The sequence below is a fragment of the Mycolicibacter algericus DSM 45454 genome, from assembly GCF_002086455.1.
GTDB lineage: Bacteria > Actinomycetota > Actinomycetes > Mycobacteriales > Mycobacteriaceae > Mycobacterium > Mycobacterium algericum.
In genome coordinates, this window is record NZ_MVHC01000017.1 from 1 (window position 1) to 56,357 (window position 56,357).

General features: G+C 68.6%; 56 protein-coding genes and 1 tRNA gene (1 of these 57 running past the window's edge). 31 read left to right on the forward strand and 26 right to left on the reverse strand.

The window, feature by feature from the left end; translation table 11 throughout:
* Positions 1–193: hypothetical protein (locus BST10_RS23540; protein ID WP_207567906.1), on the reverse strand; the 193-nt coding region annotated here is incomplete at its 3' end.
* A gap of 82 nt (positions 194–275) precedes the next feature.
* Between BST10_RS23540 and purN the strand changes: the two genes are divergently transcribed.
* From purN to BST10_RS15120, 4 genes are all read left to right on the forward strand, one after another.
* On the forward strand, positions 276–863 hold the full coding sequence (purN, locus tag BST10_RS15105; protein WP_218032852.1) for a phosphoribosylglycinamide formyltransferase: 588 nt from the start codon (positions 276–278) through the stop codon (positions 861–863).
* Positions 860–2,425, forward strand: coding sequence for a bifunctional phosphoribosylaminoimidazolecarboxamide formyltransferase/IMP cyclohydrolase (gene purH / locus BST10_RS15110; RefSeq protein WP_083038697.1), 1,566 nt, complete (start codon positions 860–862; stop codon positions 2,423–2,425). The genes purN and purH overlap by 4 nt, the downstream gene beginning before the upstream one ends.
* 91 nt (positions 2,426–2,516) lie before the next feature.
* Positions 2,517–4,292 (forward strand): N-acyl-D-amino-acid deacylase family protein, encoded by a 1,776-nt coding sequence (locus BST10_RS15115; protein ID WP_083038699.1) that lies wholly within the window; start codon positions 2,517–2,519, stop codon positions 4,290–4,292.
* Between the two features lie 3 nt (positions 4,293–4,295).
* Positions 4,296–4,883 carry a TetR/AcrR family transcriptional regulator gene (locus BST10_RS15120; RefSeq protein ID WP_083038701.1) on the forward strand — a complete coding sequence of 196 codons (588 nt, stop codon included), beginning with the start codon at positions 4,296–4,298 and terminating at the stop codon, positions 4,881–4,883.
* Here the strand turns inward: BST10_RS15120 and BST10_RS15125 are convergent.
* Positions 4,863–5,900 carry an alpha/beta hydrolase gene (locus BST10_RS15125; protein WP_083038703.1) on the reverse strand — a complete coding sequence of 346 codons (1,038 nt, stop codon included), beginning with the start codon at positions 5,898–5,900 and terminating at the stop codon, positions 4,863–4,865. The genes BST10_RS15120 and BST10_RS15125 overlap by 21 nt on opposite strands.
* Before the next feature lie 91 nt (positions 5,901–5,991).
* On the opposite strand from BST10_RS15125, the gene BST10_RS15130 reads away from it, so the two are divergent.
* Together BST10_RS15130 and BST10_RS15135 are read left to right on the forward strand one after the other, a co-directional pair.
* The gene (locus BST10_RS15130; RefSeq protein ID WP_083038802.1) at positions 5,992–7,380 is read left to right on the forward strand and encodes a sigma 54-interacting transcriptional regulator; all 1,389 of its coding nucleotides are present in this window, start codon (positions 5,992–5,994) and stop codon (positions 7,378–7,380) included.
* Positions 7,355–9,361, forward strand: coding sequence for a vWA domain-containing protein (locus BST10_RS15135; protein ID WP_371869078.1), 2,007 nt, complete (start codon positions 7,355–7,357; stop codon positions 9,359–9,361). Before BST10_RS15130 ends, BST10_RS15135 begins: the two co-directional genes overlap by 26 nt.
* Here BST10_RS15135 and BST10_RS24190 read toward each other — a convergent pair whose 3' ends face one another.
* A complete protein-coding gene (locus BST10_RS24190; RefSeq protein WP_083038707.1) occupies positions 9,362–10,735 on the reverse strand; it encodes a PPE family protein, SVP subgroup in 1,374 nt (457 codons plus the stop codon).
* A 343-nt stretch (positions 10,736–11,078) separates the two neighbouring features.
* Between BST10_RS24190 and BST10_RS15145 the strand changes: the two genes are divergently transcribed.
* The 8 genes from BST10_RS15145 (at position 11,079) to mnhG (ending at position 19,106) form a co-directional block, all read left to right on the forward strand.
* Positions 11,079–12,095 carry a sensor histidine kinase gene (locus BST10_RS15145; RefSeq protein WP_083038709.1) on the forward strand — a complete coding sequence of 339 codons (1,017 nt, stop codon included), beginning with the start codon at positions 11,079–11,081 and terminating at the stop codon, positions 12,093–12,095.
* A complete protein-coding gene (locus tag BST10_RS15150) occupies positions 12,095–12,751 on the forward strand; it encodes a response regulator (RefSeq protein WP_083038711.1) in 657 nt (218 codons plus the stop codon). Before BST10_RS15145 ends, BST10_RS15150 begins: the two co-directional genes overlap by 1 nt.
* Before the next feature lie 252 nt (positions 12,752–13,003).
* Positions 13,004–15,901, forward strand: coding sequence for a Na+/H+ antiporter subunit A (locus tag BST10_RS15155; RefSeq protein WP_083038804.1), 2,898 nt, complete (start codon positions 13,004–13,006; stop codon positions 15,899–15,901).
* Entirely contained in the window at positions 15,898–16,362 is a 465-nt protein-coding gene (locus BST10_RS15160) for a Na(+)/H(+) antiporter subunit C (protein WP_083038713.1), read from the forward strand. Before BST10_RS15155 ends, BST10_RS15160 begins: the two co-directional genes overlap by 4 nt.
* Positions 16,359–17,957, forward strand: a complete 1,599-nt coding sequence (locus BST10_RS15165; RefSeq protein ID WP_083038714.1) for a Na+/H+ antiporter subunit D — start codon at positions 16,359–16,361, stop codon at positions 17,955–17,957. The genes BST10_RS15160 and BST10_RS15165 overlap by 4 nt, the downstream gene beginning before the upstream one ends.
* Complete coding sequence (locus tag BST10_RS15170) at positions 17,954–18,481, forward strand: Na+/H+ antiporter subunit E (RefSeq protein ID WP_013827859.1); 528 nt, start codon at positions 17,954–17,956, stop codon at positions 18,479–18,481. The genes BST10_RS15165 and BST10_RS15170 overlap by 4 nt, the downstream gene beginning before the upstream one ends.
* Positions 18,478–18,759: a monovalent cation/H+ antiporter complex subunit F gene (locus tag BST10_RS15175; RefSeq protein WP_013827860.1), complete on the forward strand. Its 282-nt coding sequence runs from the start codon at positions 18,478–18,480 to the stop codon at positions 18,757–18,759. Before BST10_RS15170 ends, BST10_RS15175 begins: the two co-directional genes overlap by 4 nt.
* Entirely contained in the window at positions 18,756–19,106 is a 351-nt protein-coding gene (gene mnhG / locus BST10_RS15180) for a monovalent cation/H(+) antiporter subunit G (protein ID WP_013827861.1), read from the forward strand. Before BST10_RS15175 ends, mnhG begins: the two co-directional genes overlap by 4 nt.
* Here the strand turns inward: mnhG and BST10_RS15185 are convergent.
* From BST10_RS15185 to BST10_RS15195, 3 genes are all read right to left on the reverse strand, one after another.
* Positions 19,091–19,708 (reverse strand): class I SAM-dependent methyltransferase, encoded by a 618-nt coding sequence (locus tag BST10_RS15185; protein ID WP_013827862.1) that lies wholly within the window; start codon positions 19,706–19,708, stop codon positions 19,091–19,093. The two genes, mnhG and BST10_RS15185, sit on opposite strands and share 16 nt — an antisense overlap.
* 88 nt (positions 19,709–19,796) lie before the next feature.
* Positions 19,797–20,114, reverse strand: a complete 318-nt coding sequence (locus BST10_RS15190) for a DUF2563 family protein (RefSeq protein ID WP_083038716.1) — start codon at positions 20,112–20,114, stop codon at positions 19,797–19,799.
* A gap of 75 nt (positions 20,115–20,189) precedes the next feature.
* Positions 20,190–21,104, reverse strand: a complete 915-nt coding sequence (locus tag BST10_RS15195) for an oxygenase MpaB family protein (RefSeq protein WP_013827864.1) — start codon at positions 21,102–21,104, stop codon at positions 20,190–20,192.
* Positions 21,105–21,173: 69 nt separating this feature from the next.
* Between BST10_RS15195 and BST10_RS15200 the strand changes: the two genes are divergently transcribed.
* Positions 21,174–21,818: a TetR/AcrR family transcriptional regulator gene (locus tag BST10_RS15200; protein ID WP_041317239.1), complete on the forward strand. Its 645-nt coding sequence runs from the start codon at positions 21,174–21,176 to the stop codon at positions 21,816–21,818.
* A 25-nt stretch (positions 21,819–21,843) separates the two neighbouring features.
* Here the strand turns inward: BST10_RS15200 and BST10_RS15205 are convergent, their stop codons facing one another.
* The 7 genes from BST10_RS15205 to BST10_RS15235 form a co-directional block, all read right to left on the reverse strand.
* A complete protein-coding gene (locus BST10_RS15205) occupies positions 21,844–22,443 on the reverse strand; it encodes a DUF1707 SHOCT-like domain-containing protein (protein WP_013827866.1) in 600 nt (199 codons plus the stop codon).
* Positions 22,444–22,536: 93 nt separating this feature from the next.
* On the reverse strand, positions 22,537–23,316 hold the full coding sequence (locus BST10_RS15210) for an enoyl-CoA hydratase family protein (RefSeq protein WP_083038718.1): 780 nt from the start codon (positions 23,314–23,316) through the stop codon (positions 22,537–22,539).
* Positions 23,316–24,482, reverse strand: coding sequence for an acyl-CoA dehydrogenase family protein (locus tag BST10_RS15215; protein WP_083038720.1), 1,167 nt, complete (start codon positions 24,480–24,482; stop codon positions 23,316–23,318). Before BST10_RS15215 ends, BST10_RS15210 begins: the two co-directional genes overlap by 1 nt.
* The gene (locus BST10_RS15220) at positions 24,479–26,464 is read right to left on the reverse strand and encodes an acetyl/propionyl/methylcrotonyl-CoA carboxylase subunit alpha (RefSeq protein WP_083038722.1); all 1,986 of its coding nucleotides are present in this window, start codon (positions 26,462–26,464) and stop codon (positions 24,479–24,481) included. The genes BST10_RS15215 and BST10_RS15220 overlap by 4 nt, the downstream gene beginning before the upstream one ends.
* Positions 26,465–26,504: 40 nt before the next feature.
* Positions 26,505–28,100, reverse strand: coding sequence for an acyl-CoA carboxylase subunit beta (locus BST10_RS15225; protein WP_083038724.1), 1,596 nt, complete (start codon positions 28,098–28,100; stop codon positions 26,505–26,507).
* Complete coding sequence (locus BST10_RS15230) at positions 28,097–29,245, reverse strand: acyl-CoA dehydrogenase family protein (protein WP_013827871.1); 1,149 nt, start codon at positions 29,243–29,245, stop codon at positions 28,097–28,099. The genes BST10_RS15225 and BST10_RS15230 overlap by 4 nt, the downstream gene beginning before the upstream one ends.
* Entirely contained in the window at positions 29,242–30,957 is a 1,716-nt protein-coding gene (locus tag BST10_RS15235) for an acyclic terpene utilization AtuA family protein (RefSeq protein ID WP_109559534.1), read from the reverse strand. The genes BST10_RS15230 and BST10_RS15235 overlap by 4 nt, the downstream gene beginning before the upstream one ends.
* Before the next feature lie 316 nt (positions 30,958–31,273).
* On the opposite strand from BST10_RS15235, the gene rpmF reads away from it, so the two are divergent.
* The 6 genes from rpmF (at position 31,274) to BST10_RS15265 (ending at position 36,315) form a co-directional block, all read left to right on the forward strand.
* Positions 31,274–31,447 (forward strand): 50S ribosomal protein L32, encoded by a 174-nt coding sequence (gene rpmF, locus BST10_RS15240; protein ID WP_013827873.1) that lies wholly within the window; start codon positions 31,274–31,276, stop codon positions 31,445–31,447.
* Positions 31,448–31,510: 63 nt separating this feature from the next.
* Positions 31,511–32,203, forward strand: coding sequence for a response regulator transcription factor (locus BST10_RS15245; protein WP_013827874.1), 693 nt, complete (start codon positions 31,511–31,513; stop codon positions 32,201–32,203).
* Positions 32,203–33,657, forward strand: coding sequence for a HAMP domain-containing sensor histidine kinase (locus BST10_RS15250; protein ID WP_083038728.1), 1,455 nt, complete (start codon positions 32,203–32,205; stop codon positions 33,655–33,657). Before BST10_RS15245 ends, BST10_RS15250 begins: the two co-directional genes overlap by 1 nt.
* Before the next feature lie 46 nt (positions 33,658–33,703).
* Entirely contained in the window at positions 33,704–35,074 is a 1,371-nt protein-coding gene (locus tag BST10_RS15255; RefSeq protein WP_083038730.1) for a S1C family serine protease, read from the forward strand.
* 88 nt (positions 35,075–35,162) lie between these two features.
* Entirely contained in the window at positions 35,163–35,657 is a 495-nt protein-coding gene (locus BST10_RS15260) for a MogA/MoaB family molybdenum cofactor biosynthesis protein (RefSeq protein WP_041317250.1), read from the forward strand.
* A gap of 229 nt (positions 35,658–35,886) precedes the next feature.
* Positions 35,887–36,315, forward strand: a complete 429-nt coding sequence (locus tag BST10_RS15265; RefSeq protein ID WP_083038806.1) for a large conductance mechanosensitive channel protein MscL — start codon at positions 35,887–35,889, stop codon at positions 36,313–36,315.
* Between the two features lie 6 nt (positions 36,316–36,321).
* Here BST10_RS15265 and BST10_RS15270 read toward each other — a convergent pair whose 3' ends face one another.
* The 3 genes from BST10_RS15270 to BST10_RS15280 all read right to left on the reverse strand — a co-directional run bounded on the left by BST10_RS15270 (position 36,322) and on the right by BST10_RS15280 (position 38,096).
* Positions 36,322–36,966, reverse strand: coding sequence for an SAF domain-containing protein (locus BST10_RS15270; RefSeq protein WP_083038732.1), 645 nt, complete (start codon positions 36,964–36,966; stop codon positions 36,322–36,324).
* Between the two features lie 67 nt (positions 36,967–37,033).
* Complete coding sequence (locus tag BST10_RS15275) at positions 37,034–37,396, reverse strand: FmdB family zinc ribbon protein (RefSeq protein ID WP_013827881.1); 363 nt, start codon at positions 37,394–37,396, stop codon at positions 37,034–37,036.
* Positions 37,397–37,499: 103 nt separating this feature from the next.
* On the reverse strand, positions 37,500–38,096 hold the full coding sequence (locus BST10_RS15280; protein WP_083038734.1) for a 5-formyltetrahydrofolate cyclo-ligase: 597 nt from the start codon (positions 38,094–38,096) through the stop codon (positions 37,500–37,502).
* A gap of 75 nt (positions 38,097–38,171) precedes the next feature.
* On the opposite strand from BST10_RS15280, the gene BST10_RS15285 reads away from it, so the two are divergent.
* The 5 genes from BST10_RS15285 to BST10_RS15305 all read left to right on the forward strand — a co-directional run bounded on the left by BST10_RS15285 (position 38,172) and on the right by BST10_RS15305 (position 42,466).
* Positions 38,172–39,083 carry a UTP--glucose-1-phosphate uridylyltransferase gene (locus BST10_RS15285; RefSeq protein ID WP_041317256.1) on the forward strand — a complete coding sequence of 304 codons (912 nt, stop codon included), beginning with the start codon at positions 38,172–38,174 and terminating at the stop codon, positions 39,081–39,083.
* Between the two features lie 47 nt (positions 39,084–39,130).
* Positions 39,131–40,402, forward strand: a complete 1,272-nt coding sequence (gene glp / locus BST10_RS15290; RefSeq protein ID WP_083038736.1) for a molybdotransferase-like divisome protein Glp — start codon at positions 39,131–39,133, stop codon at positions 40,400–40,402.
* Between the two features lie 10 nt (positions 40,403–40,412).
* Positions 40,413–41,075 (forward strand): GNAT family N-acetyltransferase, encoded by a 663-nt coding sequence (locus tag BST10_RS15295; protein WP_013827885.1) that lies wholly within the window; start codon positions 40,413–40,415, stop codon positions 41,073–41,075.
* 145 nt (positions 41,076–41,220) lie between these two features.
* Complete coding sequence (gene sepX / locus BST10_RS15300) at positions 41,221–42,342, forward strand: divisome protein SepX/GlpR (protein ID WP_083038738.1); 1,122 nt, start codon at positions 41,221–41,223, stop codon at positions 42,340–42,342.
* 51 nt (positions 42,343–42,393) lie between these two features.
* Positions 42,394–42,466: transfer RNA gene (locus tag BST10_RS15305), tRNA-Ala, on the forward strand.
* 15 nt (positions 42,467–42,481) lie between these two features.
* Here BST10_RS15305 and BST10_RS15310 read toward each other — a convergent pair.
* A complete protein-coding gene (locus BST10_RS15310; RefSeq protein ID WP_083038739.1) occupies positions 42,482–43,057 on the reverse strand; it encodes a TetR/AcrR family transcriptional regulator in 576 nt (191 codons plus the stop codon).
* 194 nt (positions 43,058–43,251) lie between these two features.
* On the opposite strand from BST10_RS15310, the gene BST10_RS15315 reads away from it, so the two are divergent.
* Positions 43,252–44,466, forward strand: a complete 1,215-nt coding sequence (locus BST10_RS15315; protein WP_083038740.1) for a cytochrome P450 — start codon at positions 43,252–43,254, stop codon at positions 44,464–44,466.
* Positions 44,467–44,488: 22 nt separating this feature from the next.
* On the opposite strand, the gene BST10_RS15320 is transcribed toward BST10_RS15315, so the two are convergent.
* Both BST10_RS15320 and BST10_RS15325 read right to left on the reverse strand, forming a co-directional pair.
* Entirely contained in the window at positions 44,489–45,313 is an 825-nt protein-coding gene (locus tag BST10_RS15320) for a hypothetical protein (RefSeq protein ID WP_083038743.1), read from the reverse strand.
* Positions 45,310–45,915, reverse strand: a complete 606-nt coding sequence (locus tag BST10_RS15325) for a TetR/AcrR family transcriptional regulator (protein ID WP_083038745.1) — start codon at positions 45,913–45,915, stop codon at positions 45,310–45,312. The genes BST10_RS15320 and BST10_RS15325 overlap by 4 nt, the downstream gene beginning before the upstream one ends.
* Positions 45,916–45,993: 78 nt before the next feature.
* Between BST10_RS15325 and BST10_RS15330 the strand changes: the two genes are divergently transcribed.
* Positions 45,994–47,040: an EcsC family protein gene (locus tag BST10_RS15330; protein WP_133054435.1), complete on the forward strand. Its 1,047-nt coding sequence runs from the start codon at positions 45,994–45,996 to the stop codon at positions 47,038–47,040.
* Here BST10_RS15330 and BST10_RS15335 read toward each other — a convergent pair.
* Both BST10_RS15335 and gdhA read right to left on the reverse strand, forming a co-directional pair.
* A complete protein-coding gene (locus tag BST10_RS15335; RefSeq protein ID WP_083038750.1) occupies positions 47,037–47,369 on the reverse strand; it encodes a DUF732 domain-containing protein in 333 nt (110 codons plus the stop codon). The two genes, BST10_RS15330 and BST10_RS15335, sit on opposite strands and share 4 nt — an antisense overlap.
* 110 nt (positions 47,370–47,479) lie before the next feature.
* Positions 47,480–48,832, reverse strand: a complete 1,353-nt coding sequence (gene gdhA, locus BST10_RS15340; protein WP_013827895.1) for an NADP-specific glutamate dehydrogenase — start codon at positions 48,830–48,832, stop codon at positions 47,480–47,482.
* A gap of 157 nt (positions 48,833–48,989) precedes the next feature.
* Between gdhA and BST10_RS15345 the strand changes: the two genes are divergently transcribed.
* Positions 48,990–50,003: a GNAT family N-acetyltransferase gene (locus BST10_RS15345; protein WP_083038753.1), complete on the forward strand. Its 1,014-nt coding sequence runs from the start codon at positions 48,990–48,992 to the stop codon at positions 50,001–50,003.
* A gap of 43 nt (positions 50,004–50,046) precedes the next feature.
* Positions 50,047–50,703: a DUF5642 family protein gene (locus BST10_RS15350; protein WP_083038755.1), complete on the forward strand. Its 657-nt coding sequence runs from the start codon at positions 50,047–50,049 to the stop codon at positions 50,701–50,703.
* Between the two features lie 62 nt (positions 50,704–50,765).
* Here BST10_RS15350 and BST10_RS15355 read toward each other — a convergent pair whose 3' ends face one another.
* Both BST10_RS15355 and BST10_RS15360 read right to left on the reverse strand, forming a co-directional pair.
* Positions 50,766–51,362, reverse strand: coding sequence for an alpha-ketoglutarate-dependent dioxygenase AlkB (locus BST10_RS15355; protein WP_193374415.1), 597 nt, complete (start codon positions 51,360–51,362; stop codon positions 50,766–50,768).
* Between the two features lie 62 nt (positions 51,363–51,424).
* On the reverse strand, positions 51,425–52,984 hold the full coding sequence (locus BST10_RS15360) for a dolichyl-phosphate-mannose--protein mannosyltransferase (protein ID WP_083038757.1): 1,560 nt from the start codon (positions 52,982–52,984) through the stop codon (positions 51,425–51,427).
* A gap of 24 nt (positions 52,985–53,008) precedes the next feature.
* Here BST10_RS15360 and rsmI point away from each other — a divergent pair, with 24 nt between their 5' ends.
* The gene (gene rsmI, locus BST10_RS15365; protein WP_083038759.1) at positions 53,009–53,845 is read left to right on the forward strand and encodes a 16S rRNA (cytidine(1402)-2'-O)-methyltransferase; all 837 of its coding nucleotides are present in this window, start codon (positions 53,009–53,011) and stop codon (positions 53,843–53,845) included.
* Here rsmI and BST10_RS15370 read toward each other — a convergent pair.
* The 3 genes from BST10_RS15370 to BST10_RS15380 form a co-directional block, all read right to left on the reverse strand.
* The gene (locus BST10_RS15370) at positions 53,815–55,068 is read right to left on the reverse strand and encodes an aminodeoxychorismate synthase component I (RefSeq protein ID WP_083038761.1); all 1,254 of its coding nucleotides are present in this window, start codon (positions 55,066–55,068) and stop codon (positions 53,815–53,817) included. The two genes, rsmI and BST10_RS15370, sit on opposite strands and share 31 nt — an antisense overlap.
* Before the next feature lie 12 nt (positions 55,069–55,080).
* Complete coding sequence (locus BST10_RS15375; protein WP_083038808.1) at positions 55,081–55,971, reverse strand: RNA polymerase sigma-70 factor; 891 nt, start codon at positions 55,969–55,971, stop codon at positions 55,081–55,083.
* A gap of 68 nt (positions 55,972–56,039) precedes the next feature.
* On the reverse strand, positions 56,040–56,357 hold the 3' portion of the coding sequence (locus BST10_RS15380) for an NAD(P)/FAD-dependent oxidoreductase (protein ID WP_083038763.1). Its footprint extends 858 nt past the window's final position; 318 of the gene's 1,176 nt are visible here — the last part of the coding sequence; its start codon lies off the right edge, out of view; its stop codon occupies positions 56,040–56,042.

Sequence of the window (56,357 nt, forward strand, 5' to 3'; positions counted from 1 at the left end):
CCACTACATCCTGCGATCCCTGATCCACTCCGGCCAACTTCAAGACCGGATCAACGCACTCTGAAACCGGAAGAGCCAGATAACCCACGGCATCCACCCGGCCGGGCACCCCGACGTGATCTGGGACAAAGTGGAAATCTGGACCGACGGGGTGGCCGCCGCGCTCCGGATCGCCCGGGACGAAGGCCGGCAACAGGCCTGATCGTCCGGCCGGTCTGCACGCTAGGCTCCTTCACGTGCAACCGATCCACGTGGCCCCGAACGTTCCGGCCCGGATGGTGGTGTTGGCGTCGGGGACCGGATCGTTGCTCGAGTCGCTGCTGGCCGCGGCGGTGGGTGACTACCCCGCGCGGGTGGTGGCCGTCGGGACCGATCGGGACTGCCGCGCCGTGGAAGTCGCCCGCTCGGCGGGGCTGCCGGTGTTCACCGTGCGGATGGCCGACCATCCCGACCGGGCGGCATGGGATCTGGCACTGGCGGAGGCCACCGAGGCGCACGCCCCCGATCTGGTGGTCTCGGCCGGTTTCATGAAAATCCTGGGGTCACACTTCCTCACCCGGTTTCTGGGACGCACCGTCAACACGCACCCGGCGCTGCTGCCCGCGTTCCCCGGTGCGCACGCCGTGCCCGATGCGCTGGCCTACGGGGTGAAGGTCACCGGTTGCACCGTGCATCTGGTGGACGCCGGCACCGACACCGGTCCGGTGCTCGCCCAGGAACCGGTCGCCGTGCTCGACGGCGACGACGAAGACACCCTGCACGAACGCATCAAGACAGTGGAACGCAAGCTTCTGGTGGACGTGCTGGCCGCGCTGGCGACCGGCGGCGTGACCTGGACCGGACGAAAGGCAACCATAGGATGACCGACGGCAAGCGACCGATTCGGCGGGCGCTGATCAGCGTCTACGACAAGACCGGCCTGGTCGACCTGGCCACCGGACTGCATGCCGCCGGGGTGGACATCGTCTCCACCGGGTCCACCGCGAAGACGATCGCGGCCAAGGGTATTCCGGTCACGCCGGTGGAACAGCTCACGGGTTTCCCCGAGGTGCTCGACGGTCGGGTCAAGACGTTGCACCCGCGGGTGCACGCCGGGCTGCTGGCCGACCTGCGCAAGCCCGAGCATGCCGCGGCGCTGGGCGAACTCGACATCGCTCCCTTCGAACTGGTGGTGGTCAACCTCTACCCGTTCAGCGAGACCGTGGATTCGGGTGCCGGAAGGGACGAGTGCGTCGAGCAGATCGACATCGGCGGGCCCTCGATGATCAGGGCGGCAGCCAAGAATCACCCCAGCGTGGCGGTGGTGGTCGACCCGCTCGGGTACGACGGTGTGCTGGCCGCGGTCAATGCCGGCGGATTCACCCTCGCCGAGCGGAAACGCTTGGCGTCGCTGGCATTTCGCCATACCGCCGAGTACGACGTGGCGGTGGCCGGTTGGATGTCGTCGACGCTCGCGCCTGAGGAGCCGCGTCAGCCGATGCCGGAGTGGTTCGGCCGCAGCTACCGTCGGGCGGCGCAGCTGCGCTACGGCGAGAACCCGCACCAGCAAGCCGCTCTCTTCTGTGACGGCAGCGCCTGGCCGGGCTTGGCCCAGGCCGACCAGCTGCACGGAAAAGAGATGTCCTACAACAACTTCACCGACGCCGACGCTGCCTGGCGCGCTGCATTCGACCACGAAGAGACCTGCGTGGCGATCATCAAGCACGCCAACCCGTGCGGGATCGCGATCTCGTCGGTCTCGGTGGCCGAAGCCCATCGCAAGGCGCACGAGTGCGATCCGTTGAGCGCGTTCGGCGGAGTGATCGCGGCGAACACCGAGGTCAGCGTGGAGATGGCGGAGTACGTCAGCACCATCTTCACCGAGGTCATCGTCGCGCCGGCCTATGAGTCAGGCGCCGTCGAGATCCTGGCGCGCAAGAAGAACATCCGGGTGCTGCTGGCCTCCGAACCGCTGCGCGGCGGTGTCGAGTGGCGCCAGATCAGCGGCGGACTGTTGATGCAGAGCCGTGACGGCCTCGACGCGGCGGGGGACAACCCGGTGAACTGGACCCTGGCCACCGGGTCGCCGGCCGATCCGGCGACCATGGCCGATCTGGTCTTCGCCTGGCGCTCGTGTCGCTCGGTCAAATCCAACGCCATCGTGGTCGCCGCGAACGGCGCCACCGTCGGCGTCGGGATGGGCCAGGTCAACCGGGTGGATGCGGCCCGGTTGGCCGTGGAGCGCGGCGGTGGCCGGGTGGCCGGGGCGGTGGCCGCCTCCGATGCGTTCTTCCCGTTCCCCGACGGGCTGCAGACGCTGACCGGGGCCGGCGTGAAGGCGATTGTGCACCCGGGCGGCTCCGTTCGTGACGACGAGGTGACCGCGGCGGCCGCCGAGGCCGGAATCACGCTGTATCTGACCGGGGCGCGGCACTTCGCGCACTAGCCGAATGGCCTGGGGCCCGGCCCTCGACAAACTCTTGACAAAAAGATTGTAGGCGCTCACTATCTAACTCAACCCCGAGTTAGGAGACGTCGTGGCCTACGACCTCATCATCCGCAACGGCCTGTGGTTCGACGGCCTGGGCAACGTCCCGCAGGTCCGCACGCTGGGAATCCGCGACGGCGTCGTCGCCGACATCGTGGCCGGCGACCTGGATGATGCGGGCTGCCCAGAGGTGATCGACGCGGCCGGCAAGTGGGTGGTCCCCGGGTTCATCGACGTGCACACCCACTACGACGCCGAGGTCCTGCTGGACCCGGGACTGCGCGAATCCGTGCGCCACGGCGTCACCACGGTGCTGCTGGGCAACTGCTCGCTGTCAACGGTCTACGCCGACGCCGAGGACGCCGCCGACCTGTTCAGCCGGGTGGAGGCGGTGCCGCGCAAATTCGTGTTGGATGCGCTGCAGGCCCGCAAGACCTGGTCGACACCGGCGGAGTACGTGCAAGCCCTCGACGAGTTGCCGCTCGGACCCAATATCGGCTCCATGCTCGGCCATTCGGACCTGCGGACCGCGGTGCTCGGCTTGGATCGCGCCACCACCGAGGGTGTGGTGCCGACCGATGCCGAATTGGAGAAGATGGCCGCGCTGCTCGACGACGGACTGGCAGCCGGACTGTTGGGCATGTCCGGGATGGACGCGCCAATCGACAAACTCGACGGCGACCGGTTCCGGTCGCGGGCGCTGCCGTCGACGTTCGCCACCTGGCGGGAGCGCCGGCGGCTGATCAAGGTGCTGCGCAACCGCGGCCGGATGCTGCAGAGCGCCCCCAACGTCAAGAAGCCGCTGACGGCGCTGAACTTCTTCTTGACCAGCAGCGGGATGTTCGGCCGTCGGCGCGGCGTGCGGATGAGTCTGCTGGTCTCCGCCGACGCCAAGTCATCGCCCGGCGCGGTGCGGGTCATGGGTCCGGGCACCCGGCTGCTCAACGCCGTGCTCGGCGCTAACGTGCGCTTCCAGCATCTTCCGGTGCCGTTCGAATTGTATTCCGACGGAATCGATCTTCCGGTCTTCGAGGAGTTCGGCGCCGGCACCGCCGCGCTGCACCTGCGAGACCAGTTGGAGCGCAACGCGTTGCTGGCCGACACCGAGTACCGTCGCCGCTTCCGCAAATCCTTCGACCGCAAGAAACTGGGCCCGTCGTTGTGGCACCGCGACTTCCACGACGCGACGATCGTCGAATGCCCGGATGCGAGCCTGATCGGCAAGAGCTTCGGCCAGATCGCCGACGAACGAAAACTGCACCCGCTCGATGCGTTCCTCGACGTCCTGGTGGAAAACGGTGAGCGCAACGTGCGCTGGACCACCATCGTGGCCAACCACCGCCCCAAGTACCTCGACATGCTGGCAGGAGAACCGGCCATCCACATGGGGTTCTCCGACGCCGGTGCGCACCTGCGCAACATGGCCTTCTACAACTTCTCGCTGCGACTGCTCAAGCGAGTCCGCGACGCGCAGGCGGCCGGCCGGCCGTTCCTGAGCACCGAGCGCGCGGTGTACCGGCTGACCGCCGAGGTCGCCGACTGGTTCGGATTCGACGCCGGCACACTGCGTAAGAGCGACCGCGCGGACTTCGTGGTGATCGACCCGGCCGGTCTGACCGACGCCGTCGACGGCTACCACGAGGAGCAGGTGCCGTTCTACGGCGACCTGAGCCGGATGGTTAACCGCAACGACGACGCCGTGGTGGCGACCGGCGTGGGCGGCACCGTGGTGTTCCGCAACGGCCAGTTCTGCGACGGCTACGGCACGACGGCGAAGTCCGGCCGCTTCCTGCGTGCCGGATCCCGTGCGCTGCAACCGGTCTAAGCCATGGCTCGCACCCAGCGGGAACGCCGCGAGGCCACCGTCGCGGGATTGCTCGACGCCAGCATCGCCACCATCGCCGAGGTCGGCTACGCGCGGGCGTCGGCCAAGGTGATCGCCGCGCGCGCCGGGGTCTCCGACGGGGCGTTGTTCCGTCATTTCGGCACCATGGGCGACTTCATGGCCGCCACCGCGCAGGAGGTGCTGCGCCGTCAGCTGGAGCAGTTCGACAAGCAGGTCGCCGAGATCCCCGCCGAGGTGCCGGTGCTGGAGGCGGTGTTGACGGTGCTGCGCGACCTGACCGCCAACTCCACCAATTCGGTGGTCTACGAGCTGCTGATCGCCGCGCGCACCGACGAGAAGCTACGAGCCACTCTGCAGGATGTGCTCGCCGAATACAGTGCCAAGATCGGCGAAGCCGCCCGGGTGCTGCCGGGCGCCGATGCGTTTCCGCCCGAACTCTTTCCGAACCTGGTGGCGCTGTTGACCAACACCTTCGACGGTGCGGCAATCGTGCGGGCCGTGCTGCCGCAGCCCGAGATCGAGGCGAACCGGATTCCGCTGCTGTTGGCGCTACTGGAGGGCCGTATCTGAGCGCGTCGAGTCGGCACGCGCGGATGCTGCAGGCGTCACGTAATCGACGAAGTCCGCGATCTCGGCGACCGCACGGCGAGCGTCCGGGTTGAAGTCGAAGGTCAGCTGGAACATGTGCAGCGCGCGGTCCCAGACCTGTACCCAGTTCGGCACCCCGGCGGCGGTGAGCTTGTCGGCCAGCACGAAGGTGTCGTTGCGCAGCATCTCGTTGTTGGCGACCTGCAGCAGGAATGGGCCCAGCCCGCGCAGCTCCGCTTCCGGCGGCATCACCGGCAGCTCGCGGGTGCCGTTCACGGTGGCGAAGACCCGGTAGATGAACATGAACGCCATGAACGGGAAGAACGGATCGCGGTGGGAGCGCGCGGCCTGTCGTTTGATCTCCATGTCCGACGACGTCAGCGCCGACATCAACACCTGACCGGCGGGTGCCGGCAGCCCCGCGTCGCGCGCCGTCAGCGCAGTGTTCACCGCCATCAGCCCGCCGGCCGAATCCCCCGCCACCACGATGCGGTCCGCGGTGAATCCGGCGTCGAGCACATGCCGGTAGGCGCACAGGCCGTCGGCGATGGCCTCGTCCACACCGGCCAGCGGCGCCAAGCGGTAGCCGACATTGAAAACCTTCGCGCCGGTGGCCTCCGACAGCTTGCTGGCAAAGCGGCGGTGCGAATTGAGGCCCAGCGTCACCAGTGCCGAACCGTGGAAGTAGACGATCACCCGGTCGGAGTCGCGCGCGCTCGGTGCCACCACCCACTCCGCCGGGCAGTCGGTCAGGCGCTCCGGTGTCACCTCGGTGCCCGGCAGCGCCCGGATGTAACGCATCGGTTGGTCGATGAGGTCCAGGCGGGCCCGCTGCAGTCCGGCGGGCCAGATCCGATTGATGATCATGCCGATGACCGTCAGCACGGCGATCGAGGTGCGCAGGAAGATCGCGGCGCCTACGGCCAGCAGGCGCGCCTGCCAGGAGGCCGGACCGAAGTAGGTCTGAGCCGGTCGATCCCGCCATTCCAGTGAGTTCACGGTACCCAGGGTATCGGGTATTTGGGGGCGCGATGACGTGGGACGCCGTGACGGACCCCCGCACCCGTCGTAGCGTGGAGTGGTGACCGCGCTGACTACCCCGCACGATCTGCCCACCACTCTCGGCGAACTACGTGCCGCCGGCCACCGCGAAAGGGGGGTCAAGCAGGAGATCGCCGAGAACCTGCTGGCCCGCCTCGCCGACGGTGACGATGCCGCGACCGTCTGGCCGGGCATCTTCGGCTTCGAGGACACCGTGCTGCCGCAACTGGAGCGGGCGCTGATCGCCGGCCACGACATCGTGCTGCTCGGTGAACGCGGCCAGGGCAAGACCCGGCTGCTGCGGGCGCTGACCGGCTTGCTCGACGAATGGACGCCGGTGATCGCGGGTGCCGAACTCGGTGAGCACCCGTACTCGCCGATCACCCCCGAGTCGATCCGCCGAGCCGCCGAGCTCGGCGACGCCCTGCCGGTGGCCTGGCGGCACCGCAGCGAGCGCTACACCGAGAAGCTGGCCACCCCGGACACCAGCGTGGCCGACCTGGTCGGCGACATCGACCCCATCAAGGTCGCGGAGGGGCGCAGCCTGGGTGATCCCGAGACGATCGCCTACGGGCTGATCCCCCGCGCGCACCGCGGCGTCGTCGCCGTCAACGAACTGCCCGACCTCGCCGAGCGGATCCAGGTGGCGATGCTCAACGTGATGGAGGAACGCGACATCCAGGTGCGCGGCTATACCCTGCGGTTGCCGCTGGACGTGCTGGTGGTGGCCAGCGCCAACCCGGAGGACTACACCAACCGGGGTCGCATCATCACCCCGCTCAAGGACCGCTTCGGCGCCGAGATCCGCACCCACTACCCCCTGGAACTCGACGCGGAGGTCGGGGTGATCGCCCAGGAGGCCCACTTGAGTGCGCAGGTGCCCGACTACCTGCTGGCGGTGCTGGCCCGGTTCGCCCGCTACCTGCGCGAGTCCCGCTCGGTGGATCAGCGGTCGGGGGTCTCGGCGCGGTTCGCGATCGCGGCGGCCGAGACCGTGGCCGCCTCGGCCCGACACCGAGGTGCGGTGCTGGGTGAGACCGATCCGGTGGCCCGGGTGGTCGATCTGGGCACCATCGTCGACGTGCTGCGCGGCAAGCTGGAATTCGAATCCGGTGAAGAGGGCCGCGAGCAGGCGGTGCTGGAACACCTGTTGCGCCGGGCCACCGCCGACACCGCGTCGCGTGCACTGGGCGGCATCGACGTCGGGCCGTTGGTGGCTGCGGTCGAGGACGCTGCGGTGACGACGGGGGAGCGGGTCTCGGCCAAGGCGGTGCTCGCGGCGCTACCGGATCTGCCGGTGATCGAGGCCATCGCGCAGCGGCTGGGTGCGGAGTCCGACGGCGAACGTGCCGCGGCGCTCGAATTGGCCTTGGAGGCGCTGTATCTGGCCAAGCGCATCGACAAGACCTCCGATGAGGGCGAAACCGTCTATGGCTAAAGGCCACTCCTCCCGAGCGTCGCGGTATTCGGCCTACACCGGTGGGCCGGATCCGTTGGCGCCGCCGGTCGACCTGGCTGAGGCGCTGGAGGAGATCGGCCGCGACGTGATGGAGGGCACGTCGCCACGGCGAGCTCTGCAGGAGCTGCTGCGGCGGGGCACCGAAACGATGACCGGTGCCGACCGGCTGGCCGCCGAGGCGCAGCGGCGCCGCCGGGAACTGTTGCGGCGCAACAATCTCGACGGAACCCTGGCCGACATCAAGAAGCTGCTCGACGAGGCGGTGCTGGCCGAACGCAAAGAGCTGGCCCGCGCACTCGATGACGACGCCCGGTTCGCCGAGATGCAGATCGAGGCGTTGTCGCCGTCACCGGCCAAGGCGGTGCAGGAGCTGTCCGACTACAACTGGCGCAGCAGCGAGGCCCGGGAGTCCTACGAGAAGATCCGGGATCTGCTCGGTCGCGAGATGCTCGACCAACGTTTCGCCGGCATGAAGCAGGCCCTGGAGGGCGCCACCGACGAAGACCGGCAACGGGTCACCGACATGCTCGACGACCTCAACGACCTGCTCGACAAGCACGCCCGCGGCGAGGACACCGCCCAGGACTTCCAGCAGTTCATGGAGAAGCACGGTGAGTTCTTCGGCGAGAACCCACAAAACGTCGAGGAGTTGCTCGACTCGCTGGCCCAGCGGGCCGCCGCCGCGCAGCGCTTTCGCAACAGCTTGAGCGCCGAGCAGCGCGCCGAACTGGATTCGTTGGCGGAGCAGGCATTCGGCTCGCCGGCGTTGCAGCAGGCACTGGGCCGCCTGGATTCCCACCTACAGGCGGCCCGGCCGGGCGAGGACTGGACCGGCTCGTCGGAGTTCTCCGGCAACGACCCGCTCGGGATGGGGGAGGGCGCCCAGGCGTTGAGCGACATCGCCGAACTCGAGCAGTTGGCCGAGCAACTGTCGCAGGCCTATCCGGGCGCGAGCATGGACGACGTCGACCTCGAGGCGCTGGCCCGCCAGCTCGGCGACCGGGCCGCTGTCGATGCGCGGACGCTGGCCGAGCTGGAACGCGCACTGCTCAACCAGGGGTTCCTGGATCGCAGTTCCGACGGGCAGTGGCGGCTGTCGCCCAAGGCGATGCGTCGGCTCGGCGAAACGGCGCTGCGCGATGTGGCGCGCCAACTCTCGGGGCGTCGCGGCGAACGCGACCATCGCCGGGCCGGGGCGGCCGGTGAGCTGACCGGGGCGACGAGGCCCTGGCAGTTCGGTGACACCGAGCCCTGGAACGTCACCCGCACCCTGACCAACGCGGTGCTGCGCGGAGTCGCCGAACCCGGCGGGCCCGCCGCCACCGGTCGGCTGTCGATCAGCGTCGACGACGTCGAGGTGTCCGAGACCGAGACGCGCACCCAGTCGGCCGTCGCGCTGCTGGTGGACACCTCGTTCTCGATGGTGATGGACAACCGCTGGCTGCCGATGAAGCGCACCGCGCTGGCGCTGCACCATCTGGTGAGCACCCGGTTTCGTTCGGATGCGTTGCAGATCATCGCATTCGGGCGCTACGCGCGGACCGTGACCGCCGCCGAGCTGACCGGCCTGGAGGGCGTCTACGAGCAGGGCACCAACCTGCATCATGCGCTGGCGCTGGCCGGCCGGCACCTGCGTCGGCACCCCAACGCCCAGCCGGTGGTGCTGGTGGTCACCGACGGGGAGCCGACCGCGCACCTGGAGGATTACCGCGGCGACGGTGCCTCGGTGTTCTTTGACTACCCGCCGCACCCGCGGACCATCGCCCACACCGTCAAGGGCTTCGACGACGTCGCCCGGCTCGGTGCCCAGGTGACGATCTTCCGGCTCGGCGACGACCCCGGTCTGGCCCGGTTCATCGACCAGGTGGCGCGACGGGTTCAGGGCCGGGTCGTGGTGCCCGAACTCGACGGGCTGGGCGCGGCGGTGGTGGGCGACTACCTACGGTCACGTCGCCGCTGATCATCCCCGGGACAGCAGTCGCCGCTTCTGTTCGGCGAACTCCGCCTCGGTGAGATATCCGGCGTCGTGCAGTTCGCCGAGCTCGCGGATCCCGGCTGCCAGTTCGACGACCGAGCTCGCCGGTGAATGCGCGGCGGGCGTCGCTGCGCCGGCGCCCGACTCCGCTGCCGCCGGATCCGCCGACGCTGCCGGTGCCGCCTTGCCGGCTTCCGGTGCCTTGGTCTGCTGGCCGCGGTTCTGGTTGACGGCGCCGGCCAACGCGCTGCCCCCCATACCGGCCAGCGCCATCTGACCGAAAGCCGTCCCCAATCCGGCCGGCGTTGGTGACGCGGCAGCGCTGAGCGGTGTCGAGAAGCTGGCATGACGGATCTCCGGGGCCAACTCCGCCCAGCTGATCGGCACCGAGAGCGCTCCGAGTGGGAATCCCTCGGCCAACGCAGCCACCACCGAGGCGTGGGGCACCCGAAGGTTATCGGTGCCGGGCAGCTCCGCGAAACCGCCGATCTGGCCCAGCGCCTCCAAGATGCTTCGCTGGCCGCCGCGGAGGATGTCCTGGGTGTCGAAGATCTCGCGAGAGTCCAACTCCGCGAAGTACATCGCGGCGCCCGCCAGCCAGACACCGAGGATCGACAGCGGCAGGGCGATACCGACAGCGGTCTCGTCGGCGATGATGCCCAGCCAGTCGAAGGGCCCCGTCGGCACGTCGGCCTGCGCCAGCATGGCCGGAAACTGCGAACCGGCATCGGATGAGCCCGGCAGCGCCGAGGCCAGCTTTGACGGCAGCGTCTGGGCCGTGTTGGCGGCCGAGTTGAGTCCGGCGGCCTCCGAGCCGTTGAGCGGCCCGGCCGGGTTGGCGGTGTGCGGCGGCGGCTGGAACGGCTCCATCTCGGTGGCGGTCGCCGACAGCGACGCATAGCTGTACATGGCGCTGGCGTCCTGGGCCCACATCGCGGCGTATTCGGCTTCGTTGGCGGCGATGGCCGCCGCGTTCTGGCCCAATATGTTGGTGGCCAGCAGCGTCATCAACGCAGCGCGGTTGGCCGCGATCGCCGGAGGCGGCACCACCGTGGCGAAGGTGGCCTCGTAGGCGGCAACGGCGGCCTTGGCCTGCATGCCGGTCTTCTCGGCCTGGACCGAGGTCATGTTCAACCACGACACGAACGGGGTGATCGAGGCCGCCATGGCTACGGCCGAGGGCCCCAGCCAGGGCCCGCTCGTCAGTTCGGTGACCACTGACTCGTAGGCGGTGGCTGCCAGATGGAGCTCAGTGGCCAGCCCGTCCCAGGCCGTGGCAGCACTCAGCATCGACCCCGGGCCCGCGCCCGCATACATCAGACCGGAGTTGACCTCCGGTGGTAACGCCGCGAAATCCATTTCTCAGCCCCGGGCAGGACGCGGCGTCCGGACCACGTTGTGGCCGGTGGCCGGTGGGTGCGAACCGGTAATGCGATTCATCGCCGTTGCATCCCTCCGGTTTCTGGGTCAGCTGTGTTGATGTGGGTTACTCTACGGTCTGATCCCCTCGATCTAACCCGCCCAGCGCTGACCGGTGCGCTCGACACTCCGGGGTTCCTACGCGCCGTCAATTGTCGCGCAGCCTGGGCGTAATTTCATTCTCCGAGCCGGAACCGGTCAGTCGCCATGGTGTTTGACACCCATTCGGTGTGCGCGGTAACCCGTATGGACAACCGGGTGCTGCGGAGACGATGGTGGTGGCATGCACCGGTGGACAGCGGTCGTCGACAGGTTTCGACGGCGAGCGCACCCCCCTGCGCGTGGGCTGTTTCGCCGGGTCGTGCTGATCAACGGTCTGGTCTTCACCCTGGGCACACTGGTGCTTGCCATGTCCCCGGCGAGAGTGTCGACGCGCATCCAGCTGGCCGAGATCCCGGTTCTTGTCGTCGGGCTGGCCATCGTGGTGGGCGCCAACGCACTGCTGTTGCGATCGAGCCTTGCCCCCCTGGATCGGCTCGCCGCGTCAATGCGGCGGGTCGATCCGCCCAATCCCAGTGACCGCGTCCACGACCCGGGCGCCGGCGACCTGCACCACCTCATCGAATCCTTCAACGCCATGCTGGACCGGCTGGAAACGGAGCGGGCCTCGTCGAACGCGTCGGTGCTGACCGTGCAGGAGAACGAGCGGCAGCGGATCGCCCGGGAGTTGCACGATCAGATCGGCCAAACTCTTACCGTCGCCCTGCTCACGCTCAAGCGGGCGGTGGACGCCGCGCCCGCGGAGATCCGCGGGGATCTCGGCGACGCCCAGGAAATAGTGCGTGCCAGCCTCGACGAGGTGCGCGGCATCGCCCGCCGGCTGCGCCCGGATGCGCTGGAGGATCTCGGGCTGCGCAGTGCACTGCAAGCGTTGTGCAACCAATTCACCCAGGCGACCGGCATCGACGTCGTCAAGCAGATCACCTCGCACGCCGATCAGGTGAGCCCCGACGTCAGCTTGGTCTGCTACCGCATCGCCCAGGAGGGCCTGACCAATATCGCCCGCCATTCCGGAGCGCAGAAGGCATGGCTGGATCTGCACATCGATGCCGCATCACGGCTCACGCTGCGGATCGCCGACAACGGCAAGGGCGGGGTGAGCGCTGAAGGAGCGGGGATCACCGGAATGCGGGAACGCGCCCTGCTGGTGCAGGCCACCCTGACGATCAGCTCCCCGAGCAACGAGGGAACCGAAGTCCGGCTGACGGTGCCGGTCCGACTGAGCACGGGAGGTAGGTGATGGCGCTAAAGCCGGCCCGCATCATGCTCGCCGACGACCACGCCCTGGTGCGCAGCGGGCTGCGGATGATCCTGGATGCCGAGCCGGACCTATCCGTGGTGGCCGAAGCGGCCGACGGGTCCGAGGCGCTGACGGCTCTGCAGAACACCCCGGTCGATCTGGCGATCCTTGATATCGCGATGCCGCGGATGACCGGGCTGCAGGCGGCGCGCGAGATCAACCGCAGTCATCCCCATGTCCGGGTGCTGATGCTGTCGATGCACGACAACGAGCAGTATTTCTTCGAAGCCCTCAAGGCGGGCGCATCGGGCTACGTGCTCAAGTCCGTCGCCGACCGGGACCTGCTCGAGGCCTGCCGGGCGACGATGCGCGGCGAACCGTTTCTGTACGCCGGGGCGGTGACCGCGCTGATCCGCGACTATCTGCACCGGACACGCCAGGGCGCTGATTTGCCGGACAACATCCTCACGCCGCGCGAGGAGGAGGTGCTGAAGCTGATCGCCGAAGGTTTTTCGGCGCGCGAGATCGCGAAAACACTCGGTATCAGTGCCAAGACGGTCGACCGGCATCGGACGAATACCCTGCAGAAGCTCGGCTTGCGCGACCGCTTGGCGCTCACCCGTTATGCCATCCGAGCTGGCCTGATCGAGGCCTAGCGAAACGCCGCAGGGGAGGCTGCGTGGGGGTCCGCCCCCCCGTTGAATGGGGGTTGCATTCCATGGCGCTCGACTGTTTTGCCGCAGAAACTGGATTCAGCCGGGGCGGGCGATTCGGGTACGTTTGAAGCCGGACTCGACGTGCCTGTCGTTGCCGCGGCCGCCAGCGGTGCCGTCCGGCGCCGCTCATGTGTCCGACGTTCGTACTAGAACTGATTCCGTTGCCGGGATCAATTTGTCCCGTGGAGCGTGATGCTAGCGATACTGCTTGCCCATACTGTCGGCACGGCTTTGGCTCCGCTGATGGTGCGCAGATGGGGACGGGCGGCGTTCTATCCGCTGGGAGCGATCCCGCTGGTATCGCTGGTGTGGGTGGTGGCGAACTGGCCCACCGGCCCGGCCGACGATCGACGAACGACGGTGTCCTGGGTGCCCGGGCTGTCGATGGACATCGACCTGCGCTTCGACTCGCTGGCCGCGATCATGAGCGTGCTGGCACTGGGGATCGGCGCCCTGGTGCTGTTCTACTGCGCCGAGTACTTCCGCCCCGTCAGCCCCCACTGTGACCTCGATCCGCGGCTGCCCGGGTTCGCCGCGAAGATGGTCGGATTCGCCGGTTCCATGTTCGGGTTGATGGTCGCCGACAACATGCTGGTGCTGTACGTGTTCTGGGAAATGACCACGGTGTTGTCGTTCCTGCTGATCGGTCACTACGCCGAACGTGCCATCAACCGCCGCGCTGCCATCCAGGCGTTGGTGGTGACCACCGCCGGCGGCCTGGCGATGCTGGTCGGCCTGATCATGCTGGGTGAGACGGCGGGGACTTACCTGCTGTCGGAGCTGGTGGCGAGTCCGCCGTCCGGCACGGTGGTCACGGTCGGCGTGCTGTTGGTCCTGGTCGGGGCGCTCAGCAAGTCGGCGATCATCCCGTTGCATTTCTGGCTGCCGGGCGCGATGGCGGCGCCGACGCCGGTCAGCGCCTACCTGCACGCCGCGGCGATGGTCAAGGCCGGGATCTATCTGGTGGCGCGGCTGACCCCGGCGTTCGCCGACTCACCGGGATGGCGGCCGACGGTGCTGGTGCTGGGCCTGGCCACCGCCCTGCTCGCCGGCTGGCGCGCGGTCCGCGAATACGACTTGAAGCTGCTGCTGGCCTACAGCACCGTCAGCCAGTTGGGTCTGATGATCACACTGGTCGGCGCCGGTGGCGGCGACCTGATGTTGGCCGGTCTGACCGCCATGTGTGCCCACGCGGCGGCCAAGGCGACGCTGTTCATGGTGGTGGGGATCATCGACCATGCCACCGGCACCCGCGACCTGCGGGAGCTGGCCGGCCTGGGTCGCCGCGCTCCGGGACTGTTCGTGATTGCCGCCGCCGCGGCCGCCAGCATGGCCGGGGTGCCGCCGTTCGTGGGTTTCATCGCCAAGGAGACGATTTTCGGGACCGAGGCCGGAGCCCCGTCGTTGGGCTCTTCCAGCCCGTATGTATTGGGTGCCGCGGTGGTTGCCTCGGTATTCACCGTGATCTACAGTGCGCGGTTCGTCTGGGGCGGCTTCGCCGGCAAAGGCCTGCCCGAGCCCAGCACGCATGTCGCCGAACTGCACCGACCGACTGCGGCGTTCTTGGCGGCCCCCGCGGTGTTGGCCGCCGCCAGCCTGGGCCTCGGGTTGTGGTCGATCGGGCTGGACACGGTGTTGCACGGCTACGCCGACACGATGCCCGACGGCTCCGGCTACCACCTTGCGTTGTGGCACGGCGCGGGGCTACCGGTACTGCTCTCGGCGATGGTGCTGCTGGTGGGCTTCAGTGTGTTCGCCGCGCGCGGCCCGCTGGGCCTGAGCCGGTTGCGCCGACTTCCGCTGGGCAAGGCCGACGAAATGTACGACGATTTCATCCGGTTGCTCGATGTGGCTGCGGTCCGGGTGACCGCGATCACCCAGCGTGGCTCGCTGCCGTTCAACCAAGCGGTGATATTCGTGACGCTGGTGGTGCTGCCGCTGGCCGCGCTGATGCTGGGTGCGCGTGACCGGGTCGACCTGCAGCTGTGGGACACCCCGTTGCAGCTCACCGTGGCGGTGCTGGTGGTCGCCGGCGGGATCGGTGCGACCGTGGCTCGCAACCGGCTGTCTGCGGTGCTGATGGTCGGGGTGACCGGGTACGGCTGCGCCGTGGCGTTCGCTTTTCACGGTGCCCCCGACCTGGCCTTGACCCAGTTGCTCGTCGAGACCGTGACCGTGGTGATCTTCGTGCTGGTGCTGCGGACGCTGCCGGCGGAGACCGCGCGTCCCACGATGGAGACGAACCGGCTGTCGCGGGCGGTGTTGTCCATCATGGTCGGCGCCAGCGTCGCTGTGCTGGGGGCCTTCGCGATGGCGGCCCGCACCAGCGATGGCGTCGCCGATCTGTTGCCCTCCGCGGCCTATCTGCGCGGCTACGGCGCCAACGCCGTCAACGTGATCCTGGTCGACATCCGGGCCTGGGACACCCTCGGAGAGATCTCGGTGTTGCTGGTGGCGGCCACCGGAGTGGCCTCGATGGTGTTCCGAACTCGCCGATTCGGGCGGGCCCCTCGGACCGCCGATCCCGATGCGCATCGGATGGATCCCCGGGTCGCCACGCCGTACAGCCCCGCGATCGGGTCCACCACCTGGCTGCGCGGCAGCGCCTACCACGATCCCGATCAGCGGTCGCTGGTGTTGGAGGTCGCGAGCCGGATGATCTTCCCGCTGATCATGGTCGTCTCGGTCTATTTCCTGTTCGCCGGGCACAACAATCCGGGCGGCGGTTTCGCCGGCGGATTGGCTGCCGGACTGGCGCTGGCGCTGCGCTATCTGGCGGGCGGGCGATACGAGCTCGGCGAGACACTGCCGCTGGACTCCGGCAAAATCCTGGGCGTGGGCCTGAGCATGGTGGCCGCCACGGCGCTGGCGTCGCTGTTCCTCGGTGCACCGGTGCTGTCGTCGGCGGCGCTGTCGTTCAGCCTGCCGATAGTGGGCCAGGTCAAGCTGGTGACTTCGTTGTTCTTCGATGTGGGGGTGTATCTGGTCGTGGTCGGCATGGTGCTCGACGTCCTGCGCAGCCTCGGTGCCCGACTCGACCAGGTGGCCGAGCAGCGACCTGCGCAACGCCCGGTGGTGAGGACACCATGACCGCACATCTGGTTCCCTTGTTGATGGCCGCCGGACTCACGTCCTGCGGGGTGTACATGCTGCTGGAGCGCAACCTCACCCGATCGTTGCTGGGCCTGATGATGATCGGCAATGCCATCAACCTGCTGATCATCGATGTTTCCGGACCGGGCGGCAGCCCGCCGATCTACCACAGCACCGAGGGCATGGAAAACGACGCCGACCCGCTGGCCCAGGCCATGGTGCTGACCGCCATCGTCATCACCATGGGCATCGCCGCATTCGTGCTGGCCCTGACCTACCGCTCCTACCACCTGACCACCGACGACGACATCGGTGACGACGAGGAGGCGATCCGGCTGTCCCAGCTCTCCGACGAGGAGATCATCGCCGCCGAGGCCGACCACAGTGAGCCGGTGGCGCCCGGTGAATTGGACGCCGTCGTGGAAAGCACTGTCGCGGAAAGCGGGGTGTCGCGGTGAGTATCGCTGCTGCCCTGATCCCGCTTCCGGTACTACTGCCCACGCTGGGCGCTGCACTGACCCTGATCGTCGGCCGGCGTCCCAAGCTGCAGCAGCCGATCACCATCGGTACGTTGGCCGCGGATGTCGCGGTCACCGCCGCACTGCTGTTCCTGTCCGACCGAGAGGGCACCCTGGCGTTGCACGTCGGCGGCTGGGGCCCGACCGAGGGCGGGCGCGGGCCGCTCGGCATCACCCTGGTGGTCGACCGGCTGTCGGCACTGATGCTGATCGTGTCGGCGGTTGTGCTGCTGGCGGTGATCGTCTACGCCATCGGACAGGGGGTCCGCGACGGTGACGACCGGCAACCGGTGTCGATCTTCCTGCCCACATATTTGACGCTGTCGGCCGGTGTCTCCCTGGCGTTCCTGGCCGGTGACCTGTTCAACCTCTTCGTCGGGTTCGAGATGCTGTTGGCTGCCAGCTTCGTGTTGCTGACCATCGGTGCGAGCGCAGAACGGATCCGGGCCGGTATCGGCTACGTGATGGTGTCCATGACGTCGTCGTTGATCTTCCTGCTCGGCATCGCGCTGGTCTACGCCTCGACCGGCACGCTGAACCTGGCTGAGTTGGCCGTTCGCACCACCGGCATGCCAGACGGCACCCGCAGCGCGGTGTTCGCGGTGTTCCTGGTGGGGTTTGGCATCAAAGCCGCGGTCTTCCCGCTGTCGGCCTGGTTGCCCGATTCCTATCCCACCGCGCCCGCCCCGATCACCGCCGTGTTCGCCGGCATCCTGACCAAAGTCGGTGTCTACGCGATCATCCGCGCCCATTCGCTGCTGTTCCCCGACGCCGGGCTGGACTCGGTGCTGCTGGTCGGGGCGTTGCTCACCATGCTGGCCGGTATCTTCGGCGCCATCGCGCAAAGCGACATCAAACGGGTGCTGTCCTTCACGCTGGTCAGCCACATCGGTTTCATGGTGTTCGGGGTGGCGTTGTCGAGCGAATTGGGCATGTCCGGCGCCATCTTCTACGTGATGCACCACATTATCGTGATGACCACATTGTTCCTGGCGGCCGGATTGATCGAACGCCAGGGCGGCGCATCGTCGCTGAAACGGCTCGGCGGTTTGGTGGCCAATCCGTTGCTGGCGTTCATGTTCCTGGCCCCGGCGTTCAATCTCGGTGGTATTCCGCCGTTCTCGGGCTTCATCGGCAAGACGGCGGTATTGCAGGCCGGGGTTCGCGACGGGTCGGTGCTGGCCTGGTGCCTGGTGGGCGGCGCGGTGGTGACCAGTCTGCTGACCCTGTTCGTGCTGGCGCGGGTGTGGACCCGGGCGTTCTGGCGGTTGCGCAGTGATGCTCCCGAGGGAGAGCTGGTGCGCGCCGCACCGCCGGTGCTGCTCGATGACATCGGCGAGGTCGCCTTCGACGACCGCGCTGATGTGGGCCGGATGCCCATCGGGATGGTGGTGCCGACGGTCGGCCTGATCGTGCTGGGGCTGGCGTTCACCGTCATGGCGGGCCCGATCTTCGGTTACGCCGAACGCGCCGCAGCCGAGGTGCTCGACCGTGGTGAATACATCTCGGCCGTGTTGGCAGGAGGTGCGCCGTGAGGCCGATCGCGCTACGGATCGCTGCGTTGTGTGGCCTGTCCGTCATCTGGACGTTGCTGTGGGGCCGCTTCACGATCCCCAACCTCGTCGTCGGGATCGCGGTCGCCGTGGTCATCATGGTGCTGCTGCCACTGCCGCCGGTACCGGTGCAGGGCAAGGTGCATCCGTGGTCGGCACTCAAGCTGCTGGGGCTGTTCGCGTGGTACCTGGTGGTGTCCAGTGGCCAGTTGATGTGGCTGGCGATCAGACCCGGCCCGCCGCCGCAGACCGGGGTGCTGCGGGTGCCGCTGACCATCAAATCGGATCTGGTGTTGGTGTTGGCGGCCGGCATCACCACGCTGATTCCCGGATCGATGGTGCTGGAGATCGACCAGGTACGGCGCATCCTGTATTGCCACGTGATCGATGTTGGAAATGCTCGTTCCGTCGAGCGGTTCTACCACCAGGCTGCGCAGGTGGAGCGGCTGTTGATCGACGCGTTCGAGCGCGACGAGGACTGGCTGCCGGCGGGAGCAGGCGCATGACCGTGATCTGGGGCACCGCGGGCGTTCTGCTGGGTTTCGCGGCGGTCATCACCATGTATCGGCTGCTGGCCGGGCCCAGCACGCTGGACCGACTGGTGGCCTTGGACACGCTGGCCGCGATGACCATGTGCGGCATCGGTATTTGGGCTGCGGTCAGCCGGGACACCACCGTGACCTACAGCCTGGCGGCGCTGGCCCTGGTCGGCTTCATCGGATCGGTCAGTGTGGCCCGCTTCCGGGTGCCGGACACGCCGCTGGACTCGGGGGGGCAGTCATGATCGTGCTGGACCTGTTCGCCAGTGTGTTGGGTCTTGCCGGGGCGGTGCTGGCGCTGACCGCGGCGATCGGGGTGGTGCGCTTCCCGGACACGTTGGCCCGGATGCATTCGGCCACCAAACCGCAGGTGCTGGGACTGATACTGGTGCTGGTCGCCGCGTTGATCCGGCTACGCGGCAGCCACGATGCCGGGATGGTGACCGTGAGCATCATCTTCACCCTGATCACGGCGCCGGTTGTCGCCCACCGGGTGGGTCGACTGGCCTACCAGGAGCAGGACATGACCGAGGTGCTGGCCGTCGACCAGTTGGTCGAGCTCACCGAGGAGGAGGATCAGGCTTCGCGCTGACCTGGGCGCAGCACGGCGACCAGAAAGTCGGAATCGGCGGTGAAGGGCCGCAGATCCCAGGTGCCCAGCAGCAGGTCGACCGCGAATCCGGTGGTCGCCGCGTCGTCGAGGAACTGGTCGAACTCATAGTCCCGATCGGCGCCGAAACCGATCACGGTTCGTCCGTCGTCGGCGCAGTGCGCGCGCAACCGGCGCAGCACCTCGACGCGGGTGCTCGGTGCCACGAACGTCATGACATTGCCGGCTGACACGATCACCTCGAACGGTTCGGGGATACCGCGAGCGGGCAGGTCGAGTTCGGCCAGGTCACCGACCAGGTAGCGCGGGCCCGGATGATCGTGTTCGGCCGCCTCGATGAGCTCCGGATCGACGTCGACACCCACCACGTCGTGACCGGCCGCGGACAACAGGCCGGCCACCCGGCCCGGGCCGCAGCCGGCATCGAGGATGCGAGCGCCACGCGACGCCATCGCGTCGATGAATCGTGCTTCGCCGGCCAGATCGTTACCGGCGCGGGCCATTTGACGGAAGCGCTCGATATACCACTGTGAGTGCCCGGGATCGGCGGCGACCTTTTGCATCCAGAGGCTCTGCTCGACCATGGCTGCATTCTCGCAGGGCGGAATCGGGCGCGATCTTCGGCCGGGGCTTGCGCGGGAAATCCGGCCTGGCGTTGCAGGCGCGGGCGGCTCACCGCCCGGGAACGGGCCCGATTACGTCTCGCAGTTGTTCGGCGTTGTCGTTGTCCATGCGGGTGAAGGCCGTCGCGGCGGTGCGCACGTTCTCGGCGATGCCGGTCAGGTTCTGATGGTGGCCCTGCAGCGCGTCGCGGTGGCCGTCCTTGGCGCTGCCCAACGCGGCGTGGAAGCTGTGTGCGTCGTCGAAGTCGCCGAAAATCCCGGCGGCCACACCGGCGGATCCCAGCCGCTGCGCACCGTTGCGGGCGTGGCCACCGGCGTCATCGGACACGTTGGCCCCGGTGCGCAATGCCTGAGGGTCGACGTGCATCGCCTACCGCCTTCCTGGTGCACCAGCTCTGTAAGAGCGTAGCGATCGGTGGGCAGGCGTCAATTCACCCGGTCGCTACACCAGCGGGCGGCCGGTGCGGATACGCCGGTCGACGTCCCACAGCAGCACATTGAACGGGAAGCCGCGCAGGAATTTCGGCAGCAGGTTGTTGACCCCTCGAATCACGCCCATCAACCGGTCGAACTGGCGTTGCTTGTCCGCGTCCCACGGCAACTGCATCTCGTCGCGGAAGCGCTGCGGCAGGAATCCGGTGGTGATCAACAGGGCGAGCCGTTCGTTCGCCCGCTGTAGCGGTCCCGGCAGGGTCATGCCGCGCAATCGGCTGGCGGCGATGGGAAGCAGGTAGTCGCGGACGGTGTCGTCGATGTGCACCTTGTCCAGCTGCTCCTGCCAGTACCGGTCGAAAGCGGCCCGATCCGCCGGCCACATGTCCTCGGGGACCTGGAGCATGGTGGCCATGGCCTTGCCCTCATTGTGGTAGTGCCGGTCGGCGTGCTCGTCGTCCATCTCACCGAGGAAGATACGGTGCACGTCGACGTTGCCCTTGTACAGGCAGGCGCCCACCCACAGCTGCAGATCGCGGTCGAAGGCGTTGTACTTCACCGGGCTGTCGGCCGTCGAGCGAACCTGGCGGTGCGCACTGTTGACCGCCTCGCGGAACGCGGCCTTCTGCTCGTCGCTGCCCTGGGTGGCGACGACCAGATAGGTGAACGTGGTGCGAGCCCGCTTGATCGGATGCAGGTCGACGCGCCCGCTTTCGACGCGGCTCTCCAGCACGCCATAACCCACGCCGGGACGGGCGAGTTGCATGATCACGTTGGCGGGCCCGGCCAACAGCGCCACACCCATCATCATGTTGTCGGTGCAGGAGACCTGCGGCAGCAACGACCGCCGATGAGGTGCGGGTTGTGTGCTCGTCGAATCGCTCACCGAACGCTCCACCAACGGGATCGGTTCGCTGATCGTCATGGCTGCACCCCTCGCAATTGTGAGAACATCGGTTTCCTGATATTGCCGAGCCTGGGGCCCGCTGTCAACATGGTGGGTATGGGGAGCGTTGCGCCGGAGCGCCCGTACCGGGGGGTGCAGGCCGCAGATCGGCTGGCCGAACGCCGAGAACGGCTGCTAGTCGCCGGCCTCGATCTGCTCGGCGGGCGCGAGATGCCCGCATTGACCGTTCGCGCGCTGTGCCGCCGGGCCGGGGTGGCGTCCCGCTATTTCTACGAGAGTTTCACCGACAAGGACGAGTTCGTCGCGGCCGTCTTCGAGTGGGTGGTCAATGACCTGGCCGCCAGCACCCAGGAGGCCGTGGCCGCGGCGCCTCCCGCCGAACAGACGCGCGCCGGCATGGCCCACCTGGTGGCGGCCATCGCCGGAGACGCCCGTGTCGGCAGGATCTTGTTCAGCACCCGGCTGACCAACGCGTTGCTGGTACGCAAACGGGCGCAGTCGAGTGCGCTGTTCGCGATGCTGTCCGGCCGCCACGTCGAAAACGTGCTCCGGGTGCCGGGCAACGACCGGATCAAGGCGGCCGCCCATTTCGTGGTCGGCGGGGTGGCACAGACGATCGGTGCCTGGCTGGCCGGTGACATACACCTGCAGCCCGATCAGCTCGTGGACCAGTTGACCGCACTACTGGGCCAGCTCGACGATCCGGCGCTCTACCGCGATCCGCCGTCGTGATCAGTCGACGGAGGCCCTAGCACCCTCAGCTGCGCGACTTGCGCTGTTTGCGCTTGATGCCCACTCCGCCCCACAGTGCAAAGCCGCGGATTCGCACCGTCGGGGCGCCCGGCGTGCCCCGGCCCTCGACACGCTGGTCGAAGCCGCCCATGACGCCATGCCCCTGGATGTCGACGTTGACTTCCGGCGGCAACAGAATGGTCTGCCCGCCCATGATCGAGTAGGCGTTGATCTCGACGTCGGGTGCGGTGAAGTCGGCGTAGCGCAGGTCGATGACGCCGCCGCCCCACAGCGAGAACGTGGTCAGCCGCTTGGGTACGTTCCACCGCCCGCGCCGCTCGAACGAACTCATGATCGCCAGCAGCAGTGTCGAGGGCGCGGGTTTGCAGTCGCCGCCGCGGTGCGGGCATACCGAAGAACCCGGAAGGTCGGCACGCAGCCGGTCGAGCTCGTCGTAGGTCTGCGCCGCATAGGCCTTGGCCAGCCGGTCCTCATACTCGCTCATCGGCAGTTGGCCCTGCGCAGCGGCGTCGCCGAGCAGCTGCGCCAGCTGGATCCGGTCGGTGTCCGCGGCACGCGAGGGCGTGCCGTGGGTCTCGTCGCTTCGCCGGGCTGAGTTTCTCATTGGCTAGACAGCCTACGACGAACTGATTTGCCACGAGCAGGGTTGCCCCAAAGTGCCCGGCGAACCGGAGCGCGACGGGCCGGCGTGAGGGTGTCAGCCGGCCCAGCTGGGGGGACGCTTCTGCAGGAAGGCGAGCATGCCTTCGCGGGCCTCCGCGGAGACGAACATCCGCGCTGAGGCGACGCTGAGCCGTTCGGCATCCCGGTCGAACCCGGCCAGTACCGCCGCGGTGGTCAGCGCCTTGGAGGCCGCCAGCCCCTGCGGAGATCCGAGCCGCAGATCGGCGACCAGGCCCGCGACGGTCGCCTCCACATCCTCGGCGGCCAGCGTGATCAGCCCGATCTTCGCGGCTTCGGCGGCGCCGAATTTCTCCCCGGTCAGGTAGTAGCGCGCCGCTGCCCTGGCCGACAGCTTCGGCAGCAGCGTCAGGGAGATGATCGACGGCGCCACGCCGATCCGGGCCTCGGTCAGCGCGAAGGTGCTGGCCGGCCCGGCGACCGCGATATCGCACGCGCCGACCAGCCCCATGCCGCCGGCGCGTACGTGGCCGTTGACCGCGGCGATCACCGGTCGCGGCGACTCGACGATCGCCCGCAGCAGCGCCGCCATCTCACGGGCCCGGTCGGCGGCGAGCTCGCCGGGATCGCCGCCCGACGCCTCGCTCAGATCCGCCCCGGCGCAGAACGTCTTGCCGGTGTGTCCGAGCACCACCACCCGCACGTTCGGGTCGGCCGCGGCGTCGCGCAGGCCCGCGTGCAGCTGGGCGACCAGCCTGCTCGACAGCGCGTTGCGGTTGTGCGGCGAGTCCAGGGTCAGCCGGGCCGAGCCGTCTGCGGTGTCCTCGGGACCGGTGTAGGAAACCAGCGTGTCCATCAGTACGACCGTGGCAGGCCCAGCGACGTCTGCGCGACGAAGTTCAGGATCATCTCCCGGCTCACCGGCGCGATGCGGGCCAGCCGAGACGAGGTGATCGCCGCGGCGATGCCGTATTCCTTGGTCAGGCCGTTACCACCGAGCGACTGCACCGCCTGGTCGACCGCCCGCGTCGACGCCTCGCCGGCGGCGTATTTGGCCATGTTGGCCGCCTCCGCAGCCCCGAAGTCGTCGCCGGCGTCGTACAACGTCGCCGCCTTCTGCATCATCAGTTTGGCCAACTGGATCTCGATGTGATTGGCAGCCAGCGGATGCGACAGGCCCTGGTGCGCGCCGATCGGGGTCTTCCACACCTGACGGGTGTTGACGTAGTCGACGGCCTTGCCGATCGCAAAGCGGCCCATGCCGACCGCGCTGGCCGCGCCCATGATGCGTTCGGGGTTCAGCCCGGCGAACAGTTGCGCGATGGCGGCGTCCTCGGAGCCCACCAGCGCGTCGGCCGGCAGCCGGACGTCGTCGAGGAACACCTGAAACTGGCGCTCCGGGCTGACCAGCTCCATCTCGATCGGGGTGTAGGTCAATCCGGGGGTGTCGGTGGGCACCACGAACAGGGCGGGCCGCAGGTTGCCGGTCTTGGCGTCTTCGCTGCGGCCGACCACCAGGACCGCCTGCGCCTGGTCGATACCGGAGATGAAGGTCTTCTGGCCCTTGAGGATCCAGTCCGACCCGTCGCGGCGCGCGGTGGTGGTGATCTTGTGCGAGTTCGACCCGGCGTCCGGTTCGGTGATGGCGAACGCCATGGTCAGCGATCCGTCGGCGATGCCGGGGATCCACCGCTTCTTCTGCTCGTCGGTGCCGAACTTGGAGATGATGGTGCCGTTGATGGCAGGCGAGACGACCATCATCAGCAGCGCACACCCGTTGGCCGACATCTCTTCCATGACCAGCGACAGTTCGTACATGCCGGCGCCGCCACCGCCGTACTCCTCGGGGAGGTTGACGCCGATGAAGCCGAGTTTGCCGGCCTCGTTCCACAGTTCGTCGGTGTGCTGCCCGGCGCGGGCCTTCTCCAGGTAGTAGTCCTGGCCGTAGTTCGAGGCCATCGCCGCGACGGCATCGCGCAGGGCGCGGCGTTCGTCGTTTTCGATGAAGCTGGTGTCGCTCATTCTGGGTCTCCTTCTGCTTGCTGTTCGACACGGGCCAGCACGGCACCGACCTCTACCTGGTCGCCGGGCTTGACGTCGAGTTGGGTGAGCACCCCGTCCGACGGCGCGCTGATGGTGTGCTCCATCTTCATGGCTTCCAGCCAGATCAGCGGTTGGCCGGCGGTCACCGCGTCACCCAGTCCGGCGCCCAGTCGGATCACGTTGCCAGGCATCGGTGCCAGCAGTGATCCCTGTTCGACGGCCGATTCGGGGTCCGGGAAGCGAGGCAACGCCACCAGGTGCACGCCGCCGGCGGGGGAGTCGACGTAGACGTCCTGGGAAGCTGAGCCGTAGCGCGCGACGGTGAACGTGCGGGCGACACCGGCCGGGTCGGCCAGCACCACCTCGTCGGGGCCGGCCGAGACCAGCCTGACATCGCAGTCCTTGACGATCAATCCGGTTCGGGTGAAACGGTATTCGATCCGATGCTCGGTGCCGTCGTCGGCGGCGTAGGTCTTGGTCTGAAATCCAGACGGCACGTTGCGCCAGCCGCCGGGAACGGAGCCGAACGCCTGGGCGGTGGCCCGGTTGTGTGCGGCGTCGGCCAGCGCGGCCGCGACCGCCGCGGTGCGCACCGTCGCCGTGTCGGCCAGCGGCGCGGACAGTTCGGCCAGGCCGTGGGTGTCGAAGAACGCCGTGTCGGTTGCCCCGTCCAGGAACGCCGGGTGGCGCAGCACGTTGACCAGCAGATCGCGGTTGGTGCGCAACCCGTGCAGTCGGGTGCGGGCCAGCGCGCTCGCCAGCACCGTGGCCGCCTGCCGGCGGGTCGGCGCGTAGCTGATCACCTTGGCCAGCATCGGGTCGTAGTGGATCGAGACGGTCGATCCGTCGACGACACCGGAGTCCAGCCGGATGCCGGTGTGTCGGCACAGCGAGCCGAACTGCGCCGCGACGCCGGGCACGTCGACGGCGTGCACCGTGCCGGCCTGCGGCTGCCAGCCGCTGCCCGGGTCTTCGGCGTAGAGCCGCACCTCGATCGAATGCCCATGGGCCGGCGGGGGTTCGGGGTCGAGCCGGGCGCCGTCGGCCACCGCTATCTGCAGTTCGACCAGGTCGACGCCGGTGGTCTCCTCGGTGACCGGGTGCTCGACCTGCAGCCGGGTGTTCATCTCCAGGAAGTAGAACTCGCCGCGGGAGTCGGCCAAGAACTCCACCGTGCCGGCACCGGTGTAGCCGATCGCGCTCGCCGCCAGCCGGGCCGCCTCGAAGAGTTTGGCGCGCATGCCCGGGGTGCGCTCCACCAGGGGAGAGGGAGCCTCCTCGATGATCTTCTGGTGACGGCGCTGAATCGAGCATTCCCGCTCACCGACCGGCCACACCGTGCCGTGCGCATCGGCCATCACCTGGACCTCGATGTGGTGGCCGGTCGGCAGGTAGCGCTCGCAGAACACCGTGGGGTCACCGAATGCCGAGGCGGCCTCGCGCTGGGCGGCCGCGACCTCGTCGGCCAGGGCCGACAGTTCGGTGACCACCCGCATGCCGCGGCCGCCGCCGCCGGCGGAGGCCTTCACCAGCACCGGAAGTTGTTCGGCGGTGACCGATGCCGGGTCCAGCTCTTCCAGGACCGGCACGCCGGCGGCGGCCATCATCTTCTTCGATTCGATCTTGGATCCCATCGAGGTCACCGCGGCCACCGGCGGCCCGATCCAGGTCAACCCGGCGTCCTGCACTGCGGCGGCGAAATCGGCGTTCTCGGACAGGAATCCGTAGCCGGGGTGGATGGCGTCGGCCCCGGCGGCACGGGCCGCGTCGATGATCGTCTCGGCCGACAGGTAGGACGTGGTCTGCGGCAGCCGCACTTTCGCGTCGGCTTCGGCGACGTGCGGCATGGCGGCGTCGGGGTCGGTGTAGACCGCGACGGTGCCCAGCCCCAGCCGGCGGCAGGTGGCGAAGACCCGACGGGCGATCTCGCCGCGATTGGCCACCAGGACGTTACTGATCATTGACTCTGCCTTCTGCTCTTCGCGCAAGCGCTCATCGCGCTCACATCCGGAAGACGCCGAAGTTCGACGTCCCCTCGACCGGGCCATTGGCAATGGCGGACAAACACATTCCCAGCACGGTGCGGGTGTCGCGCGGGTCGATCACCCCGTCGTCGTAGAGCCGGCCGGACAGGAACATCGGCAGCGACTCCGCCTCGATCTGGGCTTCGATCGCGGCCCGCAGCGCGGCATCGGCCGCCTCGTCCACCTGCTGGCCGCGGGCCTCGGCAGCGGCGCGGCTCACGATCGAGATGACCCCGGCCAGCTGCGTGCCGCCCATCACCGCGGCTTTGGAGCTCGGCCAGGCGAACAGGAACCGCGGATCGTAGGCCCGCCCGCACATGCCGTAATGCCCGGCGCCGTAGGAGGCCCCGATCAGCAGCGAGATGTGCGGCACCGTCGAGTTCGACACGGCGTTGATCATCATCGAGCCGTGCTTGATCATGCCGCCCTCTTCATAGGCCTTGCCGACCATGTACCCGGTGGTGTTGTGCAGGAACAACAGTGGGGTGTCAGACCGGTTGGCCAGCTGGATGAACTGGGTCGCCTTCTGGGATTCCTCGCTGAACAGCACCCCGCGCGCGTTGGCCAGGATGCCGATCGGATACCCGTGCAGCCGGGCCCAGCCGGTGATGAGCGACGAGCCGTACATGGCCTTGAACTCGTCGAAGTCCGAGCCGTCGACGATGCGGGCGATCACCTCCCGCGGATCGAACGGGATGCGCAGATCGGCCGGCACGATGCCGATCAGCTCGTCGGCGTCGTACTTCGGCTCGACGACCGCAGCCGGCTCCGGACCCTGCTTGACCCAATTCAGCCGGGCCACGATCCGGCGGCCGATGCGCAGTGCGTCGAGCTCGTCGTTGGCGAAGTAGTCGCCGAGGCCGGACGTGCGGGAGTGCATCTCGGCGCCACCGAGTGATTCGTCGTCGGACTCCTCGCCGGTGGCCATCTTCACCAGCGGCGGGCCGGCCAGGAACACTTTCGAGCGTTCCCGGATCATCACCACGTGGTCGGACATGCCGGGCACATAGGCCCCGCCGGCGGTGGAGTTGCCGAACACCAGCGCGATGGTCGGGATGCCGGCGGCCGACAGCCGGGTCAGGTCGCGGAACATCTGACCGCCGGGGATGAAGACTTCCTTCTGGGTGGGCAGGTCCGCCCCGCCGGATTCCACCAGGGAGATCAGCGGAAGCCGGTTCTCGAAGGCGATCTGGTTGGCCCGCAGAATCTTTCGCAGCGTCCACGGATTCGACGTACCGCCTTTGACCGTCGGGTCGTTGGCGATGATCATGCACTCGACGCCGCTGACCGCACCGATTCCGGTGACCACGCTGGCACCGACCTGGAAGTCGCTGCCCCAGGCGGCCAGCGGGCACAGCTCGAGGAAGGGCGAGTCGGCGTCGATGAGCAGCTCGATGCGCTCCCGGGCGGTCAGCTTGCCCCGGGCGTGGTGCCGTTCGACGTACTTCGGTCCGCCGCCGGCGAGTGCCTTGGCGTGCTCGGCATCGATCTCGGCGAGCTTGTCGGTCAGCGCCGCCGCCGCTTCGGTGTAGGCGGGGGAGGAGGGGTCAAGGGTGGACTTGATGGTGGTCACGATTGGTATCCAAGCGTTTTGGCGGCCAGTGAGGTCAGGATCTCGGTGGTTCCACCGCCGATGCCGATGATGCGCATGTCTCGATACTGACGCTCCACCTCGGACTCGGCCATATAACCCATGCCCCCGAACAGCTGCACCGCCTGGTGGGCCACCCACTCACCGGCCTCCACCGCGGTGTTCTTGGCGAAACACACCTCGGCGATGAGGTTGAATTCCCCGGCCAGTTGGCGCTCGACGACGTGGCGGGTGTAGACCCGGGCGACGTCGATCCGGCGGGCCATCTCCGCGAGGGTGTTCTGCACCGCCTGCCGCGAGATCAGCGGCCGGCCGAAGGTCTCCCGGTCCCGGCACCACGCCAGGGTCAGGTCCAGGCAGCGCTGTGCGCTGGCGTACGCCTGCGCGGCCAGCCCGACCCGTTCGGAGACGAACGCGGCGGCGATCTGGGCGAATCCGGTGTTCTCGACGCCGACCAGGTTGGCCACCGGCACCCGGGCGTCGACGTAGGACAGCTCGGCGGTGTCCGAGGATCGCCAGCCCATCTTCTCCAGCTTGCGACTCACCTCAAACCCCGGCGTGCCCTTCTCGACCACCAGCAGCGACACCCCGGCCGCGCCGGGGCCGCCGGTGCGCACCGCGGTGACGACGTAGTCGGCGCGGACCGCGGAGGTGATGAAGGTCTTGGAGCCGTTGACCACGTAGTGATCGCCGTCCAGGCGCGCGGTGGTGCGCAGGTGCCCGACATCCGAGCCGCCGCCGGGCTCGGTGATGGCCAGCGACCCGATCTTCTCCCCGGCCAAGGTGGGGCGCACGAACTCCTCGATCAGCCGCGTGTCGCCCGAGGCGATCATGTGCGGCACCGCGATACCGCAGGTGAACAGGGAGGCGAACACGCCGCCTGGTGCTCCCGCCTGGTGCATCTCCTCGCAGACGATTACCGCGTCGGCGCCGTCCCCGCCGCTGCCGCCGACCTCCTCGGGGAAGCCCGCACCCAGCAAGCCGACCTCGGCGGCCTTGCGGTGCAGTTCGCGCGGTAGTTCGCCGCTGCGTTCCCACTCGTCGATGTGCGGGGAGATCTCGCGTTCGACGAAACCGCGCACGGTCTTGCGCAGCGCTTGGCGCTCGGTACTGGTCCAGATACTCACGGTGCCCTTTCTGACAGCAGCTGTTCGGGTATCTCGAGGTGACGGCTGCGCAGCCATTCGCCCAGCCCCTTGGCCTGCGGGTCGAATCGGGCCTGGTAGGCCACGCCTTGGCCGAGGATGCCCTCGATGACGAAGTTCACCGCGCGCAACTTGGGCAGCAGATGCCGGGTGACCGGCAATTGGCCGGTCTCGGGCAGCAGCTTCTGCAACATCTCGGTGGTCAGCGTGTGCGCCAGCCAGCGCCACTGCTCGTCGGTGCGCACCCAGACCCCGACATTGGCGGAGCCGCCCTTGTCGCCGCTGCGGGCGCCGGCGATCTGTCCCAGCGGCGCGCGCCGCGTCGGCCCGGCCGGCAACGGCTCGGGCAGCGCCGGCTCGGCGGCGGGCGCCAGCTCGAGTGTTTCCGACGCGGCCGGGATGTCGACCCGGGTGCCGTCGGCGTGTACCGCGACATGGGGCACCGCGGTGGCGTCGACGTAGCCGGGGGTGAACACCCCGTAGACCTGGCCGTCACCGGGCGGGGCGGTGACGCAGAACCCCGGGTAGCTGGCCAGCGCGAGCTCGACGCCGGCCGCGGAGAACTTGCGGCCCACGTTGGCCGGGTCGGGGTCGCGCACCACGCAGTGCAGCAGCGCGCTGGCGGTCTCCTCGGTGTCGGCGTCGGGATGGTCGGTGCGGGCCAATGTCCATTGCAGCTCGGCCGGACGCACCCGCAGCGCCGCCTCCAGCTGGGTGCGGACCAGTTCGGCCTTGGCCTCGATGTCCAGGCCGGTCAGTACGAAGGTGGTGGAGTTGCGGAACCCGCCGATGCTGTTGAGCGACACCTTGCAGGTGGGCGGAGGCGGCTCGCCGGTCACGCCGGAGATGCGGACCCGGTCCGGGCCGTCGGGTGACAGCTCGATGCTGTCGATCCGGGCGGTGACGTCGGGGTTGGCGTAGCGGGCCCCGGTGACCTCGTAGAGCAGCTGCGCGGTGACGGTGTCGACGCTGACCAGCCCGCCGGTGCCGGGATGCTTGGTGATCACCGATGATCCGTCGGCGTGGATCTCGGCGAGCGGGAAACCGGGATGCAGCAGCTGCTCGGTGGGAATCTCGGTGAAGAAGGCGTAGTTGCCGCCGCTGGCCTGGATGCCGCATTCGGTGACGTGACCGGCCACCACCGCGCCGGCGAGCCGGTCATAGTCGGTGCGGGCCCAGCCGAAGTGCGCGGCGGCGGGTCCGACGGTCAACGAGGCGTCGGTGACCCGCCCGGTGATCACCACGTCCGCTCCGCCGGCCAAGCACTCGGCGATGCCCCAGCCGCCCAGGTAGGCGTTGGCGGTCAGCGGAGTGCCCAGCCCGAGCTCGGTGGCGCGGGGGAGCAGGTCGTCGCCTTCGACGTGGGCCACCCGCACCGGGATGCCGAGCCGGTCGGCCAGTTCCCGCACCGCGTCGGCCAGGCCGGCCGGATTGAGCCCGCCGGCGTTGGCCACGATGCGAACGCCCTGGTCACGGGCAAGTCCGAGGCATTGTTCGAGTTGGGTCAGGAAGGTCTTGGCGTACCCGCGTTCCGGATGCTTCAGCCGATCGCGCCCCAGGATCAGCATGGTCAGCTCGGCCAGGTAGTCGCCGGTGAGGTAGTCCAGGTCGCCCCCGGTGAGCATTTCGTGCATCGCCGCGTGCCGGTCGCCGTAGAAGCCTGAGCAGTTACCGATTCGAACCGCTGCTGTCATGCGCAATCCCATCACTCAACCAACCGGTAGGTTAGCCGGTACCGCTGGTGTCGCGTCAAGGCGGGCGTCCCGGTGGTGGTAGCCGGCGCCGTGCGGCGGTCCCAGTTTCGCCTCTCCTCCGTCGAGCCTCGCTGAACCGCCGGCCCGATGCGGCGGTCCCAGTTTCGCCTCTCCTCCGTCGAGCCTCGCTGAACCGCCGGCTGTGCCATTTTGGAGCCGACACAGATTAGGCGCTATTCTTTTGCAGAAGTCCCGCTATCGGTATCTGCCTGGTATCTGGCGGCAACCCGCACAATTTTTGAGGAGATGCTCGACCATGGCCGTGCCGAAGCGCAGGATGTCGCGCGCGAACACCCGTTCCCGCCGCGCGCAGTGGAAGGCCGAGGCAACCGGCCTGGTCAACGTGTCGGTCGCCGGCCGCGCGCACAAGGTGCCGCGCCGACTTCTCAAGGCCGCTCGACTGGGCCTCATTGATCTCGACCGCCGCTAATAGGGCTCCGACACGACCGGCGCCTGACGCTCCAGCTCGCCCTTCGATGATTGGATAGCACACATGGCTACCCGGGTACTGGTTGTTGATGATGACCGCGCGGTGCGTGAGTCGCTGCGCAGGTCCCTGTCGTTCAATGGTTATTCCGTCTCGTTGGCCACCGACGGCGTCGAGGCACTTGAGGCGATCAGCAACGAACGGCCCGATGCGATGATCCTGGACGTCATGATGCCGCGGCTGGACGGCCTGGAGGTCTGCCGTCAACTGCGCAGCACCGGTGACGACCTGCCGATTCTGGTGTTGACCGCCCGCGACTCGGTTTCCGAGCGGGTGGCCGGGCTGGACGCCGGCGCCGACGACTACCTGCCGAAGCCGTTTGCCCTGGAGGAACTGCTGGCGCGGATGCGGGCGTTGCTGCGTCGCACCACCGCCGAGGACCTGTCCGAATCGGTGGCGATGTCGTTCGAGGACCTGACGCTGGACCCGGTGACCCGCGAGGTCACCCGCGGTGACCGGCAGATCAGCCTCACCCGGACCGAATTCGCGTTGTTGGAGATGTTGATCGCCAATCCGCGCCGCGTGCTCACCCGCAGCCGCATTCTCGAGGAGGTGTGGGGCTTCGACTTCCCCACCTCGGGCAATGCGCTGGAGGTCTACATCGGGTACCTGCGTCGTAAGACTGAAGCCGAAGGGGAGCCGCGGCTGATCTACACCGTGCGCGGGGTGGGTTACGTGCTTCGCGAGACACCACCCTGATGCAGTTTTTCCACCGGCGGCAGGACGGCGCTTCGGCGCAGAGCACATCCCTGTCGCTGCGCTGGCGGGTGATGCTGCTGGCGATGTCGATGGTGGCGCTGGTGGTGGTGTTGATGGCGGTCGCCGTCTACGCGGTGATCTCGGCGGCGCTCTACAACGACATCGACAATCAACTGCAGAGTCGCACCGAGATGTTGATCGCCAGCGGTTCGCTGGCCGCCGATCCGCGCAAGGCGATCGAGGGCACCGCCTACTCCGACGTCAACGCCATGCTGGTCAATCCCGGCCGGTCGATCTACACCGCCAATCAGCCCGGCCAGCGGCTGCCGGTCGGGCAGCAGGAGAAGGCCGTCATCCGTGGCGAACTGTTCCTATCGCGCCGCACCGCGGCCGGCCAGCGGGTGCTGGCGGTGCACCTGCCCAACGGCAGCACGCTGTTGATCTCCAAGAGCCTGGCGCCCACCCGGGCGGTGACCATGAAGCTGCGCTGGGTGTTGCTGGTCGTCGGCGGGGTCGGCGTGGTGGTGGCCGCCATCGCCGGCGGGATGGTCACCCGGACCGGCCTGCGGCCGGTCGGCCGGCTGACCGAGGCGGCCGAACGGGTCGCGCGCACCGATGATCTGCGGCCCATCCCGGTCTACGGCAGCGACGAATTGGCCCGGCTCACCGAGGCTTTCAACGCGATGCTGCGCGCGCTGGCCGAATCGCGCGAACGACAGGCGCGGCTGGTCGCCGACGCCGGTCACGAACTCAAGACCCCGCTGACGTCGTTGCGCACCAACGTCGAACTGCTGATGGCCTCTGCGGCGCCGGGCGCACCCCAGCTGCCGGAGGAGGAGATGGCGGATCTGCGCGCCGACGCGATCGGTCAGATCGAGGAATTGTCCACGCTGGTAGGCGATTTGGTGGATCTGACCCGCGATGACCGGCGCGAGGCGGCGTTCGAACAGGTCGATATCACCGAGGTCGTCGACCGCAGCATGGAGCGGGTGAGACGGCGCCGTAACGACATCGAGTTCGACATCCAGGTGGTTCCGTGGCACGTGTACGGCGACGCCGCGGGCCTGTCGCGGGCGGTGCTCAACATGCTCGACAACGCCGCCAAGTGGAGCCCGTCCGGCGGCGTCGTCGGTCTGCGGATGCGCCAGCTCGACCCGACGCACGTCGAGATGGTGGTCTCCGACCAGGGGCCCGGAATCCCGGAGAGCGAGCGGGAATTGGTCTTCGAACGCTTCTTCCGGTCGGACCAGGCGCGTGCGATGCCGGGGTCCGGACTGGGGCTGGCGATCGTCAAACAGGTGGTGCTCAAGCACGGTGGGGCGATCACGATCGAGGACACCCATCCCGGAGCTGAGTCGCCCGGGACATCGATCCGGATGGTGCTGCCGGGCGGAGCCACCTCCGCCGGTGAGCGGCCGACCCCGGCGGTCACAGGCGCTTCTCAGTCCACGTAGGCATGGTGGTGAGGCAACTTCGCTTCTTTAGGAGTAGGCAACAGACATGACGAACTACCCCGGGTACCCGCCGTCGCACCAGCAGCCGGAACGGTCCCACCCGACCGGTGCGCCGGGTGCGGAGCAACATGGTCGGGCCGGATACCCCGCCGGGGGCGCGCAGGGCCCGTACTCCCAGTCGTACGACTGGCGCTATGCCCATCCGCAGGCCCAGCAGCAGGCTCAACAGCAGTACCGCTCCGCCTACGGCAACGCCTACGGTCGGCCGCCGGTCCCAGGTTCGGGCGTGCCCCCGAAGCGCCCCCGCGCCGGCGCGCTGGTGCTCGGCGCGGCGGCCATCGCTGTGGTGTCGGGCGTGACGGGAGGCGTGGTGGGGTCGGCGCTGCACTCCGATCACAAGCCGGTGGCCGGCGGCGGCCACACGACGAGCTTGCAGTCGCCGGGCCTGCCCGCGGCGGTGACCCTGCCGGACGGCTCAGTGGAGAAGGTCGCGGCCAAAGTGGTGCCCAGCGTCGTCATGCTGGAGACCGATCTGGGACGTCAGTCCGAGGAGGGCTCGGGCATCATCTTGTCGGCAGACGGGATGATCCTGACGAACAACCACGTGGTGGCCGCCGCGGCCAAGGCGGACGCGATGTCCAAGGCGCCGCCGAAGACCACCGTGACGTTCGCCGACGGCCGCACCGCGCCGTTCAGCGTGGTCGGGACGGATCCGGCCAGCGACATCGCGGTGGTGCGGGTGCAGGGCGTCTCCGACCTGACCCCGATCACGCTCGGTTCCTCGGCGGACCTGCGGGTGGGTCAGCACGTGGTGGCGGTCGGGTCGCCGCTCGGCCTGGAGGGCACCGTGACGACCGGGATCGTCAGCGCCCTCAACCGGCCCGTGTCCACCAGCGGTGAGGCGGGCAACCAGAACACCGTGCTCGACGCGATCCAGACTGATGCCGCCATCAACCCGGGCAACTCGGGCGGCGCGCTGGTCAACATGAACGGCGACCTGGTCGGCATCAACTCCGCCATCGCGACGATGGGCGGGGACGCCGCCGAAGCCCAGAGCGGGTCCATCGGCCTGGGCTTCGCGATCCCGGTGGACCAGGCCAAACGGATCGCCGACGAACTGATCAACTCGCCCGATCACACGGCGTCGCACGCCTCGCTGGGGGTCCGGGTCACCAGCGAGCGCAGCCTGCACGGCGCCAAGGTGGTCGAGGTGGTGCCCGGTGAGCCGGCGTCGAAAGCCGGTCTGCCGGAAGGCGTGACGGTGACGGCGTTCGACAAGCGCCCGATCGGCAGCGCCGACGCCCTGGTCGCCGCCGTGCGTTCCAAGGCCCCCGGTGACCAGGTGACGCTGACCTATCTGGATGCCGGCGGGGCATCCAAGACCGTGCAGGTCACCCTCGGTAAAGCCCAGCAGTGACGGACTGGAGAGTCCGGCGGTCCCAGCTTCGGCTTCCTTCGTCGAGCCTCGCTGAACCGCCGGGATTCGGCGATATACGGTTGCACCCATGGAACAGACGCCAGAACTGGCAGGGCGTGCGCTCGTTGTCGTGGTCGACGACCGGACCGCGCACGGCGATGAGGACCACAGCGGTCCGTTGGTCACCGAGCTGTTGGCCGAGGGCGGGTTCATGGTCGATGGTGTGGTCGCCGTCTCCGCCGACGAGGTGGAGATCCGCAACGCGCTGAACACGGCGGTGATCGGCGGGGTCGACCTGGTCGTATCGGTCGGTGGCACCGGGGTCACCCCGCGTGACGTCACACCCGAAGCCACTCGCGAGATCCTGGACCGCGAAATCCTCGGGATCGCCGAGGCGCTGCGTGCGTCCGCGTTGGCTGCCGGCATACCCGACGCCGGGTTGTCACGTGGCCTGGCCGGAGTCTCGGGAAGCACCCTGGTGGTGAACCTGGCAGGTTCTCGGGCCGCCGTTCGCGACGGGATGGCGACGCTGAACCCGCTGGCAGCCGTGATCATCGGCCAACTGTCCAGCCTCGAGATATAACGGCCATGCCTGGCCCCGACGAGCACCAGGAGTCCTCCGACGAGCGCGATCCGGATGACGCGCGGGAGGCCGAGGAGCGCGAGCGGTGGCTGCGTGACAACGTGCCGCCGCATCACGGTTGAGATTCGACTTCGTCCAATTTCCCTTACGGGCCCGGCGACCGATATTACGGTTCGCCGTAGGCGGTGTGGCGCCGCTTGACAGTGGACTCGTACAGAAGGGGATTGCGGTGCTCAAGGGATTCAAGAATTTCCTGATGCGTGACGACGTCATCACCGTGGCCATCGGTCTGGTGGTGGCGCTGGCGTTTTCCAACCTGGTCGAAGCCTTCACCGACAGCGTGATCAACCCGCTGGTCTCGGCCATGCAACCGGATGCCTCCGGCCTGGGCCTGGGCTATCAGCTCGGTGAGGAAGGCAACGCCGCGACCTTCATCGACCTCGGCGCGTTCATTTCCGCGATCATCTACTTCATCGTGTTCATGGCCACCATCTACTTCTTCATCGTGTTGCCCTACAAGCACATTCAGAAGCGGCGCGGTAAGACGGTGTTCGGTGACCCGGCGCCCACCAAGACCTGCCCGGAGTGCAAGTCGGAGATCGACCCCGAAGCGACCAAGTGCAAGTTCTGCGCCAGCCCGCAGCCTGCCGCGGCCTGAGGCGGTTCAGCGCAGGGTGAGGGTCACGGCCTGAGCCAGCGTGGCACCGGCCACCGCCACCGCGGCGGTGGCCGGTAACGCCACGAGTACCACCCGATCGTCATGATTCTGCTTGTCCGACACCAGCACTACGATCCCGCCGGTCGCGAGCACCTTGGGTGCGCCAGGGGGATCTGAGGCGTCATCGGCCGTCACGATGTCGACGACATCGCCGGTGCGCACCAGATCGGTCAACGCGGCGTCAGCCGGGTGTACACCGACGATACGGGCGTCTCGCCCGGCGGCCGCTTCGGTGAGGCGGCTGCCCAGTAGACGGACGTCGGTGAGTAGTTCGCCGCGACGCGCCGGCCCGGCCAGGGTGGTGTGCAGCACCGATGACACGTCGGTGGCGACGCCGTCGGGAACCGTTCGGGCCGAGCGGGATTCGAGCGAGACGTCCTCGGCGGTCAAGGGCGTGCCGGGAGCGATGTCGCGACTGGCCACCACGACGTCGACCCGGTCGCTCTGCGGGTCGGAGCGGATCGTTGCGACACCGGCCAACACCACCAGTGCGCCGGCAACCACCCGCCGCGCCAGCATGGTGCGGGCCCAATCCGGGCGCAGCAGCGAAGAGACCCGGCTGACCAAGGTCGGGTTGAGCGACTCGCCCATGACGGTCACGCTAAACGGCCGGACCGCCGGGGACGCTCGCCGCGGGGCCCGGCCTGTGGATAACTGGTTAAGCGGAGGCGGCGGCAGCGGTGGAAGCGGTGCTTGCCTTCGGCTTGTCGGCCGATTTGGTACCGCTGTCGCCGGAGGACTTGTCGGCGGACTTGGTGGCCCCCTCGCCCGAGCTGCCGGAGTCGCTCGAGGCGCCAGCGGCTCCAGCCTTGGCGGAGCTGCTGCCGTTGGACGACTTGCCCGCATCGCGGCTGTCGGTGCGGTAGAAGCCGCTGCCCTTGAACACCACGCCGACCTTGCCGAAGATCTTGCGGAGGCGACCGCTGCACTCCTCGCAGGTGGTCAGCGCGTCGTCGGTAAAGGCCTGGACCACGTCGAAGCGGTTGCTGCACTCGGTGCAGGCGTAGCTGTAGGTGGGCACGCGAACCTCCGTGGATCGAACAATCGGGTTAGCACTCTACCGTGCTAAGTGCTAGAACCGCTATTCGGCCTTGCGCATTCCGGGCTGCGACGGGCCGTCGGGATCACGCCAGAGCCACCACACCGAGCCCCGGGGTCAGCGCGTGGGTCATCGACACGTCGTGCGGCTCGGCCGGCAATTCGTCGAGTAGTTCGGTGTCGCGCACCACCGCTACCAGCGGTATCTGCGGCCGGCGCAGTAGCAGGGAGCGATCGTAGAAACCGGCGCCGCGGCCCAACCGCGCGCCCCGGCGGTCGATGGCCAGCGCCGGGACGACGATCAGATCCGCCTCGGCCAGCACTTCGGCCGGTAGCCAGGGCGGCGTCGGTTCGAGCAGGCCGAACGGCCCGGGGACGAGGTTTTCGGGCCGGTACTCGCCCCACATCAGCGCCAGCGGTGTGCCGTCGTCTTCGGTGCGCACCACCGGCAGCAGCACCCGGATGCCGCGCCGCGTCAAGCGGTCGAGCATGGCGGTGGAGCCGGGTTCGCTGCCCACCGGCATGTAGGCGCAGACCGTGTGGGCGCCGCCGGCGAGCTGCTCCAGGTGGCCGGCCAGCGCGCGGGCCTCGGCGTCGTGTACGTCGGGAGGTACCGCGCGTCGTGCCGCGAGCAGGCGCGCGCGCAGGGCGGACTTGGCGGTCACCGCCGCGTTGTCGGTCACGCCTTCAGCCTGTCAGTCCCGGCTCGCCCACCGCCAGCGGCGGAACTGGAGTTGATTGCGGTTATCGTGTGAACAATGCCCACGCCGAACGCTTCCATTCCGCGTACCGCCATTGTGCCGGCGGCCGGTTTGGGTACCCGTTTTCTGCCCGCCACCAAGACGGTGCCCAAGGAGTTGCTGCCCGTCGTCGACACCCCGGGGATCGAGTTGGTGGCCGCCGAGGCGGCCGAGGCAGGCGCCGAGCGACTGGTGATCATCACCTCGGAGGGCAAGGACGGGGTGGTCGCGCACTTCGTCGAAGACCTGGTGCTGGAAGGCACGCTGGAGGCGCGCGGCAAGAAGGCGATGCTGGCCAAGGTGCGCCGCGCCCCGCAACTGATCAAGGTGGAGTCGGTGGTGCAGGCCGAGCCGCTGGGGCTGGGGCACGCCATCAGCTGTGTCGAGCCCACGTTGTCCGCCGACGAGGATGCGGTCGCCGTCCTGCTCCCCGACGACCTGGTACTGCCCACCGGGGTGTTGGAGACGATGTCGAAGGTGCGGGGCCTCCGGGGCGGCACCGTGCTATGCGCGATCGAGGTCAGCCCCGACGAGGTCAGCGCCTACGGCGTTTTTGACGTCGAGCCCGTTCCCGACGGTGACAATCCCGACGTGTTGCGGGTCAAGGGCATGGTGGAGAAGCCCAAGGCAGCCGACGCGCCATCGATGTATGCCGCCGCGGGCCGCTACGTGCTGGACCGTGCGGTGTTCGACGCGTTGCGGCGCATCGACCGCGGCGCCGGCGGGGAGGTGCAACTCACCGACGCCATCGCGCTGATGATCGCCGAGGGCCACCCCGTCCATGTCGTGGTTCACCGCGGCTCGCGACACGACCTGGGAAATCCGGGCGGCTACCTCAAAGCTGCGGTTGACTTTGCCCTGGATCGTGATGACTACGGTCCGGACCTGCGCCGGTGGTTGGTGGCGCGGTTGGGCTTGGCGGAGAACTGAGGGGACCGTCAGCCCGAATCGGACCGAGGTTTTGAGAAAGGCGCACCGTGCGTTCGGTTGAGGAGCAACAGGCTCGGGTGTCGGCTGCCGCGGTGGCGCCCCGCCCGGTCCGGGTGGCGATCGCCGAGGCGCAGGGCCTGATGTGCGCTGAAGAGGTGGTCGCCGAGCGGCCCATGCCGGCCTTCGACCAGGCCGCGATCGACGGCTACGCGGTGCGCAGCGTCGACGTACTCGGCGCCGACGCGATCGGCGACAGCTCCGATGAGCGCGGCGATGTTTCTGATGCTCCCATCACGCTTCCGGTGCTGGGCACCATCGAGGCCGGGGCGCGCACCCCGACTCGGCTGCAGCCCAAGCTGGCGACCCGGATTCAGACCGGGGCGCCGATGCCCACCCTCGCCGATGCGGTGCTGCCGCTGCGGTGGACCGACGGTGGCAACTCCCGGGTGCGGGTGCTGCGAGCCGTGCGTCCCGGCGACTATGTGCGCCGCGTCGGCGACGACGTGCAGCCCGGCGATGTCGCCGTCCGCGCCGGCACGGTCGTCGGCGCAGCTCAGGTGGGTCTGCTGGCCGCCGTCGGCCGTGACCGGGTGTTGGTTCATCCGCGCCCGCGACTGTCGGTGCTGGCGGTGGGCGGCGAGCTGGTCGACGTGAACCGCACCCCCGGCAACGGGCAGGTCTACGACGTGGACTCTTATGCGCTGGCGGCGGCCGGCCGGGATGCCGGGGCGGAGGTCAACCGCGTCGGGATCGTGAGCAGCGAACCCACCAAGCTTCGCGAGGTGGTCGAGGGCCAGCTCAACCGGGCCGAGGTGGTGGTGATCGCCGGCGGGGTCGGCGGTGCCGCGGCCGACGCGGTGCGCGCGGCCTTGTCGGGCCTGGGCGAGCTCGAAGTCTCCCGGATCGCGATGCACCCCGGTTCGGTGCAGGGTTTCGGCCAGCTGGGACCGGAAGGGGTCCCGACGTTTCTGTTGCCGACCAACCCGGTCAGCGCGCTGGTGGTATTCGAGGTGATGATCCGTCCGCTCATCAGGCTGTCGCTGGGCAAACGCGAGCCGATGCGCCGGATGGTGCGGGCGCGGACACTGGGCCCGATCAGTTCGATGCCCGGCCGCAAGGGCTATCTGCGGGGTCAGCTGATGCGCGATGAGCAAACCGACGAGTACCTCGTGCAGGTGCTCGGGGGCGGCGGGGGCACCTCGTCGCATCTGCTGGCGACCCTGGCCGAAGCGAACTGTCTGGTAGTGGTTCCCGAGGAGGTCGAGCAGATCGACAGCGGGGAGATGGTGGACGTCGCCTTCCTGGCTCAGCGGGGTTGAGTCAGGGCGCATGCTGGTCAACCTGTGGCCTTTCAAGGCCGTCCAGCACCCCGGCTGGCCGACGGTGCTCGGACCGCTGCGAGTGCCGGCCGGGGTGATCCGGCTGCGGCCGGTGCGGATGCGCGACGGAGTGGCCTGGAGCCGGATCCGATTGGCCGACCGATCCCACCTGGAACCGTGGGAGCCCAGTGTCGAGGCGGACTGGGGCACCCGGCACAGTTCGGCCGCGTGGCCGCCGGTGTGTTCGACCCTGCGCACCGAAGCCCGCTACGGGCGGATGCTGCCGTTCGTCATCGAACTCGACGGACGGTTCTGCGGCCAGTTGACGGTCGGCAACATCGCCCACGGCGCGTTGCGGTCGGCCTGGATCGGCTACTGGGTGTCCAGTTCGGCGGCCGGCGGGGGAGTGGCCACCGGGGCGGTGGCGCTCGGCCTCGACCACTGCTTCGGGCCGGTCCGGCTGCACCGGGTGGAGGCGACCGTCCGGCCCGAGAATGCGGCCAGCCGTGCGGTATTGGCCAAGGTCGGGTTTCGTGAAGAGGGCCTGTTGCAGCGTTATCTGGATGTCGACGGCGCGTGGCGGGACCACCTACTGGTGGCGATAACGGTCGAGGAAGTCGCCGGGTCCGTGACCGCGGGACTGGTGCGGGCCGGCCGGGCGTCGTGGGTCTGAGTGATTTCGTCCGCCGTGTTGCCCGTGTGATAGTTGTGACTATCGAGGTCAGCGAGTAAATTACAACTGTGTAATTGGCTCGGCGCGCCGTCCGGAGTCGTGTGGGTCACAGACCTAGCCTTGGCTGGGAAAGGAGCAGGCCACCATGCCCAGCATCCCGCAATCATTGCTCTGGCTTTCACTGGTCGTCCTCTGGCTGTTCGTGCTGGTGCCGATGCTGGTCAGCAAGCGAGACGCCGTGCGGCGCACCAGTGATGTGGCGTTGGCGACCCGGGTACTGACCAGCGGGAGTAGTGCACGGTTGCTCAAGCGCGGCGGCCCGGCCGCCGGTCACCGCAGCGACCCAGACTGGCAGCAACGCGCCACGGACACCGAACTCGACGACGTCGATGCCGTCGATGACGTCGCCGACGACGTGCCGCCCCGCCGGCGATCGCGGGTATTCGTCGCCGCGGCCGGTGAGCAGGGTGAACTGGACCTGGACGTGTTGGACGTCGAGGTCGTCGCCGACGATTCCGCTGAATTGCCGCTGTCGGAAGCCGGCTTGGCCGCCGAAGTCGAAGCGCAGGAGCGGGCCCAGGCCGAGGCCGAGGCGCGGGCTCAGGCAGCGGCGGAGGCAGCGGCTCGCGCTCAGGCGGAGGCCGAGGCGCAGGCGGAGGCGGAAGCCCAAGCCGAGGCGGAGGCGCAGGCCCAAGCCGAGGCGGAGGCCGAACCGGAAGCCTTTGCCGAAGATGAGGCCGAGGCCGAGGCCGACGGCTATGAGTACGAATACGTCGAGGACAGCTCGGGTTTGGAAGCCGAAGCCGATTCGTCGGCGCCGGCAGCGGCGCGGCCGCGCCGCTACGACAGCAACACGGCCGCGGCCGTCAGCGCCCGCAAATACGAGTTCCGCAAGCGGGTGCTGATGTCGCTGGCGGTGATCCTGGTGTTGTCGGCGCTCACGGCCTTCACGGTGGCGCCGACCGCATGGTGGCTCTGTGGCGGTGCAGCCGGTGCGACGGTGCTCTACCTGGCCTACCTGCGTCGGCAGACCCGCATCGAGCAACAGGTGCGGGCGCGGCGCGCGCGGCGGGCGGACCGGCCGCGTGCCCGGCGCGAGAGCGTCGGCGCCGAGGCGTTCGAAGTGGTGCCCTCGCGGCTGCGCCGACCCGGCGTCGCGGTGCTGGAGATCGACGACGAGGACCCGGTGTTCGAGCACCTCGAGTACGCGGCCACGGCGCGCGAGTATGACTGGCGTGGCGATCTACCGCGGGCATCGGGCCAATAGCGTCTCGGTTTCAGGGCGCCGGCCGCGGGCTGGTAGCCTGCTAGCGGTCAAGGGGCTATGGCGCAGTTGGTAGCGCGACTCGTTCGCATCGAGTAGGTCAGGGGTTCGATTCCCCTTAGCTCCACAGAGTTCGTGCAGGTCAGGATGTTCCCTGGCGAGCGGCAGCGTCCGGTGTGTAGGGCGGGCCGAGGAATCGGCGCACCGCGGCCTCCTCGTTGTCGGCATCCTGGATGGGCCAATACCAGAGCGCCAGGAACACCCGGATCAGCCACTGCGCGGCCAGCGGATCCGGGTTGTCGTCGCCGACCATTTCGGCGGCGAAGCGGGCGACGACGGGGGAGTCGGTCAGCCAGTCCGTGCCGGGAGAGCCGGTCATGGCGCGCATGATCTGCGAGAGCGGTTCGGCGCGCAGACGCTGTAAGGCGACGAGGGTGGCGGTGACAATGCGCTCCGACCCCGTCAGCCCGGTGATGGCGTCGCGCACCGAGTCGAGAATACGTTCGGCTTGTCTGGCCAGCACCGTGTCGCGGATCGCCGCCTTGCCTCCGGCATGGCGGTAGATGGTCGCCGGCGAGCAGTGCACGACGGCGGCCAGGGCGTCGATGGTGAAGGCGTCGTAGCCCTGACGCGATATGAGCTCGGCGGCCGCGGCGTAAATCCGTTCGGCGCCCTCGCTGCGGCGATCCCGGCCGATCAGCCAGTCGTGGGCTGCCACCGATCAATCATCTCGCCTGGGAGAATCCATGACATCTTTTTATCACCGTGAGAAGGATTTCAGTGATTCTCTCACCGCCGGCGCTGGTCGGCACGGTCGGCTGAGAACGCCCGCACGCCTCCGTTTCGGACCCGCCTCGCAACTTCGATAGACACCGTTGACGCAGGTCACCAGCCCGATACAGCCTGGTGGGCATGAGTGCCGTGGTGGACGCGACGGACTTCTTCGGCCACGCCGCGATCCAAGACCCCAACCCGTTGTACGACACGATGCGCCGCCGCGGCGGCGTGAATCGGATCGGCGATTCTGCCTTCTACGCGGTGTGCGGCTGGGACGCCGTCACCGAGGCCGTGGACCGCGTCGAGGACTTCTCGTCGAACCTGACGGCGACGATGGTCTACCACGACGACGGGACGGTGACGCCGTTCGACATGGGAGCGCTCGGTGGACCGATGCATGCGTTGGCCACCGCTGACGATCCGCTGCACGCGGCACACCGGAAGTTGCTGCTGCCCCACCTTTCGGCTAAGCGGGTGCGCGTCATCGAGGAGTTCGCCGAAGCCACCGCCAAGCGACTGTGGGCCGAGGCGGGCGACGGTGGCCAAGTCGAATGGATGAGCACCATGGCCAACCGGCTGCCGATGACGGTGGTCGCCCGCCTGCTCGGTCTCCCGGAGGGCGATGTCGACACGTTGATCCGGCTGGGGTACGCCACCACCACCCTGCTCGACGGAATCGTCAGTGCGTCCCAGCTCGAGGCGGCCGGCGTGGCCGCCATGGAGCTTTCCGGTTATGTTCTCGAGCACTTCGAGAAGGCGGCCGAAAACCCTCAGCCGGGACTGATCGGTGACCTTGCCACCCGCACCAAAACCGGTGAACTGGAGCAGCTTCCAGCACTGGCCATCATGCTCACCTTGTTCAGCGCCGCCGGCGAGTCGACCGCTTCGCTATTGGGCAGCGCCGCGTGGATCCTGGCCGACCGCCCGCACGTACAAGAGCAACTGCGCGCCCGCCCCGAGTTGCTGGATGCGTTCCTCGAGGAGACCCTGCGCTGCGAGTCGCCGTTTCGCGGTCACTATCGGCACGTGGTCGCAGATACCACGCTGGCCGGCGTCGAGTTGCCCGCCGACTCGCGGCTGCTGCTGATGTGGGGCGCAGCCAACCGCGATCCCCGGCATTTCGAGGCCCCCAACGACTTTCGGCTCGACCGCAGCGCCGGCAGAGGGCACTTGGCCTTCGGCAAGGGCGCGCACTTCTGCGTCGGGGCGGCGCTGGCCCGACTGGAGGCCCGGATCGTGTTTCGGATGCTGCTCGAGCAGACCAGCTGGATCGAGGCGGCCGACGTCGGCCAATGGCTGCCCAGCATCCTGGTCCGCCGCCTGGAGCGATTACAGCTCGACATCCGCTGAGATCGGCGACCCATCGGGGCAGTCAGGGGTGCGTGACGAGATACGTCTCGTTGTCCAGCCCCTCGGTGAGCTCTGCAACGTCAAAGGGCCGATCGAGGCGCGCGCGTAACGCCGTCGGGTTGATCAACAGGCTGATCTCAGCGGTCTGCCGGGCGAACAGTCGCCCGATCACCGGGTAGAGCCGGCGCATGATCGCTCGCTCGGCCGCGGTGCAGCGCGATGCGCAGTAGCCGACGTGTCCGATCTCGTCGGTGAGAATCTCGCTGTAGAGCAGTGTGATTCGTGCCGCGACTTCGGGCTCGTCGGCGAACAGCTCGATGCCGACGCGGCGCAGTTCGTCGAACAGGATGCAGCCCGCCATCTCGGCGGCTCCGACGAACATGAAGCCGAGCCGCTCGGGTAGGAACACCCCGGCCTTGACGAACTGTCGCATCACAAACGGCGGCGGCACGACTTGGAACGTCAGGTCGAATACGTCGAGGGCATAGGCCAGCAGCCGGGTGTGGTAGTGCTCCTCGAGTTCGAGGTAGACGTTCTCGGGCGGCAGGCTCTCGTCACTGTTCCGTCCGTAGGTCTCGCCCAGTCCGACGCCGAACCGTTCGGCCTGATTGAGCTTGGCGGTCGCCAACAGGAACAGCATCTTGCGGTCCAGGCCGGGCTCGGGCCGGCGGCGCCGCAGGTTGCGTAGGAACGTCGCGCGGTCGGCGGGCTGCGCAGAGCGGATCGGGTTTGCTTCCAGGTCATGGAAGAACCGTTCTCGATTGGCCAGCCGCCTGTTGAGCAGGTCTGCTTCGCCATCACGTCTGGCCAGGAACTCCCGGTAGCCCTCGATGCCGGTGCTGTTCATCGGTTCTCCATTCCCTTGACAATCGTTGTCACATAACGCTTGAGCAATTCGCCATCGTGCGCTCCGGTGGCCAACAGGGCGAACAGGCCGGTCAGGAAGAACGTTCCAAGCTCGCCCGCGTCGCGCTCCGAGGAAACCTGTCGCCGGTGCTGCGCCCGGCTGATCACGTCCTGCAAGAACTCCAGGAGGGGATGCTGCGCGAACTCGTCTTCGGCGGGACGGGTCGAGGTGAAATGCAGCCCGAGCATGTCCTGGAAGACCACGGCGCCCAACCGGCGTTTGGCGCTGAGCACGTACTGCACGAGTTGGGTGAGCACGGCGGTCAACTCGCCGTCGGCCGCCCCGAGCTCATCGACGATTCGGGTCTCCTCGTTGTGCTCCAGCTCGACGAGGACGTGTTCCTTGGTGGGGAAGTGGAAGTAGAACGTGCCGCGCGCCACCCCCGCCGCGCCGGCGATCGCGCTGACGTCGGTGCCGGCGAGTCCGTATCGGCCGATCTCGGCAACCGCGGCCTCGAACAGCCGCGCCCGGGTCTCGAGCCGCCGAGTCTCCCGGATGCCCACGGCTCGCGATGGCGGCGCGGTCAGTTCGCTCGACGACATATTCGCACCCTAGGCAATGTTGCTGACGACTGTCAATGACGGTCGTCAGCGAACATTGCCGCGAGTAAGCTGTGCTCCGTGGCCGATACCGCCCCGCCCGGCATGTCCGACTACGAGCGCAGGGCCTGGGAAGCGCTGCTCGAGGCCGCCACCGGCACCGAGCGACCCGGCCCGCTGGAAAGCTTGAGCCGCGGCATCACCGGACGCGCCAAAGCGCTGGCCGCCGAAGCCCGCTCCACGGTCGAACAGATCCCGGGAGCGACGGTCGCCATCGGCAAGGTCGACGATCTGACCACCAAGGCCATGGAGACCCTGCATGCCGTCGTGGTCGAGCGGGGACTCAATTCGGTCAAGCCGGCCGACGTTTTTGCGATGTTCGCCGACGAGGGCGTCACGGTGGCGTCCTACGAGGAGGTCAGAGAACTCGACCTGAAACACTGCGACCGCTCGGTGCCGCGGCGCAAGGAACGCTACATCGCCCTTGCGATGGCCGGCGGTGCGGCGTCATCGCTGGCGGTGACGGGGGCGGCCGTGTCGAGTCCTGTCACCGGCGGCACCACATTGACCGTCGCGGCGTCGGCCGTCGTTGCTGACGTCACCGCCGTGATGGCCGGGATGGGGCGCATCGTGGCGTTGGTTGCGGCGCACTACGGTTACGACGTCCGCGTGCCCGACGAGCAGGCGTTCGCCTCCGGGGTGATCGCCTATTCCGCCGCGGGTGACCCTGCGGAGAAAGCCGCGGCGTTGGCTGCGCTGTCGCGGCTGACACAGCAGATGATGGGCGGGGCGTCGCGGCAGCGACTCCAGCCGCAGCAAGCCGACAACGTGATCCGGCAGGTTTCCATGGCGCTGGGGTTCCGGCTGGCCAAACGCAAACTGGCGCAGGCGGTTCCGCTGCTGGGCGCGGTGGTCAACGGCGGACTCAACGCGCGTATCGCGCAGCAGACCTTCGAACGGGCCCAGCAGGCCTACCGGCTGCGGTTTCTCACCGAAAAGCACGACCTGGACGCCGGCCGGTGGGCACCGGTGGCGTCGGACGACGCGATCGACATCCCGCTGATCGACGAGGTGCTCGACGCGGAACTCGCGTCCAGATCCGGTGACGCCGCGGGCGACACCGATTAGGTCAGGGTTTCAGGGCACAGTTCGTGCTGGGCGATGTTGATCACCGGGCGCAGGTTAACCGTCAGGTCATCGACCATCGACGGTCCGCCGAACGACGGCCGGCGCACGTAAGCGTCCACGACCTGGTCGACCGTGGCGCCGCTGCGCAACTGGTTGCAGAACCGGTGCCCCGCCGACAGTCTGGCGTTCGGTGGGCCGGACCGGAAGACGCCGTTGGCGTCCAGGGCGGCGATGTAGCTGGCGTCGTCGGCGTGGGCTGTCGGCGGGCTGCCGAGCAGCGCCATGGACGCGACACCGACGAGCGCGGCCGTGCGCAGAATCCAAGTCATACCGGCGATGCTACGTCCAAACAGTCCGCAAACGAGCCCACTTCTGCGTCCCCGGCGCAAAGGTGCGAGTGCACTCCGCCCTGAAAGCCATGGACGCAGCGCCAACGGGGTTAGATCAGGCCCAGCGCGGTCATCGCGTCGGCAACCTGGATGAAGCCGGCGATGTTGGCCCCAACCACATAGTTTCCGGGGGCGCCGTACTCGTCGGCGGTGACCAGACAGCGGTGGTGGATGCTCTGCATGATGGCCGCCAGGCGCTGCTCGGTGTATTCGAAGCTCCACGAATCACGCGAGGCGTTCTGCTGCATCTCCAGGGCGCTGGTGGCCACCCCGCCGGCGTTGGCCGCCTTGCCCGGGGCCAGCGTCACACCGGCTTCGGTGAACAGCTTGACGGCATCCGGGGTGCAGGGCATGTTGGCGCCCTCGGCGATGATCTTGCAGCCGTTCTTGGCCAGCGTGGCGGCGTGGTTGCCGTCCAGTTCGTTCTGGGTGGCCGACGGGAACGCGATCTGGCAGGGCACATCCCAGATGGAGCCGCCACTGTTGACGAACTGCGTCGCCCCGCCGCGGGCGGTGGCGTAGGCCTCGATGCGATCGCGCTTGACCTCCTTGACCTCCTTGAGCAGCTCCAGGTCGATGCCCTTCTCGTCGACGATGTAGCCGCTGGAGTCCGAGCAGGCCACCACGACGCCGCCCAGTTGGTGGATCTTCTCGATCGCGTAGATGGCCACGTTGCCCGAGCCCGACACCACGGCCCGCTTGCCCTCGAACGAGTCCTTGGCGGTCTTGAGGATCTCGTCGGCGAAGAACACCGCGCCATAACCGGTCGCCTCGGTGCGGACCTGCGACCCGCCCCAGGTCAAGCCCTTGCCGGTCAGCACGCCCGACTCGTAGCGGTTGGTGATCCGCTTGTACTGACCGAACAGGTAGCCGATCTCCCGGCCGCCGACGCCGATGTCACCGGCGGGGACGTCGGTGTACTCGCCCAGGTGGCGGAAGAGCTCGGTCATGAACGACTGACAGAACCGCATGATCTCGTTGTCCGAACGGCCCTTGGGGTCGAAGTCCGACCCGCCCTTGCCGCCACCGATCGGCAGGCCGGTCAGCGAGTTCTTGAAGATCTGCTCGAAGCCGAGGAACTTGACGATCCCGAGGTAGACCGACGGGTGGAACCGCAGCCCGCCCTTGTAGGGGCCCAGAGCCGAGTTGAACTCCACCCGGAAACCGCGGTTGATCTGCACGTTGCCGTTGTCGTCGAGCCACGGCACCCGGAAGATGATCTGACGTTCGGGCTCGCACATCCGCCGGATGACCGCGCTGTCGACGTAGTCCGGGTGCTTGGCCACCACCGGGCCGAGGCTGCTGAGCACCTCGAAAACGGCCTGGTGGAACTCGGCCTCGCCGGGGTTACGGCGCAGCACCTCGTCATAGATCTCGTGCAGCCTCGGATTCAGTTCGCTCATGTCCTTGTGATCTCTTCCTCAACGTGTCGCTGTCAGCGGGCACAGGCTAGCCGCCTTAATCGCTAACGCCGAATCGAGTTGGTTACGTCGCTGTTAAATCATTACCGCTCCGGGGGCACCGGTTAGCCTTGATTGGCGAACAAAGGCGGAGCAATCCATGGTGATGTCGCGGCGAGACCGAGTGACCGAAGCGTTGTCCACCACGGAGCTCGCAGCGATGGAAATCTTCGCCGGTTGCAGCCACGCCGAGCTGTCGCCGCTGGCCACCGGCTTGCAGCCGCTGCAGGCCACGACCGGAACCGAACTCATGCGGCAAGGCGAGCCGGCGGTGTCCTTCCTGCTCATCTCGTCGGGGTCAGCCCAGGTCAAGCATGTCGGAGACGACGGCGCGGTGGTGGTCAGCGAGGTGTCGGCCGGGATGGTGGTCGGGGAGATCGCGCTGTTGCGCAAGGGCCGCCGGACCGCGACCGTCACCACCTCGACGCCGCTGACCGGCTGGGCCGGCGACGAGCAGGCCTTCGACGAGATGCTGCAGATCCCGGAGGTCATGGGCAGGCTGGTGCGCACCGCACGTCAGCGGCTCGCCGCCTACATCGAGGCCGTGCCCATCCGGGCCCGCGACGGCACCGAGCTGTTGCTGCGGCCGGTGCTGCCCGGCGACAGCGCGCGAACCGTCCAGGACCACGTCAAGTTCTCCGGCGAGACGCTCTACCGGCGGTTCATGTCGACGCGCACCCCGAGCCCGGCACTCATGCACTACCTGTTCGAAGTGGACTACGTCGACCACTTCGTCTGGGTGGTCACCGAGCCGGACGGCTCGTTCGTCGCCGACGGCCGATTCGTCCGGGACACCGCGAATCCGACCGTCGCCGAGATCGCCTTCATCGTCGGTGACAGCTATCAGGGCCGCGGGATCGGCACCTACCTGGTGGGGGCGGTGGCCGTCATCGCACGGCTGGAGGGCATCGAGAAGTTCACCGCGCGGGTGCTTTCGGAGAACGCGCCGATGCGCGCCATCCTGGATCACCTGGGCGCCTATTGGGAGCGCGACGATCCGGGCATCGTCACCACGGTGATCGACGTGCCCGGCGACGACCAACTGCCATTCGGTCGAGACGTGGCCGAACAGATCAAAGAGGTTGGCCGCCAAGCCATCCAGGCCGTAGGGTGACCGCCGCCACCCGGGACGGTCGGCGTTGGGTAGATTGGCTGCGATGTTGAACCTTCGCGCGGTGCTGGCAGCGGGCTGTGTCGGCTTGCTCGCCGCCTGCAGCTCTGATCCCGGCGAGGTGACCGCCGACATCGGCAAAGTGGCCGACCTCAAGTCCGCCTTCGGTCCGGAGTTCCAGGTCAAGGCCATCGCGCCGACCGGTCTGGACCCGAAGTTGCTGGCGGCCAACACTTTGCCTCCGGGCTTGAAGTTCGAGCCCGCCGACTGCTCGAGGTTCGCAGTCAGCCAGCAACTGCCGCAGGGTGTGCAGGGCAACATGGCCGCTGTGGCTGCCGAGGGCAACGGCAACCGCTTCATCACCATCGCCCTGGAGACCTCCGAGCCGGTCCCGTTCAACGAACCGGGTAAGTCCTGCCGCCGGATCGGCTTCGCCGGCGAACGGATGCGCGGCCTGGTCGAAACCGTCGAGGCGCCGCGCATCGACGGCGTGCAGACCATCGGGGTGCACCGGGTGGTCGAGGCGGTCGCCGGCGGCAAGTCGCGCGTCGGCGAGCTGTACAACTACTCGGCGTATTTCGGGCCGTATCAGGTGCTCGTCACCGCCAACCCGCTGGTGGCGCCGGACAAGCCGGTGATCCCCGTCGACACCGCCCGAGCCCGCGAGCTGCTGGTGGCCGCGGTCGCCGCGGTGCGCGGCTAGGCGATCGCAAGCGCGGCGCAGCCGGGCGCAGCGGATCGCCGCTATGAGTCTGAGCTTTCGCGCTACCGCACGCCGCGCGGCCGGAACTGGATGCTGATCCGCGGGCCGACGGGTGCCGCCGTCTTCGGTATCGAGTGCTCCCAGGTGCGCTGGCAGGAGCCGCCCATCACCAGCAGGTCGCCGTGGTGTTGCGACAGCCGCAGCGCCGTGCCGCCGCCCCGGGGACGCAGCGCGAACGTGCGGGTGGCGCCGACGCTGACGATCGCGACCATGGTGTCTTGGGTGGCGCCGCGACCGAGGGTGTCGCCGTGCCAGGCCACGCTGTCGTTGCCGTCGCGGTACAGGCACAATCCCACCGTGGCGAACGGTTCGCCGAGTTCCCCGGCGTAGATGTCGTTGAGTCGCCGGCGCAGCCGGCTGACCGCCGGGTGCGGCGCATCGCCGGCGGCCAGGTCGTGGAAGCTGACCAGCCTGGGTACGTCGAGCAGCCGGTCATACATCCGGCGGCGCTCGGCTCGCCAGGGGACTGCGGATCGCAGTTCGGCGACCAGGTCGGTGCCTTCCGTCACCCAGTTGGGACGGACGTCGAGCCAGGCGCCGTCGCCCAGCTGCCGGCGTTCGCTCAGGTCGAACAGCGACTCCTGTACGGGTACCGCCACGGCCGCCAGCTTATCGCACACCAGTTCGATTCGTCGAGATTGAAGGGCTGAGCGGACACGCTTTAAGACCAGCTGGGCAGCCAGATCTGCATGTTCCACGTGGCCGGCGAGATCGGCACCCCCGTCAGGATCGGGTACAGCCAGGCGAAGTTCGTCAGCACCAGCGCGACATAACAGCACACCGCGATCAGCCCGAGCGTGCGCCGCTCCTCGCCGCGTGAACGCCCGCCGGTGACGATATCGCTGCAGATCAACGCGAGCAGCACCGCCAGGAACGGCGCCATCGGCACCGCGTAGAAGAAGTACATCTGCCGATCGATGTCGGCGAACCACGGCAGCCAGCCGGCGCAGTAGCCGACCAGTGCCGCGGCGTAGCGCCAGTCATGGCGTACCAGGGTTCGCCACAACGCGTAGCCCAGCACCGGCACCGCGAGCCACCACATTGCCGGCGTGCCCACCAGCATCACGGCTTTGACGCAGGACTGGGCGCCGCAGCCGGGAACGTCGTGCTGGTCGATCGCATAGAGCACCGGGCGCAGCGACATCGGCCAGGCCCACGGCTTCGATTCCCAGGGATGGTGGTTGCCGGCGGCGTTGGTCAGGCCGGAGTGGAAGTGATAGGCCTGATAGGTGTAATGCCACAGCGAGCGCAGTGCGTCGGGCACCGGGAACCGGCTCTCCAGCCCGATCGACTGGCCCTCCTCGTGGCGGTCCACGCCGGTCTCCGAGGCGAACCACGCCGCATACGACGCCAGATACACCCCGAACGGGATCAGCACCATCGCGTAGCCGGTGGGGCCTACATCGCGGCGCAGCGTTCCCAGCCACGGCCGGCGAACCCGGTACTGCCGGCGGGCGGCCACGTCGAACGCGCACGACATCGCCCCGAAGAACACCACGAAATACAGCCCGGACCACTTGGTGGCGCAGGCCAAACCCAGCAGCACCCCTGCGCCGAAGCGCCACCAGCGCACCCCCAGGCGGGGGCCCCACGGCGTTGCGCCGCAACGGCCTTCGGTCAGCGCGGTATGCATGCGCATGCGCACCTGATCGCGGTCGACGATCAGCGCCCCGAACGCCGCCACCACGAAGAAGGTCAAGAAGCCGTCCAGCAGCGCGGTGCGCGCCGCCACGAAGCTGACGCCGTCTCCGACCAACAGCAGCCCGGCGATCCCGCCAGCCAGCGTCGAGCGGGTCATCCGGCGCACGATCCGCACCAGCAGGGCTATCGCGAGTACCCCCAGTAGCGCACTGGTAAAGCGCCAGCCCAACCCGTTGTAGCCGAACAGCGCCTCGCCGATCGCGATCAGCTGCTTGCCGACCGGCGGGTGGACCACCAAGCCGTAGCCGGGGTTGTCCTCGACGCTGTGGTTGTGCAGCATCTGCCAGGCCTGCGGCGCGTAGTGCTTCTCGTCGAAGATCGGGGTGCCGGCATCGGTCGGGGTGTACAGGTTCGAGAACCGGGTCACCGCGGCCAGCGTGGTGACCGCGGCGGTCACCGCCCAGCCGCGGGCACGGTCGGTCGGCCCGAAGTCGGCCACCGGCATCAGCAGGCCCGGGCTGATCATCGGAGCGGTGCGCTCCGGCACGGCCGCGGAGCTGGTAGCGGTCGGAGCGCTCATCCCCACGATCGTAGGCTGTGCGCCATGGCCGACGGTCGATTGCTGCTGGGTGCCACTCCGCTGGGTCAGCCCGGTGACGCCTCGCCGCGGCTGGTCGCGGCACTGCGCACCGCCGACGTGGTGGCTGCCGAGGACACCCGGCGGGTGCGGACACTGGCCAAGGCGCTCGATGTGCACATCGCCGGCAAGGTGGTCAGCCTGTTCGACGCCAACGAGGCGGCGCGGGTGCCCGCGCTGCTGGCCGAGATGCAGGCCGGGGCCACCGTGCTGGTGGTCAGCGACGCCGGGATGCCGTTGATCAGCGACCCGGGGTACCGCCTGGTGGTCGCGTGCGCCGAGGCCGGGTTGCCGGTGAGCTGCCTGCCCGGCCCGTCGGCGGTGACGACCGCGCTGGCGGTATCGGGACTGCCGGGCGAGAAGTTCTGCTTCGAGGGCTTCGCGCCGCGCAAGCCGGCGGCGCGCCGCGCGTGGCTGGCCACGCTGGCCGACGAACGGCGCACCTGCGTGTTCTTCGAGTCGCCGCGGCGGTTGGCCGGCTGCTTGCGCGACGCTGTCGACGAGCTCGGCGGGCAGCGGCAGGTGGTGGTATGCCGGGAATTGACCAAGACCCACGAGGAGGTGCGGCGCGGCACGCTGGCAGAGCTGGCCGACTGGGCGGTCGAGGGGGTGCTCGGGGAGATCACCGTCGTGCTGGCCGGGGCGACGCCGCGTGCCGACCTGTCGGCGCTGGTCGCGGAGGTCAACCGGCTGGCCGCTGATGGAATGCGGGTCAAAGACGCCTGCGCGCAGGCGATCGCCGATGTGCCGGGCGCGGTGTCGCGGCGCGAGCTTTACGACGCGGTGCTGCGCTCCCGGGACTGACCGGCGGCGACGATGGGGGCGGCCTTGTGCAGGCACTCCTGCCATTCGGCGTCGGGATCCGAATCGGCGGTGATACCGCCGCCCACCCCGAGCACCGCGCCACCGGCGGCGTCGAACTCCACGGTGCGGATCGCCACGTTGAGTTCGCAGCCTGCCAGCGGTGACGCCAACCCCACCGTGCCGCAGTAGGCGCCACGTCGAGACGGTTCCCACTCCGAAAGCAGCTGGCGTGCGCGGTGTTTGGGCGTTCCTGTCACCGAGGCCGGCGGGAAGGCCGCGTCCAGCAATTCGGACATGGTCAGCTCTTGGGGCACCCGGGCCGACACCGTCGACACCAGGTGCCACACCCCGGGCGCCGGCCGCACCGCCAAGAGTTCGGGCACCGTGACGGTGCCGGTGATGGCCACTCGCCCCAGGTCGTTGCGGACCAGGTCCACGATCATGATGTTCTCCGCGACGTCTTTGGCCGAGGCGCGCAACGCCGAGGGGCGGGCGTCGAGCGGCAGCGTGCCCTTGATCGGGCTGGATGCCACGCCCTGGCCGCGGCGGCGCAGAAACAGCTCGGGCGACAGCGAGGCCACGGCGCCCCAGTTGCCGGCGAGGTAGGCGGCCCGCGCGGGGCCGGTTCGGGCCACGGCGTCGGCGAAAAAGTCCAGCGGGGCGCCGGTGACGGTCCCGGTGAAGCGGGTGCAGACGCACGCCTGATACACCTCGCCGGCCCGGATCGCCTCCAGGCAGGCCAGCACCCCGGTGCGGTGCGCCTGCCGATCGGGCGTCTCCCAGAAGATGCGGCAGCGGCGCTCCGGCGCGGGCGTTGTCAGCGCCTCGGACAGCCAGCCCGGCACCGGGGTGCCGGAAAGACTCTCGAACCACCACTGGCTCTCGTCGTCTTGGCGCAGCACACAGTCGGTCCAGCCCCCGGCGGCCTCGGGGATCCGGGGGCCTGCGCCGTCGGCGCCGGCGTCGGGGTAGGACCGATAGCCGATCCAACCGCCACCCACCGCGCCGTTGCGTGAGCCCGGCGCCGGCACGTCCCCGGTGTCGAACACCTCACCCGGGCTCACCGGTGTGACGGCCACACTGGGAGCGATCACGGCCCGGGCGCCGAACCACTCGCCGGTCAACGCGGCCGGCGGCGGCAGCCCGCACCGACCGGTGGCGTCACCGACCGCGCGCAGCACCTGCGGTGCCGTGCCCAGGTCGCCGAGCCGCTCGATTCGCACCGCACCAGCTTGTCAGACGTCTGCGCCGCGGGTGATCTCCCGGGCGGCCGCGACCGCCGCCAGTTTGTCCGGATTGCGCATTGCGTAGAAGTTGGTGATCAGGCCGTCGATGATCTCGACGGTGAACACGCCTTCGAGCCGGCCCGCGCTGTAGAGCAGCACCGCCGGGGCGGAGTTGCAGGTCGCCATCTCCATCCGGGCGTCGGGTAGCTCCGCGCCCTGGCGCAGCAGGCCGATCACGGTCCGGGCCACCTTGTCGGCGCCGACGATCGGCCGCCGCGCCGCACTGGCCTTGCCGCCGCTGTCGGCGGTCCACACCACATCGGGCGCCAGCATCGACAGCACGGTCGTGATGTCCCCGCCCGCCGCCGCGGTCATGAATTCCGCCGTGACTCGCGCACTCTGCTCCGGGTCCACCGGGGCGTACCGCGGCCGGCGGGCCTGGACGTGGCCGCGGGCCCGATGTGCGACCTGACGGGCCGCGGCCGCCGATTTGCCGACCGCGGCCGCGATCTCGTCGTAGTCGAACCCGAACACCTCGCGCAGCACGAACACCGCACGCTCATCGGGGCTGAGCGTCTCCAGCACCACCAGCATCGCCATCGAGACCGATTCGGCCAGAACGACATCGGCAGCCGGGTCGTGTTCGTCGAGCAGCAGCGGCTCGGGCAGCCACGGTCCGACATAGTCCTCGCGGCGCCGGGCGTTCGTCCGCAGCGCGTTGAGGGCCTGGCGGGTGACCAGGCTGGCCAGGTACGCCTTGACGTCGCGTACCTCGGCCAGGTCGACCTCGGCCCAGCGCAGGTAGCTGTCCTGCAGCACATCGTCGGATTCGGTTGCCGAGCCCAGGATCTCGTAGGCGATGGTGAACAGCAGCGGCCGTAGCTCTGTGAACCGCTGGATTTGAGCAGCGGTTCCAGCTTCGCCTCTCCTTCGTCGAGGCTCGCTGAACCGCTGGGTTTGATCGCCTGTCACACCGTCGCCTCCCGGTCCGCTTGCCGCTGCGCGATTCCGGCTGCCCGGCCGCCCTTGAACCAACGGTACGAGCCGGGCTTGGCCGCCTCGCCGCGAATCCACTTCACGGTGTACTTGCAGATCGACTCCTTGACCACCGCGCCGAGCCGACCCCCGATGAACGCCTTGGTCGGGGTGTCATCGCGGCGCGACAACTGAACAGTCCCCGCGTTCCGGCCCACGCTGATGCACTGGGCGGCGAACGATTGGTCCAGTGCCATCGGTGAGTCGCCGGCGATCCGGGCCAGCACCGTGTTGGCGGCCTGCGCGCCCAG

Bases quoted from the DNA above. Each gene is read 5' to 3' on its own strand.
- purN (WP_218032852.1), top strand. From the start codon at position 276: ATGGTGGTGTTGGCGTCGGGGACCGGATCGTTGCTCGAGTCGCTGCTG.
- purH (WP_083038697.1), top strand. From the start codon at position 860: ATGACCGACGGCAAGCGACCGATTCGGCGGGCGCTGATCAGCGTCTAC.
- BST10_RS15120 (WP_083038701.1), top strand. From the start codon at position 4,296: ATGGCTCGCACCCAGCGGGAACGCCGCGAGGCCACCGTCGCGGGATTG.
- BST10_RS15135 (WP_371869078.1), top strand. From the start codon at position 7,355: ATGAGGGCGAAACCGTCTATGGCTAAAGGCCACTCCTCCCGAGCGTCG.
- BST10_RS24190 (WP_083038707.1), bottom strand. From the start codon at position 10,735: ATGGATTTCGCGGCGTTACCACCGGAGGTCAACTCCGGTCTGATGTAT.
- BST10_RS15145 (WP_083038709.1), top strand. From the start codon at position 11,079: ATGCACCGGTGGACAGCGGTCGTCGACAGGTTTCGACGGCGAGCGCAC.
- BST10_RS15150 (WP_083038711.1), top strand. From the start codon at position 12,095: ATGGCGCTAAAGCCGGCCCGCATCATGCTCGCCGACGACCACGCCCTG.
- BST10_RS15155 (WP_083038804.1), top strand. From the start codon at position 13,004: ATGCTAGCGATACTGCTTGCCCATACTGTCGGCACGGCTTTGGCTCCG.
- BST10_RS15160 (WP_083038713.1), top strand. From the start codon at position 15,898: ATGACCGCACATCTGGTTCCCTTGTTGATGGCCGCCGGACTCACGTCC.
- BST10_RS15175 (WP_013827860.1), top strand. From the start codon at position 18,478: ATGACCGTGATCTGGGGCACCGCGGGCGTTCTGCTGGGTTTCGCGGCG.
- mnhG (WP_013827861.1), top strand. From the start codon at position 18,756: ATGATCGTGCTGGACCTGTTCGCCAGTGTGTTGGGTCTTGCCGGGGCG.
- BST10_RS15185 (WP_013827862.1), bottom strand. From the start codon at position 19,708: ATGGTCGAGCAGAGCCTCTGGATGCAAAAGGTCGCCGCCGATCCCGGG.
- BST10_RS15190 (WP_083038716.1), bottom strand. From the start codon at position 20,114: ATGCACGTCGACCCTCAGGCATTGCGCACCGGGGCCAACGTGTCCGAT.
- BST10_RS15195 (WP_013827864.1), bottom strand. From the start codon at position 21,104: ATGACGATCAGCGAACCGATCCCGTTGGTGGAGCGTTCGGTGAGCGAT.
- BST10_RS15200 (WP_041317239.1), top strand. From the start codon at position 21,174: ATGGTGGGTATGGGGAGCGTTGCGCCGGAGCGCCCGTACCGGGGGGTG.
- BST10_RS15205 (WP_013827866.1), bottom strand. From the start codon at position 22,443: ATGAGAAACTCAGCCCGGCGAAGCGACGAGACCCACGGCACGCCCTCG.
- BST10_RS15210 (WP_083038718.1), bottom strand. From the start codon at position 23,316: ATGGACACGCTGGTTTCCTACACCGGTCCCGAGGACACCGCAGACGGC.
- BST10_RS15215 (WP_083038720.1), bottom strand. From the start codon at position 24,482: ATGAGCGACACCAGCTTCATCGAAAACGACGAACGCCGCGCCCTGCGC.
- BST10_RS15220 (WP_083038722.1), bottom strand. From the start codon at position 26,464: ATGATCAGTAACGTCCTGGTGGCCAATCGCGGCGAGATCGCCCGTCGG.
- BST10_RS15235 (WP_109559534.1), bottom strand. From the start codon at position 30,957: ATGACAGCAGCGGTTCGAATCGGTAACTGCTCAGGCTTCTACGGCGAC.
- rpmF (WP_013827873.1), top strand. From the start codon at position 31,274: ATGGCCGTGCCGAAGCGCAGGATGTCGCGCGCGAACACCCGTTCCCGC.
- BST10_RS15245 (WP_013827874.1), top strand. From the start codon at position 31,511: ATGGCTACCCGGGTACTGGTTGTTGATGATGACCGCGCGGTGCGTGAG.
- BST10_RS15250 (WP_083038728.1), top strand. From the start codon at position 32,203: ATGCAGTTTTTCCACCGGCGGCAGGACGGCGCTTCGGCGCAGAGCACA.
- BST10_RS15255 (WP_083038730.1), top strand. From the start codon at position 33,704: ATGACGAACTACCCCGGGTACCCGCCGTCGCACCAGCAGCCGGAACGG.
- BST10_RS15260 (WP_041317250.1), top strand. From the start codon at position 35,163: ATGGAACAGACGCCAGAACTGGCAGGGCGTGCGCTCGTTGTCGTGGTC.
- BST10_RS15270 (WP_083038732.1), bottom strand. From the start codon at position 36,966: ATGGGCGAGTCGCTCAACCCGACCTTGGTCAGCCGGGTCTCTTCGCTG.
- BST10_RS15285 (WP_041317256.1), top strand. From the start codon at position 38,172: ATGCCCACGCCGAACGCTTCCATTCCGCGTACCGCCATTGTGCCGGCG.
- BST10_RS15295 (WP_013827885.1), top strand. From the start codon at position 40,413: ATGCTGGTCAACCTGTGGCCTTTCAAGGCCGTCCAGCACCCCGGCTGG.
- sepX (WP_083038738.1), top strand. From the start codon at position 41,221: ATGCCCAGCATCCCGCAATCATTGCTCTGGCTTTCACTGGTCGTCCTC.
- BST10_RS15315 (WP_083038740.1), top strand. From the start codon at position 43,252: ATGAGTGCCGTGGTGGACGCGACGGACTTCTTCGGCCACGCCGCGATC.
- BST10_RS15320 (WP_083038743.1), bottom strand. From the start codon at position 45,313: ATGAACAGCACCGGCATCGAGGGCTACCGGGAGTTCCTGGCCAGACGT.
- BST10_RS15325 (WP_083038745.1), bottom strand. From the start codon at position 45,915: ATGTCGTCGAGCGAACTGACCGCGCCGCCATCGCGAGCCGTGGGCATC.
- BST10_RS15335 (WP_083038750.1), bottom strand. From the start codon at position 47,369: ATGACTTGGATTCTGCGCACGGCCGCGCTCGTCGGTGTCGCGTCCATG.
- gdhA (WP_013827895.1), bottom strand. From the start codon at position 48,832: ATGAGCGAACTGAATCCGAGGCTGCACGAGATCTATGACGAGGTGCTG.
- BST10_RS15345 (WP_083038753.1), top strand. From the start codon at position 48,990: ATGGTGATGTCGCGGCGAGACCGAGTGACCGAAGCGTTGTCCACCACG.
- BST10_RS15350 (WP_083038755.1), top strand. From the start codon at position 50,047: ATGTTGAACCTTCGCGCGGTGCTGGCAGCGGGCTGTGTCGGCTTGCTC.
- BST10_RS15360 (WP_083038757.1), bottom strand. From the start codon at position 52,984: ATGAGCGCTCCGACCGCTACCAGCTCCGCGGCCGTGCCGGAGCGCACC.
- rsmI (WP_083038759.1), top strand. From the start codon at position 53,009: ATGGCCGACGGTCGATTGCTGCTGGGTGCCACTCCGCTGGGTCAGCCC.